60 protein-coding genes and 1 pseudogene (2 of these 61 only partly in view) are annotated in these 55,481 nt (G+C 57.9%); 25 read left to right on the top strand and 36 right to left on the bottom strand.

What is annotated here, in order from left to right; translation table 11 throughout:
• The 4 genes in view from M2407_RS02355 to M2407_RS02340 are tightly spaced (at most 60 nt apart) and all read right to left on the bottom strand, a layout consistent with a single transcriptional unit that may run on beyond the window.
• Positions 1-709: the 5' end (the start) of a M3 family metallopeptidase gene (locus M2407_RS02355; RefSeq protein ID WP_259216664.1), read on the bottom strand. The gene continues 1,148 nt to the left of window position 1, outside the view; 709 of the gene's 1,857 nt are visible here — the first part of the coding sequence; it begins with the start codon at positions 707-709; its stop codon lies beyond the left edge, outside the window.
• A gap of 49 nt (positions 710-758) precedes the next feature.
• Positions 759-1,718 carry a DNA-binding protein YbiB gene (gene ybiB / locus M2407_RS02350; protein ID WP_259216663.1) on the bottom strand — a complete coding sequence of 320 codons (960 nt, stop codon included), beginning with the start codon at positions 1,716-1,718 and terminating at the stop codon, positions 759-761.
• A gap of 40 nt (positions 1,719-1,758) precedes the next feature.
• Positions 1,759-2,391, bottom strand: a complete 633-nt coding sequence (locus M2407_RS02345; RefSeq protein WP_046374132.1) for an FMN-binding negative transcriptional regulator — start codon at positions 2,389-2,391, stop codon at positions 1,759-1,761.
• 60 nt (positions 2,392-2,451) lie between these two features.
• Positions 2,452-3,876, bottom strand: coding sequence for an MFS transporter (locus M2407_RS02340; protein ID WP_259216662.1), 1,425 nt, complete (start codon positions 3,874-3,876; stop codon positions 2,452-2,454).
• Between the two features lie 100 nt (positions 3,877-3,976).
• On the opposite strand from M2407_RS02340, the gene M2407_RS02335 reads away from it, so the two are divergent.
• Positions 3,977-4,813, top strand: coding sequence for a helix-turn-helix transcriptional regulator (locus M2407_RS02335; protein ID WP_259216661.1), 837 nt, complete (start codon positions 3,977-3,979; stop codon positions 4,811-4,813).
• 2 nt (positions 4,814-4,815) lie between these two features.
• On the opposite strand, the gene M2407_RS02330 is transcribed toward M2407_RS02335, so the two are convergent.
• The gene (locus tag M2407_RS02330) at positions 4,816-5,445 is read right to left on the bottom strand and encodes a LysE family translocator (RefSeq protein ID WP_116690910.1); all 630 of its coding nucleotides are present in this window, start codon (positions 5,443-5,445) and stop codon (positions 4,816-4,818) included.
• Between the two features lie 73 nt (positions 5,446-5,518).
• Positions 5,519-6,433, bottom strand: coding sequence for a LysR family transcriptional regulator (locus M2407_RS02325; RefSeq protein ID WP_149573420.1), 915 nt, complete (start codon positions 6,431-6,433; stop codon positions 5,519-5,521).
• 112 nt (positions 6,434-6,545) lie between these two features.
• Between M2407_RS02325 and M2407_RS02320 the strand changes: the two genes are divergently transcribed.
• Positions 6,546-7,898, top strand: a complete 1,353-nt coding sequence (locus tag M2407_RS02320) for an MFS transporter (RefSeq protein WP_142815660.1) — start codon at positions 6,546-6,548, stop codon at positions 7,896-7,898.
• Here the strand turns inward: M2407_RS02320 and M2407_RS02315 are convergent.
• Entirely contained in the window at positions 7,857-8,771 is a 915-nt protein-coding gene (locus tag M2407_RS02315) for a DMT family transporter (protein ID WP_046374138.1), read from the bottom strand. The two genes, M2407_RS02320 and M2407_RS02315, sit on opposite strands and share 42 nt — an antisense overlap.
• Before the next feature lie 136 nt (positions 8,772-8,907).
• Between M2407_RS02315 and M2407_RS02310 the strand changes: the two genes are divergently transcribed.
• Positions 8,908-9,342, top strand: coding sequence for an Lrp/AsnC family transcriptional regulator (locus M2407_RS02310; protein WP_020825889.1), 435 nt, complete (start codon positions 8,908-8,910; stop codon positions 9,340-9,342).
• Here the strand turns inward: M2407_RS02310 and dinG are convergent, their stop codons facing one another.
• The 3 genes from dinG to M2407_RS02295 all read right to left on the bottom strand — a co-directional run bounded on the left by dinG (position 9,343) and on the right by M2407_RS02295 (position 12,312).
• On the bottom strand, positions 9,343-11,541 hold the full coding sequence (dinG, locus tag M2407_RS02305; protein WP_259216659.1) for an ATP-dependent DNA helicase DinG: 2,199 nt from the start codon (positions 11,539-11,541) through the stop codon (positions 9,343-9,345). It lies immediately after the preceding gene.
• 62 nt (positions 11,542-11,603) lie between these two features.
• The gene (locus M2407_RS02300; RefSeq protein WP_128863999.1) at positions 11,604-11,990 is read right to left on the bottom strand and encodes a tautomerase family protein; all 387 of its coding nucleotides are present in this window, start codon (positions 11,988-11,990) and stop codon (positions 11,604-11,606) included.
• A gap of 4 nt (positions 11,991-11,994) precedes the next feature.
• Positions 11,995-12,312 (bottom strand): carboxymuconolactone decarboxylase family protein, encoded by a 318-nt coding sequence (locus M2407_RS02295; RefSeq protein WP_020825886.1) that lies wholly within the window; start codon positions 12,310-12,312, stop codon positions 11,995-11,997.
• 380 nt (positions 12,313-12,692) lie between these two features.
• On the opposite strand from M2407_RS02295, the gene ompC reads away from it, so the two are divergent.
• The 3 genes from ompC to M2407_RS02280 all read left to right on the top strand — a co-directional run bounded on the left by ompC (position 12,693) and on the right by M2407_RS02280 (position 15,700).
• Positions 12,693-13,790, top strand: coding sequence for a porin OmpC (ompC, locus tag M2407_RS02290; protein WP_046374141.1), 1,098 nt, complete (start codon positions 12,693-12,695; stop codon positions 13,788-13,790).
• 209 nt (positions 13,791-13,999) lie between these two features.
• Positions 14,000-14,848 carry a GNAT family N-acetyltransferase gene (locus M2407_RS02285; RefSeq protein WP_259216658.1) on the top strand — a complete coding sequence of 283 codons (849 nt, stop codon included), beginning with the start codon at positions 14,000-14,002 and terminating at the stop codon, positions 14,846-14,848.
• 33 nt (positions 14,849-14,881) lie between these two features.
• Complete coding sequence (locus tag M2407_RS02280) at positions 14,882-15,700, top strand: 5'-nucleotidase, lipoprotein e(P4) family (RefSeq protein WP_409049645.1); 819 nt, start codon at positions 14,882-14,884, stop codon at positions 15,698-15,700.
• A 98-nt stretch (positions 15,701-15,798) separates the two neighbouring features.
• Here M2407_RS02280 and M2407_RS02275 read toward each other — a convergent pair whose 3' ends face one another.
• From M2407_RS02275 to M2407_RS02265, 3 genes are all read right to left on the bottom strand, one after another.
• Positions 15,799-16,323: a GNAT family N-acetyltransferase gene (locus tag M2407_RS02275; protein WP_130015983.1), complete on the bottom strand. Its 525-nt coding sequence runs from the start codon at positions 16,321-16,323 to the stop codon at positions 15,799-15,801.
• Positions 16,324-16,325: 2 nt separating this feature from the next.
• Entirely contained in the window at positions 16,326-16,895 is a 570-nt protein-coding gene (locus M2407_RS02270) for a helix-turn-helix domain-containing protein (protein WP_048761487.1), read from the bottom strand.
• A gap of 122 nt (positions 16,896-17,017) precedes the next feature.
• Complete coding sequence (locus tag M2407_RS02265) at positions 17,018-18,514, bottom strand: MFS transporter (protein WP_240504831.1); 1,497 nt, start codon at positions 18,512-18,514, stop codon at positions 17,018-17,020.
• Positions 18,515-18,618: 104 nt separating this feature from the next.
• Here M2407_RS02265 and M2407_RS02260 point away from each other — a divergent pair, with 104 nt between their 5' ends.
• From M2407_RS02260 to M2407_RS02240, 5 genes are all read left to right on the top strand, one after another.
• Positions 18,619-19,272: a metalloregulator ArsR/SmtB family transcription factor gene (locus M2407_RS02260; protein WP_046374146.1), complete on the top strand. Its 654-nt coding sequence runs from the start codon at positions 18,619-18,621 to the stop codon at positions 19,270-19,272.
• A gap of 165 nt (positions 19,273-19,437) precedes the next feature.
• Complete coding sequence (gene yedA / locus M2407_RS02255) at positions 19,438-20,352, top strand: drug/metabolite exporter YedA (RefSeq protein ID WP_130015982.1); 915 nt, start codon at positions 19,438-19,440, stop codon at positions 20,350-20,352.
• 193 nt (positions 20,353-20,545) lie between these two features.
• Positions 20,546-20,722, top strand: coding sequence for a hypothetical protein (locus M2407_RS02250; protein ID WP_162838007.1), 177 nt, complete (start codon positions 20,546-20,548; stop codon positions 20,720-20,722).
• A 327-nt stretch (positions 20,723-21,049) separates the two neighbouring features.
• Positions 21,050-21,397, top strand: a complete 348-nt coding sequence (locus M2407_RS02245) for a DUF6516 family protein (RefSeq protein ID WP_259216654.1) — start codon at positions 21,050-21,052, stop codon at positions 21,395-21,397.
• Positions 21,398-21,399: 2 nt separating this feature from the next.
• On the top strand, positions 21,400-21,777 hold the full coding sequence (locus tag M2407_RS02240; RefSeq protein ID WP_201895592.1) for a MarR family transcriptional regulator: 378 nt from the start codon (positions 21,400-21,402) through the stop codon (positions 21,775-21,777).
• Between the two features lie 19 nt (positions 21,778-21,796).
• Here the strand turns inward: M2407_RS02240 and M2407_RS02235 are convergent, their stop codons facing one another.
• The 8 genes from M2407_RS02235 to M2407_RS02200 all read right to left on the bottom strand — a co-directional run bounded on the left by M2407_RS02235 (position 21,797) and on the right by M2407_RS02200 (position 29,044).
• On the bottom strand, positions 21,797-22,576 hold the full coding sequence (locus M2407_RS02235) for a phosphate/phosphite/phosphonate ABC transporter substrate-binding protein (protein WP_128863994.1): 780 nt from the start codon (positions 22,574-22,576) through the stop codon (positions 21,797-21,799).
• A 9-nt stretch (positions 22,577-22,585) separates the two neighbouring features.
• The gene (locus M2407_RS02230) at positions 22,586-23,362 is read right to left on the bottom strand and encodes an ABC transporter permease (protein WP_116690916.1); all 777 of its coding nucleotides are present in this window, start codon (positions 23,360-23,362) and stop codon (positions 22,586-22,588) included.
• A complete protein-coding gene (locus tag M2407_RS02225) occupies positions 23,359-24,294 on the bottom strand; it encodes an ABC transporter ATP-binding protein (RefSeq protein ID WP_048761476.1) in 936 nt (311 codons plus the stop codon). Before M2407_RS02225 ends, M2407_RS02230 begins: the two co-directional genes overlap by 4 nt.
• On the bottom strand, positions 24,291-25,445 hold the full coding sequence (locus M2407_RS02220) for an ABC transporter permease (RefSeq protein ID WP_259217303.1): 1,155 nt from the start codon (positions 25,443-25,445) through the stop codon (positions 24,291-24,293). Before M2407_RS02220 ends, M2407_RS02225 begins: the two co-directional genes overlap by 4 nt.
• Positions 25,446-25,524: 79 nt before the next feature.
• Complete coding sequence (locus tag M2407_RS02215; protein ID WP_259216653.1) at positions 25,525-26,457, bottom strand: ABC transporter substrate-binding protein; 933 nt, start codon at positions 26,455-26,457, stop codon at positions 25,525-25,527.
• Positions 26,458-26,486: 29 nt separating this feature from the next.
• Complete coding sequence (locus M2407_RS02210; protein WP_128863992.1) at positions 26,487-27,554, bottom strand: fatty acid desaturase; 1,068 nt, start codon at positions 27,552-27,554, stop codon at positions 26,487-26,489.
• A 159-nt stretch (positions 27,555-27,713) separates the two neighbouring features.
• Entirely contained in the window at positions 27,714-28,100 is a 387-nt protein-coding gene (locus M2407_RS02205) for a cell envelope integrity TolA C-terminal domain-containing protein (protein WP_259216652.1), read from the bottom strand.
• Positions 28,101-28,135: 35 nt separating this feature from the next.
• Positions 28,136-29,044, bottom strand: a complete 909-nt coding sequence (locus tag M2407_RS02200) for a LysR family transcriptional regulator (protein WP_115059468.1) — start codon at positions 29,042-29,044, stop codon at positions 28,136-28,138.
• A gap of 142 nt (positions 29,045-29,186) precedes the next feature.
• On the opposite strand from M2407_RS02200, the gene M2407_RS02195 reads away from it, so the two are divergent.
• Genes M2407_RS02195 through M2407_RS02185 form a run of 3 tightly spaced genes read left to right on the top strand, consistent with a single transcriptional unit; the run spans position 29,187 to position 32,315 of the window.
• A complete protein-coding gene (locus tag M2407_RS02195) occupies positions 29,187-29,831 on the top strand; it encodes a hydrolase (RefSeq protein WP_020825867.1) in 645 nt (214 codons plus the stop codon).
• Positions 29,832-29,876: 45 nt separating this feature from the next.
• On the top strand, positions 29,877-30,422 hold the full coding sequence (locus M2407_RS02190; RefSeq protein ID WP_115059469.1) for an antibiotic biosynthesis monooxygenase: 546 nt from the start codon (positions 29,877-29,879) through the stop codon (positions 30,420-30,422).
• Positions 30,423-30,443: 21 nt separating this feature from the next.
• On the top strand, positions 30,444-32,315 hold the full coding sequence (locus M2407_RS02185) for an amidohydrolase (RefSeq protein WP_128863991.1): 1,872 nt from the start codon (positions 30,444-30,446) through the stop codon (positions 32,313-32,315).
• 102 nt (positions 32,316-32,417) lie between these two features.
• On the opposite strand, the gene M2407_RS02180 is transcribed toward M2407_RS02185, so the two are convergent.
• The 3 genes from M2407_RS02180 to M2407_RS02170 all read right to left on the bottom strand — a co-directional run bounded on the left by M2407_RS02180 (position 32,418) and on the right by M2407_RS02170 (position 34,596).
• Positions 32,418-33,548: a Gfo/Idh/MocA family protein gene (locus tag M2407_RS02180; RefSeq protein ID WP_259216651.1), complete on the bottom strand. Its 1,131-nt coding sequence runs from the start codon at positions 33,546-33,548 to the stop codon at positions 32,418-32,420.
• Between the two features lie 238 nt (positions 33,549-33,786).
• On the bottom strand, positions 33,787-34,410 hold the full coding sequence (locus M2407_RS02175; protein ID WP_116690922.1) for a glutathione S-transferase family protein: 624 nt from the start codon (positions 34,408-34,410) through the stop codon (positions 33,787-33,789).
• A complete protein-coding gene (locus tag M2407_RS02170; protein WP_046374161.1) occupies positions 34,411-34,596 on the bottom strand; it encodes a DUF1127 domain-containing protein in 186 nt (61 codons plus the stop codon).
• A gap of 178 nt (positions 34,597-34,774) precedes the next feature.
• Between M2407_RS02170 and M2407_RS02165 the strand changes: the two genes are divergently transcribed.
• The 5 genes from M2407_RS02165 (at position 34,775) to M2407_RS02145 (ending at position 39,474) form a co-directional block, all read left to right on the top strand.
• Positions 34,775-36,229 carry a PLP-dependent aminotransferase family protein gene (locus tag M2407_RS02165; RefSeq protein WP_259216649.1) on the top strand — a complete coding sequence of 485 codons (1,455 nt, stop codon included), beginning with the start codon at positions 34,775-34,777 and terminating at the stop codon, positions 36,227-36,229.
• Between the two features lie 83 nt (positions 36,230-36,312).
• Positions 36,313-37,197, top strand: a complete 885-nt coding sequence (locus tag M2407_RS02160; RefSeq protein ID WP_259216648.1) for an oxidoreductase — start codon at positions 36,313-36,315, stop codon at positions 37,195-37,197.
• An 8-nt stretch (positions 37,198-37,205) separates the two neighbouring features.
• Positions 37,206-38,231 (top strand): AraC family transcriptional regulator, encoded by a 1,026-nt coding sequence (locus M2407_RS02155; RefSeq protein WP_046374163.1) that lies wholly within the window; start codon positions 37,206-37,208, stop codon positions 38,229-38,231.
• Positions 38,228-38,902 carry an epimerase gene (locus M2407_RS02150; protein WP_122077765.1) on the top strand — a complete coding sequence of 225 codons (675 nt, stop codon included), beginning with the start codon at positions 38,228-38,230 and terminating at the stop codon, positions 38,900-38,902. The genes M2407_RS02155 and M2407_RS02150 overlap by 4 nt, the downstream gene beginning before the upstream one ends.
• A gap of 71 nt (positions 38,903-38,973) precedes the next feature.
• A complete protein-coding gene (locus M2407_RS02145; protein ID WP_259216647.1) occupies positions 38,974-39,474 on the top strand; it encodes a DUF523 domain-containing protein in 501 nt (166 codons plus the stop codon).
• Here the strand turns inward: M2407_RS02145 and M2407_RS02140 are convergent.
• Complete coding sequence (locus M2407_RS02140; protein WP_048761435.1) at positions 39,471-39,887, bottom strand: NUDIX hydrolase; 417 nt, start codon at positions 39,885-39,887, stop codon at positions 39,471-39,473. The two genes, M2407_RS02145 and M2407_RS02140, sit on opposite strands and share 4 nt — an antisense overlap.
• Positions 39,888-39,990: 103 nt before the next feature.
• On the opposite strand from M2407_RS02140, the gene sseA reads away from it, so the two are divergent.
• A complete protein-coding gene (gene sseA / locus M2407_RS02135) occupies positions 39,991-40,836 on the top strand; it encodes a 3-mercaptopyruvate sulfurtransferase (RefSeq protein ID WP_046374167.1) in 846 nt (281 codons plus the stop codon).
• Here sseA and M2407_RS02130 read toward each other — a convergent pair.
• Complete coding sequence (locus M2407_RS02130; protein ID WP_115059475.1) at positions 40,833-41,702, bottom strand: LysR substrate-binding domain-containing protein; 870 nt, start codon at positions 41,700-41,702, stop codon at positions 40,833-40,835. The genes sseA and M2407_RS02130 overlap by 4 nt on opposite strands.
• 48 nt (positions 41,703-41,750) lie before the next feature.
• Here M2407_RS02130 and M2407_RS02125 point away from each other — a divergent pair, with 48 nt between their 5' ends.
• Together M2407_RS02125 and M2407_RS02120 are read left to right on the top strand one after the other, a co-directional pair.
• Complete coding sequence (locus tag M2407_RS02125; protein ID WP_128863988.1) at positions 41,751-42,008, top strand: hypothetical protein; 258 nt, start codon at positions 41,751-41,753, stop codon at positions 42,006-42,008.
• 10 nt (positions 42,009-42,018) lie between these two features.
• Positions 42,019-43,233 carry an FAD-dependent oxidoreductase gene (locus M2407_RS02120; RefSeq protein ID WP_020825853.1) on the top strand — a complete coding sequence of 405 codons (1,215 nt, stop codon included), beginning with the start codon at positions 42,019-42,021 and terminating at the stop codon, positions 43,231-43,233.
• A gap of 316 nt (positions 43,234-43,549) precedes the next feature.
• Here the strand turns inward: M2407_RS02120 and M2407_RS02115 are convergent, their stop codons facing one another.
• Entirely contained in the window at positions 43,550-43,741 is a 192-nt protein-coding gene (locus M2407_RS02115) for a hypothetical protein (RefSeq protein ID WP_259216646.1), read from the bottom strand.
• Positions 43,742-43,837: 96 nt separating this feature from the next.
• On the opposite strand from M2407_RS02115, the gene M2407_RS02110 reads away from it, so the two are divergent.
• Positions 43,838-44,350, top strand: coding sequence for a GNAT family N-acetyltransferase (locus tag M2407_RS02110; RefSeq protein WP_020825851.1), 513 nt, complete (start codon positions 43,838-43,840; stop codon positions 44,348-44,350).
• Positions 44,351-44,371: 21 nt separating this feature from the next.
• Here M2407_RS02110 and acpA read toward each other — a convergent pair whose 3' ends face one another.
• Together acpA and M2407_RS02100 are read right to left on the bottom strand one after the other, a co-directional pair.
• Positions 44,372-46,084: an acid phosphatase gene (acpA, locus tag M2407_RS02105; RefSeq protein ID WP_201895594.1), complete on the bottom strand. Its 1,713-nt coding sequence runs from the start codon at positions 46,082-46,084 to the stop codon at positions 44,372-44,374.
• Positions 46,085-46,253: 169 nt separating this feature from the next.
• Positions 46,254-46,766, bottom strand: a complete 513-nt coding sequence (locus M2407_RS02100; RefSeq protein WP_116690929.1) for a DUF2165 family protein — start codon at positions 46,764-46,766, stop codon at positions 46,254-46,256.
• Between the two features lie 140 nt (positions 46,767-46,906).
• On the opposite strand from M2407_RS02100, the gene M2407_RS02095 reads away from it, so the two are divergent.
• Entirely contained in the window at positions 46,907-47,170 is a 264-nt protein-coding gene (locus M2407_RS02095) for a type II toxin-antitoxin system ParD family antitoxin (RefSeq protein ID WP_046374171.1), read from the top strand.
• Positions 47,155-47,415 (top strand): annotated as a pseudogene (locus M2407_RS02090) (type II toxin-antitoxin system RelE/ParE family toxin); the annotation flags it as partial. The gene M2407_RS02095 and the pseudogene M2407_RS02090, both read left to right, overlap by 16 nt.
• 48 nt (positions 47,416-47,463) lie before the next feature.
• Here M2407_RS02090 and urtE read toward each other — a convergent pair.
• From urtE to uca, 7 genes are all read right to left on the bottom strand, one after another.
• On the bottom strand, positions 47,464-48,162 hold the full coding sequence (gene urtE / locus M2407_RS02085) for an urea ABC transporter ATP-binding subunit UrtE (protein ID WP_259216644.1): 699 nt from the start codon (positions 48,160-48,162) through the stop codon (positions 47,464-47,466).
• A gap of 9 nt (positions 48,163-48,171) precedes the next feature.
• Positions 48,172-48,978: an urea ABC transporter ATP-binding protein UrtD gene (gene urtD, locus M2407_RS02080; protein WP_259216643.1), complete on the bottom strand. Its 807-nt coding sequence runs from the start codon at positions 48,976-48,978 to the stop codon at positions 48,172-48,174.
• Positions 48,975-50,051: an urea ABC transporter permease subunit UrtC gene (urtC, locus tag M2407_RS02075; RefSeq protein ID WP_020825844.1), complete on the bottom strand. Its 1,077-nt coding sequence runs from the start codon at positions 50,049-50,051 to the stop codon at positions 48,975-48,977. The genes urtD and urtC overlap by 4 nt, the downstream gene beginning before the upstream one ends.
• Positions 50,051-51,631 (bottom strand): urea ABC transporter permease subunit UrtB, encoded by a 1,581-nt coding sequence (urtB, locus tag M2407_RS02070; protein ID WP_259216642.1) that lies wholly within the window; start codon positions 51,629-51,631, stop codon positions 50,051-50,053. Before urtB ends, urtC begins: the two co-directional genes overlap by 1 nt.
• A 61-nt stretch (positions 51,632-51,692) precedes the next feature.
• Positions 51,693-52,961, bottom strand: coding sequence for an urea ABC transporter substrate-binding protein (gene urtA / locus M2407_RS02065; RefSeq protein ID WP_259216641.1), 1,269 nt, complete (start codon positions 52,959-52,961; stop codon positions 51,693-51,695).
• A 107-nt stretch (positions 52,962-53,068) separates the two neighbouring features.
• A complete protein-coding gene (locus tag M2407_RS02060; protein WP_046374174.1) occupies positions 53,069-53,767 on the bottom strand; it encodes a GntR family transcriptional regulator in 699 nt (232 codons plus the stop codon).
• A 54-nt stretch (positions 53,768-53,821) separates the two neighbouring features.
• Positions 53,822-55,481, bottom strand: partial view of an urea carboxylase gene (gene uca / locus M2407_RS02055; RefSeq protein ID WP_259216640.1) — the 3' end only. It continues 1,967 nt past the right edge of the window; the window shows 1,660 of its 3,627 coding nt (coding positions 1,968-3,627); its start codon lies off the right edge, out of view; its stop codon occupies positions 53,822-53,824.

The raw sequence follows: 55,481 nt of genomic DNA, 5'->3' as shown, positions 1-55,481 counted from the left end.
CACCCTTCTCCGCCGCCAACTGCTGCAGGCTGCGTGAGTTGGCTTCGCGAGTTTGCTGCTCGAAGCGATCAAGGATGGCGAACAGCTGTTCCGGCGTCATACGCTCGGTTTTGTTCACCTTGTAGTCAAAATAGTTACGAAAGCCCATCTGGCGAGCAAAACGGTTTCGCAGGCTAATCAGCTCCGGCAGACCGTTATGCAACAGCCACTGCTCCAGTTCACGCAGCGCGTTCTGCGAGCTGCGACGATACTCTTCATTTTCATTGGTCGCCTGATTGGTCAACAGCTCGCCGAGCGAGGCGTTCACCCGCTGCCCGGCGGCATTCAGATGGCTGACCGGGTTAGCCTTGCGGCGGGTATAAAGATCCGCCTCAGCGCTGATGATTTGATCCAACAGCGTTTGAGCCTCGGCATCTTCAATCGCGTTGCAATCAAAAAAGCGTAGCCAACCGTTCAGCCCGTGCTGCAGCGCATCTCGCTGAGCATCCTGCGGCAGGGCCTCCAGCCCGGCCAACAGTTGACGAATTTCCGCTAACCGACGCGGCTCGGCGATAAAACGTTTATAGGTGCTTTCCGCCGCCGAGAAGCGGGCCGAAACGCCCTCATCGCCAATACCCATATAGTTCTGCCAAAACAAATCTTCTTTGGTGCGGTGCACCTCAAGATAGTCCTGATTCAATTGATTGAAGTAATCGAGAGCCTGTTGCATAACCATCCTTTCAGCCGATTAGCGAAATATTCCAGTATAGCCAAGGGTTTTACGCGCTGCGTAAACGTTCAAGTCCCTGTTCCAGGGTGTCGACTTCACCGGCGGCCAACAGGCAGCAGGCGATCTGGCGTTGGATCGCCAGCGGGATCGCCACCTCCCCCGCCAGGCAACGCTCAGTCCAGCGAGCGGTGGTTTCTGCATCCTTGGCTGCCGGCAGCTCCGGCGTGGGATCCTGCTCCGGACGCTCCAGCAACACTTGCTGCTCGCCGTTAACGATGTAATGGATCTGCGGGCAGCGCTGAGGATTGGCGTACGCCTCCCCTTCGGTGCCGTGCATCAGCAAGCCACGGGCGCCGATTTGACGGAAGAAAGAAGCCACCCGACCGACGTATTCCGGATGCGACACGCTGGCAATGCGCAACACATCCTGTTCACCAAACGGCGTTGCCAGTTTGGCCAGCGTATGGGCGCTGTTACGTACCCCCATGCGCCAGCGCAGGCCAAGTTGCAGATCCAAAGGGGCAGACAGCGCCGAGACCGGGATAAACACCGTTTCGCCGTTATCCAAACGCCGTTGGGCATGGGCAGCGTCTGGCGACCAAGGCAGGCCCAGCGCCTGAAAAGTTTCCGCGCTGGTAACCCGGGTACTGTCGTCCAGCACGCCGTGCACCACTACCGGCAACCCGACGCGCGTCAGCAACAACGCCAACAGCGGTGTCAGGTTCGCCTGCTTGCGTGCTCCGTTATAGCTTGGCAGCACCACCGGCATCGGCCGCCCCTGCGGCGCCTGCAGACGCATCACCTGTTGCTGCATCGCCTGATAAAAACCGAGCATTTCCTCTTCGGCTTCGCCTTTAATCCGCAGGGCGATCAGAATACCGCCCAACTCCAGTTCGCCCACCTCCCCGGCCAGCATCTTTTGATAGAGCTGGAAAGCAGTTTCCCGATCCAGATCGCGCGCATGGTTTTTGCCACGGCCGATTTCTTTGATAATTTTGGTGTAATCCATCGTTCTGCTGTCCCCTGATCCAATCTGGGATCAGCATACCCTATCCGCGTCGACGCTCAACCTCATCCGCCAGTTGCTGCTGGTCCGAATCGCCTGCTCGCAGCCCGGCGATCACCCCATCAGCGTCTTCGGCACTGCGGTTTTGGCTCATTTTCCATTTGCCCAAACGTTCGGTTACGACTATCTCAATGCCGACAATGCCCTGGATCTGTGCGGCAATATAGTGGGCCGGAGCATCTTCCATTCGCCAGGGTTCAGGCTGACGCCCCTCCTGCAGCGCAGTTAAACCCTCCAGCTGTTGTCGCAGCCAGCGGGCATCTTCCGTGATCCGTGGCGTACCGCGCAGCTGTACCACGCTGTAATTCCAGGTGGGTACCACTTTGCCGCTCCGGCGTTTGGTCTCATACCAACCAGGGGAAATATATCCGTCTCTTCCCTGAAAAATCACCAGGCACTCACTGGCAGCCTGCAACAGCCGCCAATGGGAATTGGCACGGGACAAATGCGCCCGCAGCAGGACGTTGCCCTGCTCATCGGCATCGATTAAAAAGGGCAGCGGATCCGCCACCAGGCCCTGCTCCCCCTGGCTGATTAACATGCCGAGCGGGTTGGCGCGCACCAGCGCAATTTGAGCGTCCAGTTGGTCTTCACGGAATGAGGCGGGCAGATACATTACCTTGGCTCCTTGGGGATTTACGGTTGGCGGTAAATAGCAATAACACCCGCCATGGGTTTACTGAAGGGCCAGTTTGCGTTGTTTTTGGATGATCCACCTCAGCAAGCCGAAGGCAACGGCCATCGCCAGCAGGTTGTAAACCATCGCGCCGGCAAACGCCTGTCCGTAACGTTCTGCGCCAGCACCGCCCGCCAACAGGGGAACAAAAAACGCGCCGCTGGCGGCAATCCCCAACGCCCCGCCCACCTGCTGCACGGTCGAAATGACCCCGGCGGCCATCCCGGCCTGATGCTCTTTCGCCAGCCCGAGCACCAAATTAAGCAAAGGCGTCATGCTCAGCGCCTGGCCGAAGCCCAGGATCACCAGCCCCGGCAATAACCACAACGGCTGTACCAACGCCGCGCCCGACAGCACCTCCACCACCAACAGCGCCATGCCGGCGGCATAGACTGCGACGCCAAGCGCCAGCACGCCGTTCCCCCAGCGTTGCACCAGCCCCGGTGCCAGGAACGAGGCCAGCATAAATGCCGCGCTGGCGGGGGCAAACAGGCTACCGGCCTGAAACGGCGTCAGGCCTATTCCCGCTTGCAGCAGCAGGGCAAAACACAGAAAGAACGAAGAGGCGGTCGAGTAAATCGCCAGCACCACGCCCACCCCAGGGGCAAAACTGCCCTGCCGCAACAGCGCAGGATCCAGGACCGCATCCCCAGAACGCTGCGCCAGACGCCGCTCCCAACGAATAAAAGCCCACAGCATGCCAATTCCGCAAGCCAACGCCGGTAATACCCACCAGGGCCAGCCGCGCGATGGCCCTTCCAACAAGGGCACTAGCAGCAACAGCAAACCGGTCGCCGCCAACAGCAAGCCCATGCAGTCCAGCCGCTGTGCTTGTTCAAGACGTGACTCGGGAATGCGACGCGCCGCCACGATTGCCAATACGCCAATCGGCAGATTGATCAGAAAAATCATACGCCAGCCGCTGCCGAAAACATCGGCTTCAATAATAAACCCGCCGAATATCTGGCCGAAAATCGCCGCCAGCCCCAGCGTCATCCCCAGCCAGGCAAAGGCGCGCCGCCGCTGATGTGGGTTGTACAATACGCGCATCAACGCATATATCTGCGGAAACAGCAGCGCTGCCGCCGCGCCCTGAAGAAAACGCGCAACGATCAGCATACTCAGTGACGTAGCCATACCGCACAGCGCCGACGTCAGCGTAAACCCCAGCATGCCGAGGCTAAACATACGCTGTCGCCCAAAGCGATCGCCCAGACGTCCACCGGCAATCAACAACACGCCGAATGCCAACTCATAACCGGCAATGATCAACCCCACGCCAGCGAAACTGGCCGCGAACTGCTGCTGGATCACCGGCGCCGCGACGTTCACCACAAACAGGTCAAACACCGTCACAAAGCCGCCCAACAGCAACACCGGTAACCCCACCAGACGACGATCGCCTTGTGCTAATGACTGTTCCATACGTGCCTCCAAAGATTACGATGGCGGCAGTATGGAACATGTCATAAACTGTTACTATATAGCCAGTTATACTATTACTAACAGCAACAGGAAGGCCGCTATGCCACCGCGTACCCTCAACCGAACCCGTCAGGATCTGGCGGATTTCCTGCGTCAAAAACGCGAGAAGCTGTCACCGCAGGCCGTCGGCTTACCGAGCGGCACGCGTCGCCGTACGCCGGGGTTGAGGCGCGAAGAGGTCGCCGCGTTGGCAGGCGTAGGATTGACCTGGTACACCTGGCTGGAACAGGGGCGGGAAATCAACGTTTCGGTCGATTTTCTGGAAAATCTGGCGCGGGTATTAAAGCTGGATGCGACCGGGCGCTACCATCTGTTTTTGCTGGCGCATCAACGCCCGCCGGTACCGGTCGGTCATCAGTGGTGTCAGGTTTCACCGCTGGTGCGCCGCTTGCTGGACGATCTGCAACTGCGCCCGGCTTACGTGATGAATCTGAGCTGGGACATCATCGCCTGGAACCCGGCGGCGGAACGGCTATTCGCGATTGGCGATCGCCCGGCGGATCAGCGCAATATGCTTTGGATGCTGTTTGCCGATCCTCAACTCAATCAACGGCTGGTGGAATGGCAAGCGCAGGCACCGCAAATCCTCGCCAGCTTCCGCCGCGACTATGCGCGTGCGCCACAAGACGCCACCATGCAACAGCGGGTGCAGGCGCTGGAGCAGGTTTCGCCTCTGTTCCGTCAGCTGTGGCAACAGCATGACATTCACGGTCGCTGCCAGGGAGAACGCACGTTCATTGTGCCGGGCGCCGGCCAGGTAACCTTCGAACATGCGTCGTTTATTGTCGATGAAGAAAATCATTTGCGGCTGGTGATGTACAGCGCGCTGCCGCAATGCCCGGCCAGCGCGGCTTTTGAAGCATCCTTACAGGCGTAAGGCTATTTGCGGCTGTCAAAAATCAGCTTGCAGGCCAGCCCGGCGAACACGCCGCTCAACAGGTAATTCGGCCAGCGCGCACTGAAACGGCGGCCGACAAAACGGTTTTTCATGCCGCTGACCGCCAGGATCAACCCACCGTTAATCACCAACCCCACCAGATTTAACACCGTCGCCAGCAACAGCATTTGTACCACCAGCGAACCGGCGTGTGGATCGATAAACTGTGGGAACAGTGCTAAAACGAACAGCGCCATTTTTGGGTTAAGAATGTTGGTGAATAATCCCTGCCGGAAAATGCGTGCAGCCGGTACCGCCGCCAATCCCGCAGAAGCCTGCAAACTGCTGCCGGATCGCAGCGTTTTCCACGCCAGATACAGTAAATAAGCAGCGCCCAACATGCGCACCGCATCATAGGCCAGCGGGACCGCGACAAACAGTTGCGACAGGCCTAACGCCGCCGCCAGCGCGTGGCAATAGGTACCCAGTTGGATCCCAGCCAGTGACGCGAAACCGGCACGGCGCCCCTGACTAACGCTGCGCGAGGCAATCAGCAACATATCCGGCCCAGGGGTCACCGTCAGCGCCAGACAGGCCCCGGAAAACAGCAAAATGGTGGAAGCATCGATCATAAGTCACCCGTACGCAGCATGGTGGGAAGCAGGCTTTATCATAGCCGCGCCACCGGCGTTTACCAGCGCCAAATCACTGCCACGGCGCTTTGGGGGTGAAGGCCGCCAGCAGGGCATCAATGGCGACCCTCACCCGTAACGGCATGCCGGTCCCTTTTAGCCAGACCACGTTAATCGCCAGCCCCGCACCGCAGCTGCCGGGTAAAACCTCACGCAACGTCCCGGCCGTCAGCGCATCATGCGCCAGCCAACGCGGCAGCATGGCAACCCCCTGACCGGCGCAGGCAGCCCCCAGCACCGCCTCCATATTGCCCAATCTCAAACGGGCCGGTGGCGACAGCCGCTGAGCTTTACCCTGCTCATCCAGCAAATGCCACGGCTGGCTACGCCCATCACGCAGTAAGCCAATCGCCTGATGCTGCGACAGTTCTGCTAACGTGCTCGGTTCCCCCTGTCGTGTCAGATAACCCGGAGCTGCGCAGAGTATTTGCTGCTGCTCACCCAGTTGCCGGGCGGTGATGGCCGCGGCATCACCCGGCGAACCGATTCGCACTGCCAAATCGATCCCCTCTTCCGCCAAATCTGCCGCACGGTTGGAAAACAACGCTTCGATGTGCAATTTCGGGTAACGGTCCGCCAATGCCAGCAGCGGCGGCATCACCCACTTTTGGCCGAACAGCACCGGCAGCGATACCCGCAGTCGTCCCTCCGGCGTTTGGGCCCGAACCGCCAGCTGGTTTTCCGCCGCTTCCAGTGCCGCCAGCGCCTTCAGGCAATCGTCATAGAACAACTGCCCTTCATCGGTCAGCGACAGGCTGCGCGTGGTGCGTTGGAACAACCGCACCTGCAGCCGCTGTTCCAACCGAGCCACGGCTTTACCCACCGTTGAACGCGAAAGGCCCAGTTGCTCGGCGGCACGGCTAAAACCACCGGCCTGCACCGCCTGCACAAAGGCGCGGATTGCATGTAATCGTTCGCTGGAAATCATCAGGCCTGCCCTATTGGCGATATTAATTCGCCTATTAAACGATGAAACAACGCCACTGGCTACCGCCTTCGCTGAGTAAACTGGACGCACTCTTCTCTGCCAGGAAACCCCTATGAGCGAACGCAGTGAAATTCTGACCGACAGCGGCGCCCCCCAACTATGGCGTCTGCTGATTGGCATCAGTATCGCCAGCTTTTTGGGCTGTATCGATTTCACCATCGTCAATACCACCATCCCTGCGATCCAGCGTGAGCTGGCCGCCAGCCTGAGCAGCGTACAATGGGTGATGACGTTGTTCGTGATGGCACTGTGCGCCTTTATGGTCAGCGCCGGACGGCTGGCGGATCTGTATGGCCGTCGTCGGGTGTTGTACTGCGGAATGCTGACGTTCGCCGCCGCGTCGTTGGGCGCCGGGCTCTCAGGCAGTATTGAGCTGCTCAACGTCTGGCGTTTTGTGCAGGGCGCCGCCTGCGCGGTACTGTACACCGCCACTACGGCCATTGTCGCCGATGCCTGGCCGCCGCAGCAGCGCGGTCGTGCAATCGGCATTTTGCTGGCGGTCAACGGCCTGGGTCTGGCGATCGGCCCGGTGGCCGGTGGCCTGTTGGTCGGTTCCCTGGGCTGGCGCTGGGTGTTTCTGTTGAACGTGCCGCTGATTGCGCTGAGTTTCGCCTTCTGCCTGGGAACCGTTCGAGAGTCTCGCGCCCAACAAGGCAGCAGGCTGGATATCCCCGGTTTATTGCTGTTGGTGATCGGCGTTGCCGGGCTGCTGCTGGCCATCAGTCAGGGCAGCCAATGGGGATGGCTGAGCGCAAAAACCGGGTTAACGGCTGCACTGGCGCTCGCCGCGCTCGGCCTGCTACTGCCGGTTGAACGACGGGCACATTCGCCGCTGGTACCGCTGGTTTTGCTGCGGCGTCCCGCCTTTTTGCGCGTTTGCCTGATGAGCGCGCTATTGGCCTTTTTCTACTGCGCCGCTTTCTTTTTGATGCCGATTTACCTGGAAAACACCCGCCACTACCAGGGAACGATGCTGGGACTGTTGTTGCTGCCAACCACCGCGGTGATGGCAGCCCTCTCGCCCTGGGTCGGCAGATGGGTGGATAAATCCGGCCCACGCGCGGCGTTGATCCTCGGTTTTGCCGCCCTTGCCGGCTCCGCGGCCCTGCAAAGCCGGTTTAACGTCGACAGCCCGCTGCCGCTGCTGCTCGGTGCCTTCGCCCTGATGGGGCTGGGCTGGGGCTGCATTCTCGGCCCGCTGGTGTTGGCGACGCTCAACAGCGTCAGCGAGTCGCAAAGCGGCGGCGCGTTAGGCATCACCTGGACACTGCACAATCTCGGCGGCGCCGTTGGCCTGGCGGTGGCGACCCTGATTTACCCGAGCTACGGCTACACGCCGGTGATGTTGTTGCTGTTGGCGCTGTCATTGTTCGGGGGCCTGCTTGCCGCCTGGCGCAGCCGCTAGCCGAACACGGCGCTCCCCCAGCAGGTTCATGCCTGCCGCCGCCAGCAAAATGAGGGCAGCGCCAGCAAACTGCAGCGCCACCAATCGGTGACCGAACGCCAGGCGATCCACCAGCATGGCAGCGATCGGATAAATAAACGACAGCGAACCTGTCAGGTTGGTCGGCAACTTTTGGATCGCGCCATACAGCAACACATACATGATCCCGGTGTGCAATACGCCCACCGTCACCAGCATGCCCCACTGTCCGGCATTGGCCCGCGCGTGGAAATCTACCATCGGCAACAGCATCAGCGCGCCGACCGTTACCTGGATCAAGGCGATCAGGTGCGGTGGCGTCCCTTTCAGCCGTTTGGCGGCCAGCGCCATCAGCGCGTAAAAAAATGCCGCGCCCAGCGACAACAAAATGCCCATCAGGTAGTTGTTCTGTCCACCGGCCTGTTTGGGCTGCGCCAACACCACCAGCGTCATGCCGATAAACGCCAATACCAACCAAAACAGCTTACGCAGGGTCAGCTTCTCGCCGAGAAACAGCGCCCCCAGCGCCACCAGCATGAACGGCTGCGTGTTATACACCGCCGTCGCGATGGAGATCGACGCATAGGAATAGGCCGCAAACAACAACAGCCAATTAACCACCAGCGCTACGCCGCCGGCGATTGCCACCAGCAACGTAGTACGCGTCAGGCTGTCGCGCCGCAGCTGCCCCAGCGCAGCACAAATGGCCAGCAGCACCAGCGCCCCTACCGCACAGCGCCAGAACACCACGTTGATCACCGGCTGGCCGGACATCAGCACAAACCAGCCGATGGTACCGGAAATCAACATCGCGGCGATCATCTCCAGCGAGCCGCGTTTTATCTCTGCATTCATCTTGGTTTCCTCACAGTAAGCCTATGCACTTAGCTTGCGGCTTTCCTGCAGCGGTTTCCATGGCATAAAAAAGGCAATAATGCTTAAATTCCTTTTTAATTAAGGCATGAATTGAAAAAAACCTAATGGAGAGCCTATGGATGCTATCGATCGTCAAATCCTGAACCTGCTGGCAGAGGATGCGCGGGTATCGCTGAAAACCCTCAGCGCCAGCGTCGGGTTGTCATCACCCAGTACCTCGGAGCGGCTGCGGCGGCTGGAGGAGAGCGGCGTGATCCAGGGCTACACCCTGAACGTCAATTTGCAGGCGTTGGGCTACGCTTTTCAGTCGCTGGTGCGCATCAAACCGCTGCCGGGCATGCTGAAAAAGGTCGAGCAAATGATTCAGGAGATCCCGGAGGTGGTTGAGTGTGACAAGGTGACCGGCGAAGACTGCTTTATCGTGCGCCTGGTGGCGCATTCGATGGAGCAACTCGACCAGATCCTCGATCGGCTGGCCGAGCGCGCACAGAGCAATACCTCCATCGTCAAAACAACGCCGGTGAAACGTCGCCTGCCGCCAATGCTGTGATTAACGGGTACGTTTGCGGGCGAACGGGCTCTTGCGCTTCTTGCTCTTTTTCTCCGCTTCGGCGGCGGATTTAAGCGCTGCCTGGTGCGCTTTGTCGGCTTCAGGCACCTCACGCTGTTCGATGGGGAACACCGGCAATGCCGCCAGCAGGCGCGAGCCGTAGCTTTTGGTCAGCAGGCGGCGATCGTAAATCACGATCTCGCCGTGGCATTCGTTGCTGCGGATCAGTCGACCCACCTGCTGGATCAGGTTGAACGAGGCGCTCGGCAGACTTTGTACCTCGAAGGGATAACGCTTCAGCGACTTCAGCCACTCGCCTTCGGTCAGGATCACCGGGCTGTCGATCGGCGGGAAGGCGATCTTGTGAATATGCACCTGGGTCAGCAATTCCCCTTTTAGATCCAGCCCTTCAGCAAACGACTGCAGGCCGATCAGCACGCTGGCAGTGCCTTTTTCGACCCGCTTGCGGTGCTCTTCCACCAAGCGATAACGCGGTTGATCGCCCTGTACCAACAGCATCAGGCGCAAATCGGTCACGTAGCTGAGGAAGGTCTGCATCGCACGATGACTGCTGAACAGGATCAGCATGCCCTTGTGTTTGCCGCTGGCCTGCTCGGCGCGGAAAAAGCGCGCCATCTCTTCCAGATGCTCAGCTTCGTTGGCCATCGCCGGTTCGAAACGCATGTTCGGGATGACAATCTTGCCCTGCTCAACGTGGTTAAACGGCGAAGACAGGGTTTCGAAACGATCGCCGGCTTTCTCGCTCAGCCCGCTCATTTCCTGCAGGCGCGCAAAGCTGTTCAATGAACGCAGGGTCGCCGAGGTGACGACCACATGCGGCACCTTGCGCCACAACAGCTTTTCGAGCTGATCGCTCACGCGAATGCCTACGCAGTGCAAATACAGGTGCGTCACGTTATCGCGCAAATCGCGCGTGACCCATTTGGAGATCGGCGCATTGGAAGACTTGTCCAGCGCCGCCAGCCGCCATAGTTTGCTCATCGCTTCCAGATAACCCAGGGTGCGGCTCATCTGAATGATTGACCGGTGCAGTCGCACAATGTCGTGCTTACCGGTTTGCTCGCTGAGATCGTTGAGGATAAATTCTGCCACCCCACGCAACGCGTCAGTCAGCTTGAACAAGCGTGCGCTGGTTTCCACCATCGCCGCAGGCAGTTCGCCCATTTCAAACCGGTGTTCGGCAATCACGGTGTCGGTCGGCAGATAGGCGCTGACCTGATGCTCGAAAATCTGAATCAGCTCACGCATCTCTTCGCAGTGATTTTTCAAACGTTCGTCGTTGGTCAGCCCCGGTGGGCTTTTCGGGCGATATTGCGTCATGCACTGTTCAACCTGACGCACGATCATGTCCAGTTGCAAATTGGTCGACAGCGCGGTGATTTCGCCGTCAATCTCTAGCGCGTCACGCGCTACTTCCGGCAGGTGATGACCTTCGTCCAGCACCAGCAACAGCTCTTTCGGGTTGGGCAGTACCGATTCCGTTTCCAGCGCCGCCATCACCAGCGCATGGTTAGCCACCACCACGTCGGCGGTTTCAATCTCTTTACGGGCGATATAAAACGGGCATTCGCGAATGTAATGGCAGTTGCGCCCCAGGCAGTTGGCCTTGTCGGTGCTGAGCTTAATCCACAGCGGATCGTCGATCGTCATCTGATAATGGTCTCGCAACCCATCCCACTCATGGCGGCTGAGCGCTTTGCTCAGTTTCTGGCACAGCGCCTGCTCTTCCCCGCTGGAAGGCGCCAGTTCGTCATCCAGGAACAGCGTCAGATCGCCCTGCTCGCTGACGTCGGTGCTCAATGCCGCCAGATTACGCGGGCAAACATAGCGCCCGCGGCCAAAGGCACCAGTGAATTTCAAATCGGGAATGATCTTCTTCAGCAACGGCAAATCCTTGCTGTAGATCTGATCCTGCAGCGCCACGTTGGCGGTACTGACCACCAGCGGTTTGCTCTCCGCGCGGCCTACGGCGATCCCTGGGATCAGGTACGACAGGGTTTTGCCCACGCCGGTCGGCGCCTCAATCGCCAGGTGGCGCGGATAATCTCCGGCCAGGGTTTTCGCGACTTCGGCGATCATCTGCCGTTGCGGTGCACGGGAAATAAAATCCGGTATTTGTTGCTGCAGGGCTTTGTACCACTGGCCAATCTGATCTTTAACTGCGGGGGAGAGCGCCATTCAACTCTGTATCTCAACGAAATGATGGCGCTATTGTCCCACAGACCGTCGGCTGCGTCAGCCTAGCCTTCGATCATTGAAGCGCGACCCGCACTGAACGACCACTCGTCCTGTTGGGTGGTGGTAATCACTACCATCACATCCTGCGGACTCAACTGCAGGTTTTCTTCCAGCAACGCCGCCAACCGCTGATAAAAACGCTGCTTGGTGGCGGTATCGCGCGGACGGCCAATGGTGATGTAAAACAGCACATAATCCGCCGAACGTGGGCCGCCGAGATAATGGGGATCGTAAATCAGCTCGCCGGGGCGGTATTGATCAATGGCCTGAAACTTGTCGGCCGGCGGCACGCTAAAAGTCTCGACCAGCGCCTGGTGCAGGCTGTCAGATAAGGTTTTCAGGTATTGCGCTGACTTGCCCTGATGCAAAGCGATACGGCTGAATGGCATGGGACTACTCCTGTTTCAATTCGCGCAGGCGTGCCACGGCAGAGGCCGCCGCTGGCCAACCAGCATAAAACGCCAGATGAGTGATCGCCTCGGCGAGCTGTTCAACGCTCACGCCATTACGTTCGGCCAGTTGCAGATGAAACGGCATCTGCTCCACGCGGTTGAGCGCCACCAGCGCAGCCACGGTGATCAGACTGCGCTCGCGCGGCGTGAGCCCCGGTCGCTGCCATACATCGTCGAATAATACGCTGTCGCTGAGCTGCGCCAACTTGGGGGCAATGTCGCCAAACGCCTGCTGGCCAGCCTGTTGGGAAGGTTGCATCTTGCACTCCTGCTGCTTAAGGGAAGCTTTACGCTACCCTCAACCTGCATGGGTGAAAATCGGGATTTTCAGCATCAATCATTCACATAAACAGGACAATAAGCCCTCCTGATGCGCTGAAGGAATTCGTCAACGTATAAATCTCACGCATGATTTTTGGCAGCGACCTGATGGGCATCACGGGGAATTCTAGGCGCCCGTAGAAGAAACAGACGCTTTCCGCGAGATTTTTAATCGTTCGACATGGAAATGAATATTTTGTCATAAATAGATCACATAACTACGGTAAAAAATCCTCGCTGCAAAAAAACAGGCGGCACAGTGAAACAGCAGTACTACTGATGATAAGCGTCTTTCAATCGAATAAAGCAGGGTAAATCATGAAACGTAATCTTCTGGCCGTTATTATTCCGGCACTTTTAATTGCGCAGACAGCACAGGCAGCAGAAATCTACAATAAAGACGGCAACAAACTTGATTTTTACGGCCGCGTAAAAGCACTGCACTATTTCTCTGACGATGCCGGTAATGATGGCGATAAAACCTATGTGCGTATCGGTTTTAAAGGCGCTACTCAAATTAACGATATGCTGACTGGCTATGGCCAGTGGGAATATCAAATAGCAGCCAACCACTCTGAATCTGACGGCACAAAAGATACCAAAACCCGTTTGGGCTTCGCCGGTCTGAAATATAAAGATATCGGTTCATTCGACTACGGCCGCAACTACGGCATTATCTATGACGTCGGCGCCTGGACGGATATGCTGCCTGAGTTCGGTGATGACGCCTACGTCAAAACCGACAACTTTATGAATGGTCGTACCAACGGCGTGGCAACCTACCGTAACAATGACTTCTTCGGCCTGGTCGAAGGTCTGAAGTTCGCGGTACAGTACCAGGGCAAGAACGAAAACGACGGCCGTTCCAACAGCAAGGCGAACGGCGACGGTTGGGGTCTGTCTTCCAGCTATGAAATCATCGACGGCCTGAGCGTGGGTGCCGCCTATGCCTCTTCCAACCGTACTGCCGGGCAAAAAGCGGGTACCTTCGGTAAGGGCGACAAAGCTGATATTTGGGCCGGCGGCCTGAAATACGACAACAACGATGTTTACCTGGCAGCAACCTATTCGCAAAGCCGTAATATCGCGCCAATCTCCGGCACCGCCACTATCAATAATAATTCCACTTCCGTAAGCGGCTTTGCCAATAAGGCGGAAGGTCTGGAATTGGTTGCGCAATATCAGTTCGACTTCGGTCTTCGTCCATCGCTGGGTTATGTTCAGCAGAAAGGCAAAGATATTGAAGGCATCGGCGACGCCGACCTGGTGAAATATATCGACGTTGGCGCCTACTACTATTTCAACAAGAACATGTCGACCTATGTCGATTATAAAATCAACCAACTCGACAGCGATAACAAGCTGGGTCTGAAAGACGACAACGTGATTGCCGTCGCCCTGACCTACCAGTTCTGATGTGATGAATAACCACCACTGCAAACCTTAGCTTCACTTTATACCCAGAGTTACTTCGCCGGGCGGCAACGCCCGGTTTTTTCATTTGTGCTTTTACCGCCTGTTCCTGCCTCATTTACCGCTGCATATCCCGTAACCGCACGCGGAAACTTGCCTTATAAAACAATCGGGTCTAGATGTATAGCTTCCGCCTTAGACAGGGAAAGCTCATGCACACCGATGAAAGCTTCGAGTACCAAAGCGCCCTGCGCTACAGCAGCGACGAGCTGGCGCAGATCCTTTGTCATTGTTTTGAAAACTATATTGTACGTTTCGTGATTGACGGTGATACCTTCGCCCGCCGTTTTGGTGCCGAAGACCTCAGCCTGAACGACAGTATTATCGTTACCCACCAGCAACAACCGGTAGCGCTGGCGCTGATCAGCCGCCGTGGCCTGCACAGCCGGATATCGGCACTCTCCATCCGTCCGGAAATGCGCGGCAAAGGCTTGGGAAAAGCCTTGATGAAACGCATTGTCGCCGACGCGCATCAGCGCGGCGATCGTCAACTGTCATTGGAAGTGATTGAAGGGAACGAGGCTGCGTTGGCGCTCTACCATCGGGCCGGGTTGCAAATCGTCCGCACGCTGACCGGGCATCTGGCCGCTACGCCGGTACTTGACGAAGTTGCGCAGTTGCAAGAGATCGACCCGCTGTTCGTCTCTCACCGCCTGATTGCCGAGGGTGCCACCGACCTGCCCTGGCTGATCGCGCCGGAGACGTTGTTCAAGCTACCCGGCAAACCCCATGCTTTCAGCCTTGGCCACCAGGCCTATGCGGTGGTGCAGTTGGGCGCCGACAAGTGCTTTTTGCGCATGATCTACGTGCCGCCGCAGCACCGCAGTCAGGGCCATGCCCGTACCATGCTGGCTGCATTACAGGCGAAGTTTGCGCCGTTACCGCTGGTAGCCAACGTTTACGTTCCTGAAGTGGCCGCCCCCTTCTTCGACCGACTCGGCTGGCAGCAGGACGCGTTGCGCCAGTTTGAAATGACGATGACCTTGAACACACCACAATAACAATCAGAGAGTGATTTATTTATGGCAGGAATAATGAGACAGAAAATGGCCCTCGGCGCGGCGATCGGCATTGCGCTGGTGACCCTGACCGGCTGCGTGCAGCCAGCAAAAACCGATCGGCAGGCACAACAGCAGTTGGCTGAGCAATCCGTGCTGGCGCTGAACTGGTTCCAGCAATCCGGCGAATATCAGGCGCTGACGCACCAGGCCTTCAACAGCGCCAGGCTGGCCTTTGATCAGGCCAAGGCCGCGCCGGGCAAGAAGAAGGCCGTGGTGGTCGATTTGGACGAAACCATGCTGGATAACAGCCCTTATTCCGGCTGGCAGGCGCAGCAGGGCCAACCTTTCGCCGCTGCCACCTGGGCGAAGTGGTCACAGGCGCAACAGGCCGGCGCGGTGCCAGGTGCCGTGCAGTTTGCCCGCTACGTCAACAGTCATCAGGGCACCATGTTTTACGTCTCCAACCGCAAACAGTCTGAATACGCCGCCACGCTGGCCAATATGCAAAAATTGGGCTTCACCGGCATGTCGGAAAAAACCGTGCTGTTAAGCGGTGATACCTCCAACAAGCAGGCGCGTTTCGACGCAATCAAGAACGCCGGTTACGACATCGTGGTTTACGCCGGTGACAACCTGAACGACTTCGGCGCCGCGACCTACCACAAAGATAACGCGCAGCGGCGGGCGTTCGTCGCCGACAACCAAAGCAAATTCGGCACCGAGTTTATCGTGTTGCCCAACCCGTTGTACGGCGATTGGGAAAGCGGCATGGCGAAGGACTATAGCAAGCTGACGCCAGAGCAAAAGCTGCAGATTCGCCAACAGGCAATCAAGGCCTGGAACGGACAGTAACCTCCCAAGCCTTGCAGGGACGGCGCTGGCTGCGTTCTGATTAAGGGGGCGATACGTTCGCCCCCTTAGGCGATAACGCTTGAAAAACGACGGGGTAGTCAGAGCAATTTATACATATAACTGGTGGCGTCCAGCGCACCGCCATTGCTGGCGCGTGCGTATTGCGGAATGCTGCCCGCCAGTTGAAAGCCCAGCCGACGGTACAGGCCTTCCGCCGTGTCGCCGGTCAGGGTATCCAGCACCAGTAAATGCCGTTGATGCTCAACCGCCAGCTGTTGCACCTGCAACATCAGGCTGCGGGCAATGCCCTGACGGCGAGCATCCGGGTGCACCATCAGCTTCACCACCTCCGCCCGGTGGCGGCCGTTATCAGGCATATCCAGCAGCAGTTGCACCGTACCGACCACCCTTCCGGCATCTCGATCTCGGGCCACCAGCAGCAGCCTTTCCTTCCGTTCAATAGCCGGCAACAGACGGTGCCAGAACGCCTGCGCCTGCTCAACGCTAAACGGCATGACAAAACCGATGCTCGCCCCCTGCGAGACGCTGGCATGCAGCATCGCCGCCAGTTCAGGGATCGCACTTTGTACCGCACTGACGTTCAATTGCTGTATCTCAATCATGATTATGGCCTGCAGATAACGAGGGTGTAATGGGCCGGCTCGGGGCCGGGTGCATGAAATTTTGAAGCGCCGAACAAGCGGTAACGCAGGCAATCGCCCGGTTCTAGCTGAAAAGTTCGCGCCTCCAGCGTCAATTCAAGCCGGCCTTCCAGCAGCCATAAATGGTGTTCAAGCGCGTGTATCGAAGGGGCGTCATAAGCGATCACCGCGCCGGCCTCCAGCGTGCCCTCGATAAATTCCGCCTTATAGAGGGCGGCGGGCGGTGATACCGAACGACGATGAAAACCGCTGGCGCGATCAACCCACACCGTCTGCTGTTCGCGATGCAGCAACTCTGGCGGTTCGTCCTCAACCTCGCTGAGCAGCCGTGACATGGTCAGCCCATACGCCGCGCACAGTTTGTTCAACAACGAGGCAGTCGGGCTGGTTTCCGCACGCTCAACCCGCGATAGCGTTGCCCGGCTGATGCCGGTTTGCTGCGCCAACGCTTCCAGCGACCAGCCCTGCTGCTGGCGTAAATCAGACAGCCGTTGCGCCAAGCGAAGGTCGGCGCTGTCCACTCCGTTATCCATGGTCTCTATAGCCCTGATATGAAAAATCCCATATGAGAGAAATAATCTCAAATACGGGATTCGTCAATCAGATTTTCAAGCAACCCCTGCGAAGTTGTAAAACTCAGCAGGCGGCACCCGTCTTATTCAGGACGAACGCATTGGCTCACAGGGGTGGCAGAGAGCGACAACCCCGGCGATGCCAGCGCAATTTCGGCATCGCTGGTTGCCACAACAGGTGGAGTAATCGCCGCACAACGCCAGGCGCTAAAGACCGCCAGCAGCGGCGCCAAGGCAAACAGCAGGAATAACCAGCGCGCGGCGGAGGCGGCACCCGGTGCCCCACCCGGCACGTTCAGCCCGGCCAGGTTGGCGACCATTCCCGCCAACGCGGCACCGAACGCGGTGGCAAACAGTTGCACCGTAGTGATCGACGCGCCGGCAATATCCTTATCCGCCTCTGGCGAGACTTGCAGAATACGCGTCAGCAGATGTGGCCAGCCAAAACCGATACCAAACCCCACCACTGTCAGAGCGATGACAATCGGCGTCAGTGCCGACCAATGACCACCGGAAGGCGTTGGCATCAATACGCCCAGGGCCAATAGCCCGACAAACACAAACAGCGGCCCGCTGATAATGGCCCGGCGCATACCCGCACTGCGCCAGCCCGAACTGAGGATCTCCGACAGCGTCCAGCCCGCCGCCATGGTGGCTGCAATATAGCCGGAAATCAGCGGTGACTGCCCGTGCAGCGTTTGCAGGAAATAAGGCACGAAGATTTCGCTGGTCATGCCCACAACCAGCAGGGAGACGGTGATATACAGCGAAGCCAGAGGGGAACCGCGGCGTAAAGCGCCTTGAGGCAGTAGACGGGCGCGGGAGTGCGCTTCACGGCGAATCAGCCAAACCATCATCAGCACGGCCAATGCAATACCGCCAAAATTGACCCAGGCGCTGTCGGCCAGGCTGCCGGCGGATACCACCAGCACCGCCACCGCCAGCAGCAACAGCTGGGCTACCGGCAGCGGCGCTGCCTGCTGTTGCGGTTTGCCTTTCGGCAGGATCAGGAAGGTGAACCCGGCGTACAACACCATGATTGGCAACAGGATGCCGAAGGCCCAGCGCCAGGCGTTCAGTTCGGCGAAAATGCCGCCCACCGCCGGTCCCACCAGCGTAGCAATACCCCACATCGCCGAAATCAGCGCCATTGCCCGCGGCCAAAGTTTTTGCTCGAACACCAGGTTGATCATGGCGTACGAAAGCGCGAAAATCAGCCCGCCGCCGAACCCCTGCACGGTGCGACCTATCAGCATCACCGGCATCGACGGCGCCAATGCACACAGCATTGCCCCGGCAATAAAGAACAGCGACGCCACCAGATAGGCACTGCGTGCACCGTAACCACTGAGCAGACGTGCAGATAACGCCGATCCGAGAATCGACGCCACCACAAACAGCGTGGTGTTCCAGGCATACAGATTCAGGCCACCAATATCCTGCACCACCGAGGGCAGAATGGTGGTGGCGACCAGAATATTGATCGCATGCAGCGCTACGCCGAGTGAGAGCGCGATCGCACTGGCGCCATTTTTGCCGGAGAATAAGTCGGCCCAGCGGCTATCATCGTTGGTTATCACGGTTGTCGTCCTGTTTTCAGAGGAAGGGCATTGAGTTAATAGTGATATTGCGTTAAATTTAACAAGAGTTAACTTGGAATAATGGTAGGGCGAGGCGGAGAAATATGTCAAGAATAAACTTGGAAAATGGCGGTAGTCCCGCACAATCGGTCAGTGACCGTTTGCTGACACTATTAAAAACCCGCGGCCCACAACAAGCGTCTGATGCAGGAAAGGTTCTTGGCACCACAGGTGAGGCTGCGCGCCAGCAGTTTGTCAAACTGGCCAAAGACGGGCTGGTTGAAGCCGTGGCGGAAACCCGCGGCGTCGGCCGACCGGTGCAGCTCTGGCACCTGACCGCCGCCGGCAATGCGCGCTTTCCGGATACCCATTCAGAATTGACGGTACAGTTGCTGCGCACCGTACGCGACAAGCTGGGCGAGCAGGCGATTGAGTTATTGATCGACACCCGCGAGCAAGAAACGCGGATTAATTACAAGCAGGCGATGATTGGCGCTACCGACTTGCAGGAACGGGTTCAGCGTCTGACGGCCATTCGTTGCCGCGAAGGCTATATGGCCGAATGCCGTACTCAGGAAGACGGCTCCTTTCTGTTGGTAGAGAACCACTGCCCTATTTGCGCCGCCGCTACCGTTTGTCAGGGGTTCTGCCGTGCTGAGCTGAGTATTTTCACCGAGGTGTTGCAGGCGCAGGTTGAACGTTCCGAACATATTCTGGCCGGTGCACGCCGCTGCGCCTACCGTATTTCGCTGCTGTAATCGGCACTCGGCTCAAGGCTATCTGCAGGCTGGCGTTCTCTCTCGATTCTCATCGGTTCGCCAGCCGACCTTGCCGTTAAAAAATAGTGAAAAGCGTTGCTAATCTTCCGTGCGATCGGGTTTACTGAGTCCTCTAATAATAACCTCCCTGCAGAATAAATATCCATGCTGAGTCAAAGTAGCCGTAACGTCCTGCCGTTAATCGGGGCGCTGTTCACGTTATATATTGTCTGGGGTTCTACCTACTTCGTTATTCGTCTGGGCGTGGAGAGCTGGCCACCGCTGATGATGGCCGGTATCCGCTTTTTGGTCGCCGGCATAGTGCTGTTCAGCTTTTTAGCGTTGCGCGGCCATGCATTACCAACCCCCCGGCAGTGGCTGGCCGCTGGCACTATCGGTATCTTGCTACTGGCGGTGGGTAACGGTCTGGTGACCGTGGCAGAACACCAGCACGTACCTTCCGGTATTGCCGCCGTGATGGTCGCGACGGTACCGCTGTTCACCCTGTTCTTCAGCCTGTTTTGGGGCATGCGCAATACCAAGCTGGAGTGGGCGGGTATCGCATTGGGCCTGGTGGGGATCGTATTGCTCAATACCGGCAATAACCTGGTGGGCAACCCTACCGGTGCGTTACTGATCCTGCTGGCTTCCGCCAGTTGGGCCTTTGGCTCGGTGCTGGGGTCACGTATTTCGCTACCGGCCGGACCGATGGCGGGCGCGGCGGAGATGCTGGTTGCCGGAGTGGTTCTGCTGGTCGTCAGTCAGCTCAGCGGCGAACGCCTGACGCAGATGCCCAGCGCCAAAGGTTTCTTTGCGCTGGGATACCTGATTATCTTCGGTTCCATGTTGGCCATTAGCGCCTATATGTTTTTGCTGAAAAACGTGCGTCCGGCGGTAGCCACCAGTTATGCCTATGTCAATCCGGTGGTGGCCGTGCTGCTCGGCATCGGTTTTGCCGGCGAATCGCTGGCACCGCGTGAATGGGCGGCGCTGGTGATTATCGTAGCGGCGGTGGTGCTGGTGACGCTGGGCAAATTCCTGTTTGCTCGCCCAGTCAGTCGCATAAGCAGGCAAAGGTAGAGGCGCTGCACGCTGCGGCCGAATTAATCGGGGCGAATGTATTCGCCCCCTACAGCGGCTGGAGTGACAAATCCACCGGAAACAGGTTTAAACGCTGCAGCTTGAAAGACGACGGGTATTAAAACGATTCTTGTTTCATATTACGAAGCGTCTATAATTCCCGTTGTTCCTGGCAACCTGCGAAATCATCCCCATGCTGAAAAAATCGTTCATTATCGTTATCTTTCTGTGTGCCTTTGGTTCACTCGGCGGCGTATTCCTGGCCGGGCTGAATATGTACACCCGTTCCACCACGCCGCTAGAAGAGACCGCCACGTCACACGAAGCCGCCGCCACTGCCACTCCGGCAGAGAGCATTCAGGCCAAGTGATGCGTCCCGCGCTGGCAGCGTTGTTGTAAAAAAACGCTGCAGTCGCCCGACGCGCACCGGTATCTGCAAAGGGCGCGGTAACCGCCTCATTGCTCCATTTCAGCAGCAATTCCCCTTCTCTTCTTTCGCCAACCGTTGGTGCGATTTTCTGCGCGCTGCCGCCGACAGAAACGTCAACAAATTACCGCTGTGTTCAACCCCATTCTGCGGTCAAATTCTCATCTATTCAGTCTGCCACTCTTCCTGATGAAATAGCATTGACCGTAAAACACCCAAGAGTTATGGTTAAATCATAACTTTCTGGAGTACTGAAAATGGATGCAAGCAATGGACTACATCCTTAGCCTTCATGGCACCCGAGTAAACCGTGAAGATGGCTACTGGTGGAAAATAGAAGCATGGAAAGTAACCAAAACGGCTTTCATTCCCCATGGCATACGCTACAACTTGACGCTGCATGATAAATACAACACCCGAGTGTTTGGCATCGACAATGCCCATGCCATTAAAGTCCCTCGAAAAGGGCAATTTTCAGGCCGAATACTTTACGACCACCAACATCAGACGCCCACGGATAAAGGCTCACCCTATGAGTTTCATTCCGCTTTTCAGTTGGTGGAAGATTTCTTCACTAAAATCGATGAAGTCATAAGCAAGAGAGAAAACCGAGGTTGAAGATGAAAGCACTGATTGGCGTAATGCCTGAAGAGTTGATCCGCAAACGGATACTGGCCATTGCAAAAGGTGAATACCAGCCGCAGGAGCGTGAACCGCAGGTCTGGTTCACCTCAATGATTGCTTTGGCCCAGGTGCTCAGCAATGAAAATATTGCCCTGCTGCGGATGATTGATACGGAAAAACCGGCAACCATGAGCCGATTGGCGGAACTCTCCGGTCGGCAAATAAGCAATCTTTCCGCCACGCTGAAAACGCTCAGCGGCCACGGTCTGGTATCGCTGGAAAAACACGGCCGAACGGTCAAACCCAGAGCCTTATTTACTGACTTCGAGATCATTGTCGATCAAAAATTGAACGCACGCTTTAGCGCAGCCTGAACGCAGGCCAGTCATAAGCTTACAGCGCTGTCACCCCGCGGGCGGCGGCCTGCTGCTCCAGCTCGGTGATTATTTGGTATGCCGAACGCGGCACCAGGCTGAAATCGCCGATCAGCAGGTTGTCGCTTACCGCTTCGCCCAGCATCGCCTTCGCCCCGGCACGCAGTATTTCCAGCTGTTCCGGCGGGGTCTGCGACGAGGTAATCAAGGGTAGCCCCGGCACGCTGGCCGTTCGTCCAATAATTTTCAGCCCGGCCAACGCCTGGGGCCGTGCCCGTTTCAACAGTTCCAGGCTGACGCAGTCGACGGCAGCAATGTCTGCCTGCCGGTTTTGGATCAGCTTGAGCGACTGATAGTGCGCCCCGGAGGCGATGGCAGCACTGAAGAATCTGCCGTTCTGTGCCAAGGGTGCGATCAGCGCACGCAAGCTGTTATGCCCTGACTGAGAGTCGGTACTGTTGTATGCGGCGATCCGGCCGCGAAAATCCGCCAGTTGCTCGCCTGAGTCGTCGTCGCGCACCACCAACCAACTGCTGTAATTCGCGCCCTCACAACCCTCGACGCGGTAGTGATAAGTCCCGATCAGCTGCACCTGCTGCAGGCTGCTGACCAGCGGATAACCGCAGGTTTGGCTGAGCAATAAATCGTCCTGTAGCCAGTGCTGAGCCAGGTCGTGCGGCCAGACGAGCTGTTCAGGAGCCAGCGGCAATCCCAACTGCAGTAATTTACCGCGCAGCACTCGCCAGAAAGATTCGGCCGGTTGATGAGTCACGCCATACATCGGCAAAGATACTTGCATCCTATTCCCTTACCCCGCAGAAGAAGCCGCCTGCGTCTGCTGACGCCAGGCGGTGAGATAGCGCACCCAGCGCTCAAACAGCATATCGGTAATGATCGCCAGCAGCGCCACCACTACCGCGCCCTGGATCACGTAGGCGGTATTAAAACCGCTCAGGCCAATGATTATCGGCGAACCAAGCGTTTTGGTGCCGACGGTGGAAGCGATTGCCGCCGTGCCGATATTGATGATCACCGAGGTCCGAATACCGGCAACAATCACCGGCGCCGCCAGCGGCAGTTCGACGCGCCACAGAATTTGCCTGGCGCTCATACCAACCCCTTGCGCAACCTCGCGGGTCGCGCTGGGTACCGATTCAATACCCGTCAGCGTGCCCTGCAAGATCGGCAGCAAACCGTACAGCACCAGTGCGATAATCGCCGGCTGTTCGCTAAAGCCCATCACAGGTACCGCTACCGCCAGCACCGCCACGGGCGGAAAAGTCTGGCCGACCGCTACCACGGTTTCCACCAGCGAACGAAACGCCTTACCGGCAGGGCGCGTCACGCCGATCCCGGCCGCTACGCCAATCACCACGGCGATCAGACTGGAGACCGCGACCAGCAACAGATGTGCCCACACCAGCGAGATAAAACTGTCCTGCTGATACACCGGCCTTTCCAGATCGGGAAACCAGGCAGCAAACAGGCCATGCAGATGATTCATGCCAAACACCAGCGCCAGCAGCAGGGCAAAGGTCCAGGGCAGCGGATCGCGCAGCCAACGCAGGGCTTTAGGCGCACTCATGACAGCGCCTTTTGGGCAATCAGATCGTTGAAATGCAGCACGCCGAGTGCCTCTCCTTGCTCCCCCACCACCGGCAAGCATTCACTGCCGCGCGCCACAAATACCGACAACGCTTCACGCAGGTTCATGGTGGAGGAAATAGGTTCACCGTCCGCATGCCCGGGCCGCACCCGTTCCGCCACCGTGCCTAAAGAAAGCAATTTGATGCCGCGATCGCTGCGGCCAAAGAAATCGCGCACAAAATCGTTGGCCGGTGCAGTCAGTAGCTCCAGTGGCGTGCCTTGTTGCACCACACGGCCCTGATCGAGCAACACGATGCGATCGGCCAATGCCAGCGCTTCGTCAATGTCATGCGTCACCAGTACGATGGTGCGCCCGGAGAGATGATGAATACGCGCAATCTCCGTCTGCAGCGCGGTGCGCGTTACCGGATCGAGAGCGCCAAAGGGTTCGTCCATCAACAACACTTCCGGATCGGCAGCCAACGCGCGCGCCACTCCCACCCGCTGCTGTTGCCCGCCGGAAAGCTGATGCGGATAACGGTGTCGGAACAGTTCCGGCTCCAGGTGCAACAGCTCCAGCAGTTCGGTCACCCGATCGCGGATCCGTGCCCGCGGCCATTTCAGCAATTGCGGCACGGTGGCGATGTTCTCCTCTACCGTCCAATGCGGAAACAGGCCGATCGACTGAATGGCATAGCCCATGCGGCGCCGCAGATCCTGCGGTTTGAATTTTTGGATCTCTTCATCGGCAAAGTAAATTTTGCCCTGATCGTGTTCGATCAGCCGGTTGATCATTTTTAATGTGGTGGATTTACCGGAGCCTGAGGTACCGATCAGTACGGCAAATTCGCCTTTGGCAATCTGCAGCGTCAGATCGTCCACCGCCGGCTTACCCTGAAAAATCTTGCTGACCTGATTAAACTGAATCATCGGCGTGACACTTCCAAAATTGAAACCATAAATTTAAACAGCGAATCGACGATTACCGCCATCACGATCACCGGGATCACGCCCAGCAGCACCAGATCCAGCGCGCTGCTCAGCAACCCCTGGAAAACGATGGCGCCGAAACCTCCGGCACCGATCAACGCGGCCACCACCGCCATGCCGACGGTCTGCACCGCCAGAATGCGTACGCCGGTCAGAAACAGCGGCAAAGCCAACGGCAGCTGTACGCGAAAGAAAATCTGGCCGCGCGTCAGCCCCATACCGCTGGCAGATTCGATCACGCTGGCGGGCACGCTCTGTAACCCGGCCACCACGCTGCGCACCAGCGGCAACAGGGCGTACAACACCAGGGCGACTATCGCCGGCGCCATGCCAATGCCGCTGACGCCGTGTTCCGCCAGCCAGGGCACCGCCTTCGCCAACCCGGCCAACGGCGCTATCAGCAGGCCGAACAGGGCAATCGACGGCACGGTCTGGATAATGTTCAGCGTGGAGAAGATCGGGGTTTGCAAACGGGATGAACGAAAACACAACACCCCGAGCGGCACGCCGATCAGCAGCGCCGGGACCATCGTCGCCAGCAGAATAGTCAGGTGCTGCAACAGCGCGGCATCAAACACATCTTGCCGGTTGTAATACTCTTTCAGCAGCGAAAGCTGATCCAACTGATGGCCGAACAGCAGCGCCAGCGCAGGCAATATCACCAGCAGGTTGCCGAGCATGCGCCACAAATGCGAAGACGTGATGCGGGTGATGGCATCGGCAGCCATCAGCAGGCTCAGCGCCAGCATCAGCCAGCAGCCGCTGCCCCAGGAGGTACGCGCCAGTTTGGAACCTTCCTGCGCCAACTGCTGCGCGGCATGCCCGCTCAGCCAGAAGGTGAGCGCCAGCAGCGCTGCAGCCGCCAGCGCAGTCAACAATGCATTGCGCCTGAGCGGTGCCAACAGGCTGAGCACTGCCAGCACCAACAGCGGGGCCAATAGCCACAGCGCCGGGCCGTGCAGCAGGGAAATCAGGGAAATGCTCTTGCCCGACAGCAGGCGATTGGGGGCATAGCTGAGGAACGGCAGGCCAAATGCGGCCAGCAGCAACAGAACAAGCAGCGTCAGTAATACGCGGTTTTTTACGGCAATAATCAAAGAAACTCTCCGGCTCCATAGTCAATGGGCCCTGCTCTCCCTCTCTCCCATAGGGAGAGAGGGAATATCAGCGCTATCCCTTAACCAATCCTTTTTCTTTCAGATAAGCGGCCGCAACCTGTTTGGCATCCTGACCTTCCACCGCGATCTGCGCATTAAGTTTTTGCAGCGTCGGGCCGTCCAGCGTTGCAAAGACCGGCTTCAGCAATTCGGCGATATTGGCGTGCTGTTTCAGCGCGGCTTCACGAATGATCGGTGCCGGTGCGTAAATCGGCTGCACCCCTTTTGGGTCTTCCAGCGTTTGCAGACCCAGGGCCGCCACCGGGCCATCGGTGCCGTAAGCCATGGCCGCGTTCACGCCGGAGGTTTGCTCCGCCGCCGCTTTAATGGTCACCGCCGTGTCCCCTCCAGCCAGCGACAGCAGCTGATCCTGATTCAGCTTAAAGCCATAGGCATTCTGGAATGCCGGCAGTGCGTCCGGACGTTCGATAAATTCCGCCGAGGCCGCCAGTTTGAACTTGCCACCGCCGTTGATCCATTTGCCCAGATCGGCCAGCGTCTTCAGGTGGTTGGCGTCCGCCACGTCCTGACGAATGGCAATAGTCCAGGTATTGTTGGCCGGCGAAGCATCCAGCCAGACAATTTTGTTCTTGTCGTAATCGAGTTTTTTGACCTTCTCAAAACCGGCCTGGACGTTCTTCCACGCCGGATCTTTTTCATCGGAGAAGAAAAATGCGCCGTTGCCGGTGTATTCCGGGTAGATGTCAATCTCGCCGGAGGTGATCGCCCCGCGCAGCACCTTGGTGGTACCGAGCTGTAATTTGTTGGTGGTTTTGATGCCGTTGGACTCCAGCACCTGCACGATGATGTTACCCAGCAGCGAGCCTTCGGTATCGATTTTTGAGCCCACGCGCACCGTGTCGGCCGCCTGAGCCACGCCGATACTCGCGGCAAGTAAACCCAGTGCCAAAGCGAAAACGCGACCACGTAATGGGGTGATTGCCATACTTTTTCCTCTTGTTGTGTATTTTCCGGCTATTTGGCCAGATCGATTGGAAAATCCTGAGACGCGCGTTTCCATCGCACGATAAAAGTCTCCGCCGGCCAGGCTTCGGTTTCGCCCTGAACTTCCTTTAGCGGCTCGCCGGCGTTAAACGGATGAACCTCAACGGCGACCGGGGTAAAAGCGTATTCGCTGACCCATTGGCCATAGCCCTGCACCACAAATCCCTGGCTGCGCTGCTGGTAAGCACCGCGCTCCGCCAGATAGACCTGCCTTAAACCGTACCACGGCAAGCCGGGGAGATCATGGTGAACTAAATGATAGTTCAGATTGAGAAACAGCAGCCGCCACGGCCAAGCCGCCTCATTAATAATAGAACGTGCCTGCGGAGCTTCAACGGCGCGGTGCTCAAAAAACGATCTTATCTTGGTCAGCGCCAGCGCTGGATAGCCGATCGCCAACAGGTAAAACGTCGTGCCAATGCCATGTTGCTTCAGCCAAACCAGCACTGCCGCCAGCAGCAGCAGATGCACCAACCACATCACCAACGTGCGCAGTTCACCGGCGGCAATCGCTTTCAGCGCATTAACCCCCGTCGCGACGATATCCAGCGCCGGACCGAACACAATCCGCCCGCTAAGCGTATTGCGCACCTTGGCCAACAGCGGAAACAATCTGGGATAACGCTGCCACTGTGTCTGACTGAAATAATAACTTTCGGGATCTTCATGCGGGTCGGTCAGATGTTCATTGCGGTGATGCTGAATATGCGAATCGCGATACAACCCATAGGGATACCACACCGCCAGCGGCAACAGGCCAAAGAGTTGATTGATGCGGGGCCACCGCGTCGGATGGCCGTGGATCAGCTCATGCTGCAACGACATATACCAGGTGGCCAACAAAATCAGCAACGGCGTGCCAAGCCAGGGTCCCAGCGACTGCCAGTAGTGCACCACGCCAAACCAGCCGCCGTACACCGCCGCCATGATGCCCCAGGTCGGCAACTCGCATCGCCAATACCAGCGCTGGTTAAGCTGTTGGATCCAAAGGCGTTGTGCAGAATGCAAATAGTGGCTGTGGCTTTTGGCTGAGGACATGCGGCGGCTCGCTGTGGGTCATTTTCCTCAGTATCTTCGAGCAGCGCAGGCGCTCAAAATAACGAAAGCGGCAAAGCAAAGTTAAAAATCAGCTATTTATGCCGTACTTTTGATGCCCCACACAATCGCGAGCTCATCCGATGCGGTAAGCCATCGGCATCAGGGAACGAAATCCAGCACCGAGCTGTTGAATAAGGCGTATTCGGTCTGACTGGTCATTTTGGGCAGTTTGGCGCGCTGTACTGCCTGACTTGCTACAGCGCAAAACTCAGCATCGCCTGCCAGTACCTTGAAGTCCTTCAGGGAGCCGTCCGGTAACAGATGAATGCTGATCGAACAGGTTTGGGATTTGTATTTGCCGAGCGTCGGCATTTCTTGCGTAATGGCACGCCGCATTCTTTCCGGGTAGTTGCCCGACGGCGGCTGCACCGATGCCGCGGCAGACATCGGTTTTTCCAGCCCGGCAATCTCGGTACGGTGGTCCGTATTACAACCGGCCAGCAACGGTAACAACGCTACCAAAAGCCACATCCCTGTTCTCATCATTCTGCATCCTTGTCGTTCCGCACAATGGCGGGGCATCAAGATGCCGGGTACAGGCTCCCGGCATCGGCACACTGCTGCAAGCGTTCACGCCACCATTTGGACGCCAAACCGGCGTTATTCTCACGCCAGCCAAAATAAGCAACGTCGCTACAGCGCTCAGATTCGACGTTTTTCGCGACCAACTCGCCACTTTTCAGGTAAGGTTCAGCCAAATAACGCGGCAAATAACCACAGCCGAGACCGCTGAGCTGCACCCGCAACTTGGCGTCGAAACCGAACACCGTCAAGGTGTCCTGCTCCTCGAGAATATTCAGGTTCTGCGGTGCGTTCACCCTTGAGGTATCACGCACCACCACCGCACGGTGCTGACGGATCTCTGCCTTCGGCAAAGGCTCCGCCATTGTCGCCAGCGGGTGTTGCGGTGCGACGGCAAATACGTAGTCCAACCGACCCAACTGACTAAAAGCATAGCCTACCCGCGACGGGGGTTCACAAATCGCGCCAATAATAATATCCGCACAACCATAAACCAGCGACTCCCAGGATCCCGCCAGCACCTCGTGACTAACGCGCAGCCGGGTATGGTGATTCTGCTGATAAAATTCTTCCATCAGCGGCAACAGGCGCTCAAAAGGAAACGAGGCATCGATACCGAGAGTGATCTCGCTTTCCCAGCCGTTTTCCACATAGCGAGCCTGCTGCTCCAAATCCTGCGCGGCGCGCAATAGCACCCGGCCCTTTTCCAACATCAACTTGCCGGTATCGGTGAATTTGGCGCGGTGGCCTGAGCGATCGAGCAAGGTGATGTCGAGATCGCTCTCCAGTTTTTGCACCATATAGCTCAACGCCGAAGGTGTTTTAAACAGCACGGCGGCGGCCGCCGCAAATGACCCGTGCCGATCGAGCGCATCCAAAATCAATAACGCTTCCAGGTTTAACCTCATCGCTCCCTCTCCGTGTATAAAAAAACTCAACAAGACGGCAAAAATTCTGCGCTATCTTTGAAATCAGCCCCTGCCTACCATGCGGTTTATCGACGTTACATTCACCCGTTGTTAAACCTAAGTCTTTCTGGGAAGGTAAATAATGTCTAAATTTCAATTACTTGATAAAGATAATTCTGCACTGATTTTCATTGACCACCAGCCGCAAATGTCTTTTGGCGTGGCCAATATTGATCGCCAGCAGCTGAAAAACAACGTGGTCGGTCTGGCGAAAGCCGGCAAGATTTTTAATGTTCCCACCCTTTTCACCTCGGTTGAAACCGAAAGTTTCAGCGGCTATATCTGGCCAGAACTGTTGGCGGTTCACCCTGAAATCACCCCGATTGAACGCACTTCGATGAACTCCTGGGAAGACGCAGCCTTCGTAAAGGCCGTTGAAGCCACCGGTCGCAAAAAGCTGGTGATTTCCGCGCTGTGGACCGAAGTCTGTCTGACTTTCCCGGCGCTGATGGCGCTCGAGGCAGGCTATGAAGTTTACGTGGTCACCGACACTTCCGGCGGTACCTCGGTGGATGCGCATGAGCGTTCCATCGACCGTATGGTGCAGGCCGGTGCCATCCCGGTAACCTGGCAGCAGGTGCTATTGGAGTATCAACGCGACTGGGCGCGCAAAGAGACTTACGACGCAGTTATGGAACTGGTGCGCGAACACAGCGGTGCTTACGGCATGGGCGTTGACTACGCTTACACCATGGTGCATCACGCCCCGGCGCGGGTGGCGAAATAAACCTAACCCCGGCCGCGTCGCCGGGGTTTTTCTGGAGTCGGTGCTATGGCCCACCCGCAGCATGTCACGCTAGTTATCACTCACCGTTTGGCGCCGGGGCAGGAACCGGCCTACGAGGCCTGGCTGAAGCGCATTATGCCCGAAGCCGCCAACTTTGCCGGACATCTGGGCGTTAACGTGATCCGCCCCACCGGTCATGAGCAGGCCTACACCGTACTGGTCCGTTTTGACAACCTCGACAACCTGTCCCAGTGGGTGAATTCACCGCTGCGCAAACGCTACATCGAGGAAGTTTCGCCGCTGCTGCTGGAGAGCGACAGCATTGAAATTCGGCCCGGCGCAGAATTCTGGTTCACGCCGCCGAGCGCCAATACCCGCCAGCCCGCCAAGTGGAAACAATTTTTGATCACCCTGCTGGTGATTTTTCCGTCCACCAATCTGGTGCCCTGGTTTTGGGGAAACCTGTTGCCGCAGTTGAACGGCACGCTGGTCGGCCACCTGCTTAATGACGCCACCGTCGTCGCCCTGGTGGTCTTCCTCTGGATGCCGATAGTCACACGCATATTTCATCAATGGCTCACCCGCCGTTAGGCGGCCTGCCGGGAGAACGTTATGAGTAACTCTGCTTCCCTGATTATCACCAACGGTAAATTTCACACCGTCGATCGCGAGGCGCCTACCGCCCAGGCGGTTGCTATCCGCGACGGCAAATTCCTCGCCGTCGGCAGTGAAAACGACGTTATGCAGCATGCAGGACCTGAAACTCAGGTGATTGATCTGCACGGCCACACCGCCGTCCCCGGCCTCAATGACTCGCACCTGCACCTGATCCGCGGCGGTCTGAACTACAATCTTGAGCTGCGTTGGGAAGGCGTGCCGTCGTTGGCCGATGCACTGCGCATGCTGAAAGAGCAGGCACTGCGTACCCCCAGCCCACAATGGGTACGGGTGGTCGGCGGCTGGACCGAATTCCAGTTCGCGGAACGCCGCATGCCAACGCTGGACGAAATCAATCAGGCGGCGCCGGACACCCCGGTGTTTATTCTGCACCTGTACGATCGCGCTTTACTCAACCGAGCCGCGCTGAAAGTGGTGGGCTACACCAAAGACACGCCAAATCCGCCGGGGGGCGAGATCCAGCGCGATGGCAACGGCAACCCAACCGGCATGCTGATTGCCAAGCCTAATGCCATGATCCTGTATGCCACGCTGGCCAAAGGGCCCAAGCTGCCGCTTGAACAACAGGTCAATTCCACCCGTCAGTTTATGCGCGAGCTCAATCGCCTGGGCCTGACCAGCGCCATCGACGCCGGCGGCGGTTTCCAGAACTACCCCGATGACTATCAGGTGATTTCCGAACTGCACGATAAGCAGCAACTCACTTTGCGTATCGCCTATAACCTGTTCACTCAGCGACCGAAGCAGGAGCTTGAAGATTTCCAGCTGTGGACCGACATGCTGAAACCCGGTCAGGGCACCGATTTTTACCGTCATAACGGTGCCGGTGAAATGTTGGTGTTCTCCGCCGCCGACTTCGAGGATTTCCTCCAGCCGCGTCCGGATCTGCCGGAAGGTACGGAAGATGAGCTCGAGCGCGTAGTGCGCCATCTGGTCGAGCACCGCTGGCCGTTCCGCCTGCATGCCACCTATGACGAATCCATCAGCCGCATGCTGAACGTGTTCGAAAAGGTGAACCGCGATATTCCGTTCAACGGCCTGCACTGGATCTTCGACCACGCGGAAACCATCTCCGAACGTAACATCGAGCGGGTGAAAGCGCTGGGCGGCGGCATTGCCGTACAGCATCGCATGGCATTTCAGGGGGAATACTTTGCCGAACGCTACGGCAAAGAAGCCGCCAAACAGACGCCGCCGGTCGCGAAAATGCTGGCGGCCGAGTTGCCGGTCGGGTTAGGCACCGACGCCACCCGCGTGGCCAGTTATAACCCGTGGACGGCGCTGTATTGGCTGGTGTCCGGCCGTACCGTTGGCGGTATGGCGATGTACGACGACAGTGCGCGATTGGATCGCGAAACGGCCCTGATGTTGTGGACCCAGGGCAGCGCCTGGTTCTCAACCGAACAGGGTAAAAAAGGACAGATTAAGGTCGGACAGTTAGCCGATCTGGCCGTGCTGTCGCAGGATTATTTCAGCATACCCGAGGAGCAGATCAAGGGGATTGAATCGGTGATGACGGTGGTGGACGGCAAGGTGGTGTACGCCGCCGGCAGTTTTTCACCGCTGGCGCCGCCGGCAATTCCGGTACTGCCTGACTGGTCGCCGGTGACCCAGGTGCCGGGGCATTATCGCTCTGCCCCTCCTTCAGCCGCGGCCCGCGTCGGGGTGCTGGGCCAGGCGCACCAGTGTTGCGGCCCTTGCGGCGTGCACGCGCATCAGCATGACGTCGCCCGCCGTTCCAGCATTCCTGTTTCAGACGACAATGCCTTTTGGGGCGCATTCGGTTGTTCCTGCTTCGCTTTTTGATTGGCAGGCTATCACCGCAGTAAGTTATCAAGCTAATAGCTTATTAACTTATTAGCCAGTTAAGCTATGACGCTCTCGAGTTGTGAGCGTCATAGCCCTTGGTTAATCGCGATTAATTTCCAGCCAGCGCCGTTGTTCGGCGGAGGCGGCTATCGCATCCAGCACGCAAGATACTTTCCAGCCCTCTTCAAAGTCAGGCCACATGCGATCACCGGCGGCAATGCCGTTAACCAGATCGCGGATCTCCACCGTTTTCTGATCGTTAAAACCAATGCCGTGCCCTGCGCTAATACAGAAGGCGGCGTAATCCGGATGCTTAGGGCCTACCAGCAGCGTTTTAAACCCTTGGCGCTCCGCCGGCTCATCGTGACGATACAGCTTCAGCTCCGCCATTCGCTCCTGGGTGTAACTTAACGTGCCCTTGGTTCCGGTGACCACGTAGGTCAGCCCCATCTTGCGCCCGCAGGCAATGCGTGAAGTCTCGATGGTACCCATGGCGCCACCGGCAAAACGCACCAGCGCGCTGGCCTGATCCTCATTTTCAACCTGATGCATCAGCGTAGGGTCTTTCGCATCCGGGCGCTGTTTGATGATGGTCTGCATATCGCCGGAGACCGCCACAATGTCACCCACCAGGTAATGCGCCATGTTGACAATATGCGCCGCCAAATCGCCCAGCGCGCCTAACCCGGCCGTGGCCTTGCGGCAGTGCCAGTCGATAGGCGTACGCGGATCGGCGAGATAATCTTCATTGTGGGTGCCGTAAAAATGCACCACTTCGCCAATCTCGCCATTGGCGATAATTTCGCGCGCCAGCTGGCTGGTCGGGTTCTTCATATAGTTGAAACCCACCAGCGTTTTAACCCCCTTGGCGCGAGCGGCCTGCACCATTTCAGCGGCGTCTTTGGCGTCCAACGCCAGCGGTTTTTCAGAATAAACGTGTTTGCCGTGGCGAATCGCTTCCAGCGCCATCTCCTTATGCAGGAAATTCGGCGCGCAGATATCCACCACATCAATAGCCGGATCGGCCACCAGCTGGTGCCAGTCGGCGGTCGAACGAGAGAAACCAAATTCCGCAGCGCGCTGCTGCGCCAGCTCCGGCGTCACTTCCGCCAGCATTTCCAACACCAGTTCCCCCTTCAGTGGAAATACCGTGGCAGCCTGCGCATAAGCAATAGCGTGGCAGCGCCCAATATAGCCGGTGCCAATTAAACCAACGCGTACCTGTTTCATCACCCTCTCCCGTTGCCTGTATCCGTAATCTGGTCAGCGCGCCACTTAATGAAACGCACCGTCTGTGATACGGTTATATGAAATATAAATTTCAATAACAAGCAAAGAGAAAAATAAAACTCATATCCGTGATGCCGTTCATGAAACCTTGCAGACGGGAATGTAACGAGGCAGCCTCGAGGGTACGCTGCGTCTTCTGGCCAAAGATGTCAGGCCAAAATGAATATTTTATTTCATATCACGGCAACCCGTTGGCACCATACAGCAAGAAACCCGGCCGCTGTTGCAGCCGTTGCAAATACCCTTGTAACCCTGGGTAATCCGGGCGCGAGAAAGGCGTCATCAGCCAACGATTGAGCGACAGCCCAATGACCACATCCGCCAGGCTAAAGGTCGTGCCAGCAATATAAGCATTCCCCTGCGCCAAATGCTGTTCGAGCATGCCCATTAACCTGTTCCACTCCCGCTCCGCCGCTGCCAGTCGCTCCGGATCCTGGTAGGCGGCATCCTGGCGAACTCGCGACATGAAAACATAGCGCCAGGCGTTGTTGAGATCGGTGGCCTGCCAGTCCATCCACATTTCTACCGCTGCGCGTGCGCCCGGTTCTGTCGGCAACAGATCCTGACGCCCTTCCCGGCCCGCCAGGTAACGACAAATCGTGTTGGATTCCCACAGCACCCGATCGCCGTCAATCAATACCGGCACCAGGCCATTGGGGTTGAGGGCCAAAAACTCCGGTGTTTGCGTGGAGCGAAAACCACTGCCCCAGTCTTCTCTGGTCAGCGGCAACGCCAGTTCATGGCTGGTCCACAATACTTTGCGCACATTGATCGACGAGGCCTTACCCAACAATTTCAACATTTATGTTCTCCAAAAAGGCTTGCGCCCTTCTTGCATTGCCTGTGCGCGCGACAGACCAATGTCCGCCAGTTGGGCATCGTCCAACTGCAACAAAGATCTACGGGTGCGATAACGCTGCAGGTACAACTGCCAAAGTGGAAATCTCGCCCGGTGCTGTACCGGTTCGCCCTCAACAGAAATGCTCATCACAGATCCTCTTTCGGTTTGATCACGAAACCTATGATGCTGATCGCGCGAAAAACAATACAGATTCAGGGCGTTGATATTTTTTCCATACAAAAGCTGTCTCTGCCTATCTGAATGGTCTAATTTAATCTCATCTGTACCGGTTTTTTCCTCAACCACTCTCACTTTGGGTATCTGTATGACACGCTACGCCACCCTGGCCGCGCTCCTTAGCCAACGCATCGAACAGGGGCTCTATCCGGCCGGCGATCGTCTGCCGTCGGTGCGCGCACTAAGCCTGGAACACGGCGTCAGCATCAGCACGGTGCAACAGGCCTATCGCCTGCTGGAAGAGAGCCAACTGGTGGAAGCGCGCCCCAAATCCGGCTATTTCGTACAAAGGCGCCGCACTCTGGCCGAGCTTCCCGCCGTCACCCGTCCGGTGCAGCGACCGGTGGATATTTCGCAGTGGGAGCAGGTACTGGAACTGATCCGAAATAAACCGCGCGAAGATGTGATCCAGCTCGGCCGTGGCATGCCGGATATCAGCGAACCTACGCTGAAACCGTTGACCAAAGCGCTGGGCACCCTGGGCCGTCACGGCGATCTGCGCAGCCTGCTCTACGACAGCATTCAAGGCGTTATCGGCTTGCGTGAACAAATCGCCCGGCTGCTGCTGGACTCCGGTTGCCAGATTAGCGCCGACCAGCTGGTGATCACCACCGGCTGCCACGAGGCGTTGTTCACCGGCCTGCGCGCCGTCTGCCAGCCGGGGGATATCGTGGCGGTAGACTCCCCCTGCTTTCACGGCACCATGCAAACGCTGAAAGGGTTGGGCATGAAGGCGTTGGAAATCCCTACCGATCCGCTGACCGGGATCAGCCTGGAGGCGCTGGAACTGGCGCTGGAGCAGTGGCCGGTGAAAACCATTCTGTTGACGCCCAACTGCAATAACCCCTTGGGTTACATTATGCCGGAGGAGCGCAAACAGCGTTTGCTGACGCTGGCGCAGCGCTACGATGTGACGATCATCGAAGACGACGTATACGGTGATATCGCCTACCAATACCCAAGGCCTCGCACCATCAAATCCTTCGATGAAGACGGCCGGGTATTGCTGTGCAGCTCGTTCTCCAAAACGCTGGCACCCGGCCTGCGCATCGGTTGGATTGCCCCAGGGCGTTATCTGGAGCGCGTGTTGCACATGAAATATATCGGCACCGGCTCTACTGCGACCCAGCCACAGCTGGCGATTGCCGAATTCATCCGCCACGGCCACTATCTGCAACATTTGCGGCGCATGCGTACCCGCTACCAGCAGAACCGGGACGTGATGACCGGATGGATTATGAAGTACTTCCCGCTCGGTACCCGTGTTAGCCAACCACGCGGCGGCTTTATGCTGTGGATTGAGCTGGATGAAGCGTTTGATACCCTGCGGCTAAATCGCCATTTGGAACAACAGGGTGTGCAGATCGCCGTCGGCAGCATTTTTTCCGCCTCCGGTAAATACCGTAACTGCCTGCGTATCAACTATGCGCCCAAGCTGACGCAAGAGATTGAACAAGCGGTGCAACGGGTTGGCGAGACCATTCAAATGCTGATGCTGGCGCACGCCCCAGAGCGCGACATCACATTGGCGCGATCGGATTAAACTCTGGCGCAATCGGATTATCCGCATGTGGACGAACCTTCTAGAGTAGAACCTCTTCAACAAGCAGGTACAGGAAGGTGGTTATGTCTCAGTCTCAGGTATGGTTAATTACCGGCAGTTCACGCGGTTTGGGCCAGCAGTTGGCGCAGGCTGTTTTGGCCGCCGGCCACCGTCTGGTCGCGACCGCACGCCAGCCACAGCAGTTACAGCCGCTGGTGGAACAGTACGGTGAGCAAGTGGTCACCGTGGCGTTGGACGTTACTGACGCCGTGGCCGCCAAACGTGCGGTACAGACAGCAATAGACAGCTTCGGCCGACTGGATGTGGTGGTCAACAATGCCGGCTATGGCAACATCGCGCCGGTGGAGGATGCCGATGAAGCCGATTTCCGCGCCCAGGTCGATACCAATTTCTATGGCGTTTTTAACGTCACCCGCGCGGCGCTACCGGTGCTGCGTCAACAGGGCAGCGGCCATATCATTCAGATCTCCACCATAGGCGCACGCCTTGGCGTACCGGGTCTGAGCGCTTACCACACCGCCAAGTGGGCGGTCGAAGGCTTCTCCGAATCGCTGGCAAAAGAAATTGCGCCCTTCGGCGTGAAGGTGACCCTGGTTGAACCCGGCGGTTTCCGCACCGACTGGGCCGGCTCATCAATGACCATCGCCCCTGTCAGCGCCGCTTACCAGGCAACGCTTGGGCCCATGCTAGACTACTTGCAACAGCATAACGGCCATCAACCCGGCGACCCGGCCAAGGCCGCGCAGGTTATCTTGCAGATCGCCGAGATGGATGAACCCCCGCTGCGCCTGTTACTCGGCAGCGATGCGGTATTTATCGCCGGACAGGTGCAGGCCGAACGTGAAGCGACGGATGCCAAATTCCGTTACCTCAGCCTGAGCACCGACCGGGACGATAGCCAACCGGATCACGAAATCATGGCGGCGTTGGTGGCCGGCAAATCATAAGGAACACCATGAGCAGCGATCAAATCCCGGTCTCCAGCGCCTTAGCCATTCGTCTCAAAGCGCTGGGGGTGGATATTGAAAAGCTTGGTCAACTGGCCGGCCTCCCCAGCGGGCTGCTCAGCCACGGGCGCGAAAAGGTCAAGCTTTCCACCAGGCAGTTCTTTGATATTTGGCAGGCGCTCCCGCGCCTGACCGATGATACGGCCTTTGGTCTTCGCCTCGGCAGTGACGTCGCACCGGAGCATTACGATATCGCTTCAGTCGCGGCGCTGCATTCGGCGACGCTGGGGGAGGCCTTGCAAAAAGTCGCCCGCTACAAGCGGTTGGTGTGTCCCGAAGAACTGACGCTGACGGAAGACGGCGAGGCCGTGCGGTTGCACACCCGTTGGACCATGGCCGAAGGTCATGCCCCTGAGCTGTTGGTGGACGCCATGTTTGCGTCCATCACTACTCTGTGCCGTCGTGGCACCGGCCTGGCAATTCAACCGAGGGCGATTGAACTGACGCGGCACCACGATCCCGCTTCGCCGTTGCTGCGCCATTTTAGCTGTCCGATCCGCTTCGACGCCCCGCTGGACGTGCTGGTGTTTGATCGTGCGCTGATGCAGCAGCCCTTTATCACCTATAACCAGGACATGCTGGCCGTACTGCTGCCCGGGCTGGAAGCCGAGTTGGCCAAGGTCGAGCAGGACGACAGTTTGCCCGCACGGGTGATGGCGATCCTCACCCGTAGCATGCGCGGACAACGACCCAGCGTGAACAGCGTGGCTGCCGAGCTGTACCTCAGCCCACGCACCCTGCAGCGTCGTCTGCAACAGCACGGCTACAGCTATCAGCAACTGTTGGATAAAACCCGCCACCGTACGGCCTGTCATCTGCTGTCGGATACCGATCTGGAGCCCGGTGAAATTGCCTTCGTGCTCGGGTTCGAAGAACTGAATTCATTTAGCCGTGCCTTTATGCAATGGGAATCACAAACGCCGAACCGCTGGCGTCATCAACGCATCGCCGGGCGTCAGGAGAACAGGTTATGAAAGTGATAATATTCGGCGCCAGCGGCATGGTCGGGCAAGGCGCACTGCGCGAATGTCTGCTCGATCCGCAGGTGACGGAAGTGCTGAGCATCGGCCGCAGTGAACTGGCGCAAAGCGATGCCAAGCTTCGCCAACTGACGTTGCCCGATCTGAGTGATTTGTCCGCCCTGGAGACTCAGCTCAGCGGCTACGACGCCTGCTTCTTCTGCCTTGGCGTATCTTCCGCCGGCATGAGCGAAGCACGCTACCGTGCCCTGACCTACGATCTGACGCTGGCTGCGGGCCGCCCGCTGGCGCGGTTAAACCCGAACATGGTCTTTATTTATGTCTCCGGCGTCGGCACCGACAGCAGCGAGCAAGGCCGCAGCATGTGGGCACGGGTCAAGGGCGCAACCGAAAATGCCTTGTTGGCGCTGCCGTTCCACGCGGTGATGCTCCGCCCGGGCGTTATCGTGCCGCTGCACGGCATCCGGTCCCGAACCCGGCTTTATGATCTGCTGTACCGGCTTTTTAAACCGCTGTGGTTTGGCGCCCAACGGCTGTTCCCCAATCAGGTCACCACCACCGAACGTATCGGACTGGCAATGTTGGCCGTGGCACGGCGCGAGACAGACTTGCGCATCCTTGAACCGGTGGAGATTAACCGTTTGGCCCTGCCCTCGGCGGGTTGATTCTGCTATGTTAAAGCCGCGCGCGTGGGCCACCTGTGCCACGCTTTCGCCACTGCGACAGAGACAGACCCATGCCGTCAAAAATTTTATTCAGCGCCTGCCTGGCCGGTTTTAAAGTTCGCTATAACGGTTCCGATAAACCGTTGCCCCATCTCACCCTGCTGCGCTGGCAGCGCGAAGGCCGTTTGGTGGTTTGCTGCCCGGAACTGGCCGCCGGCTTTTCCACGCCACGTCCCTCAGCAGAAATCACTCCGACCGCCGAAGGGGCCACGGTGCTCGCGCAACGGGCTCGGGTTATGGAGATCAGCGGCGGTGACGTCACCGACAGTTACCTGCTTGGCGCCCATCTGGCGCTGGAAACCGCGCGGCGCCACGGCTGCCGCTTTGCCCTGCTCACCGACGGCAGCCCGTCCTGCGGCAGCCAATTTATCTACGACGGTTCTTTCAGCGGCCAGACCAAACCCGGCAGCGGCGTCACCGCCGAACTGCTGCGTCAGAATGGCATTGAGGTCTTTTCCGACCGTCAGTTGGAGGCGCTGATCGCCCGGGTGGAGGCCGAGGAGCTACCCTAACGCTGCAGGTGCTCCGCCAGCCGCTGTTGAAGATGGGAGATCCCCTGCGGGTGATGGATAAAGCGGTCGAGTGTCATCATCTGCCAGCGCTGCCCTTCATCGCCAAAGCGGATGGCGGCAATCTGCTGCGGGGTGATTTCGCCCAGCATAAACCAGGTCGGTGGATAGCCGGCGAAAATCCCCTCGTAGCGCTGCTGATGACGAACCTGCCCCGCGGCAATCCGCAGGCCGAACTCTTCCAGGGTTTCCCGCTGCACGCATTGCAGCGGCGTTTCCTCGTTTTCGCGCCCACCACCGGGCAGATCCCAGCAGCCAGGCCAGGGAATGTCGGGCTTGTCGTCTCGCTGATAGGTCAGCACGCTGTTGCCGCACAACAGCGCGATTTTCGCGCCGCCAAAATGCTTATCCGTCATCCCGCCAGGCTCCCGTTTTCGCCATTGAGCTAACATCTTACCTCATCGGAGTGCGCGCTGGTGTATAGTGAAAAACCGTTTTCACCACAGGCGAACAATGACGATGAACTCTCCGTTTCTGGTTACTCCCCAATGGCTTGCACAACATATCAACGATGAAAATCTGGTCGTGGTCGATGTCAGAATGTCTCCGGTCGGCCTGGTACCGAAAAAAGATATGCTTGCCGAATTTGAACGCGGTCATATCCCGGGCGCGGTGTACTTCGATATCGATGACGTCGCGGATAAAAACACCGATCTGCCGCATATGCTGCCCACGGCGGAAGCCTTCAGCGCGGCGGCAGGCAAGTTGGGCATTAGCGATCAACACACCATTGTGTTCTATGACGAGGGCAATCAGTTCTCTGCCCCACGCGGCTGGTGGACCTTCCGTAACTTTGGCGCGCAGCAGGTTTATGTGCTGGACGAAGGCCTCAACGGCTGGACTGCCCTGGGCCAACCGCTGGAAACCGGCGCAACGCAACGCACGCAGCAAACCTTCAACGCCCGCTTCAACGCGGACGCGGTAGTCACTATGCAGCAGGTGGAACAGGCGCTGAACACGCAGGTGCAGATCCTCGACGCACGCGCCGCACCGCGTTTTTACGCTGAAGCCCCAGAGCCGCGCCCTGGCCTGCACCGTGGCCATATTCCCGGCAGCATCAATATTCCTTACGGCGAACTGCTGGAAAACGGCCGCTTCAAATCGCTGGAAGCCCTCAAGAAAACCTTCAGCGACAAGGGCGTCGATCTCAACGGGCCAATCATCACCAGCTGTGGCTCCGGGGTAACTGCGGCAGTGCTGGCTTTTGGCCTGCTTTCCCTCGATGCAAAACAGGTGAAACTGTATGACGGCGCCTGGACCGAATGGGGTGCGCTGAGCGGCAATCAGCCGATCGAGCAGGACTAGTTTTTGATTCTGTCGGCCACGATTTGCGCCAACCGCTGAATGGCCGCCGTTGGAGTTTCTTGTGCGCGATGCAACACCACGCCAAGCGGGCTTAACGCCGGTAACATGCCGGGCGGCAGAAGGGATAATCCCGACGGCAGCCCGGCATCGGTGCGTACCGTCACTCCCAGCCCGGCGCTGACGGCAGCCCATACGCCATTCAGGCTACGGCTGGTAAAGGCGACACGCCACGCAATCCCGGCACGATCCAATGCCTGCGTCGCCGCACTGCGCATCAGGCAAGGGGCGTCGAACATCACCAGCGGCAGCGGTTCATGCCCACTGCGCCAGAGCGACAGATCAAAATCAGGCGAGGCGATCCAGTGCATTTGCCTTTGCCCCAGCGCCTGGTGAAATGGCGTGCTGATGCCCCCGTCCCACGCCAGCGACAAATCCAGCTCCCCTTTCAATACCCAGTCGATCAGCTCGGCATTGCGGGCGATCCGCGCTTCGATGCGCACACGCGGATGCGCGCGAGTGAAACTGCCCAACACCTGCGGCAAAAAGGTTTCCCCGAAGTCCTCCTGTAACCCCAAGCGTACCCGGCCATGCAAATCCAGCCCGCGCACCGCGGCGGCGGCCTCATCGTTCAGCTCCAGCAGCCGGCGGGCGTAGCCCAGCAATGTCTCGCCGGCCTCGGTCATCACCATGTTGCGCCCGGCCTTGCGCAGAATCGGGGTGCCAACCTGTTGCTCCAGCTTTTTCAGGTGCGCGCTGACCGCCGAGGTTGAGCGCCCCAGCCGCTCCGCCGCTTTAGCGAAACTGCCCAACTCAATACCGGTAACGTAACTGCGCAGATCTTCGAGATCAAAGGTGACACGCCCCATACTGACCGTCCCGTTTTTAAGAACCATTAATCAAAATAATACCGATTTATGGATAAAGATGGCGCGTCAGGCATCGCGGGTCAACCGCTTTCAGCAAGGCCTTCGGGAATACTCTTCCCCCTGCCCGCCGGTGACGACGGGGCTGCCATTCAGGATGAGGTAAAGCCTGACGCCAGGCGAGCACGGGTAAAAATCGGTTTTCACTCTTTGACCACACAGTGCCACGGGTTGACAGCCTTATTTGATATTGATAATCATTATCAAAATAAAGTTTTCAATAACGATTTGCAGGATGCGACTCGTTGAGGTCACCGCTATGCCACAGTCCCTGATCACGCCTTATGTCACCCGTTGCTGTATCGTTGGCGGCGGCCCCGCCGGGCTGATGCTCGGCTATTTGTTGGCTCGGGCTGGCATTAACGTGACGGTGCTGGAAAAACACGCCGATTTTCTGCGTGATTTTCGCGGCGATACCATTCACCCCTCGACGCTGGAAATCATGCACCAGCTTGGCCTGCTGGAAGCATTGCTGGCTCTGCCACACCAGCGTGCGGAAACGCTGCATGCCGAGATCGCCGGGCGTGACATTCGGCTGGCAGACTTCACACGCTTGCCAACCCGCTGCAAATTTATCGCCTTTATGCCGCAATGGGAGTTTCTCAACTTTCTGGCAGAAAAGGCCGCCGCCTTTCCCGAATTCACACTGATCAAGTCCGCGCAGGTGCACCAGCTGTTGTACGATCGCGGCCAGGTCTGCGGCGTGCTGGCGGACACGCCGGAAGGGCCGATCCGCGTTCGCTGCCAGTTGGTGATAGGTACCGACGGCCGCAACTCGGTGGTGCGTGAACAGGCTTCTCTCAGCAGCCACAGCTTTGGCTCACCGCGCGACGTGTTGTGGATGAAAATCGATAAACAGGAAGGCGATCCGGCCTGGTCGATGGGCCACACCGGACCAAAGCAAAACTTCATCATGATCGACCGGGGTGAATACTGGCAGTGTGGCTATTCGATCGACAAAGGCAGCTTCGAGGCGATCCAACAAGACGGGCTGGAGAATTTTTTACTGCAGATTGCCGAGGTGGCACCGTTCCAGGATCATCGCCTGCAAACGATCGTCAGTTGGCAACAGGTGAAACTGCTCAGCATCCGCATCGATCGTCTGGATCAGTGGGCCAAGCCGGGCGTGCTGTGCATTGGCGATGCCGCGCACGCCATGTCACCCATCGGTGGCGTTGGGGTGAATCTGGCGATTCAGGATGCAGTCGCGACCGCCAACGCGATCATCCCCCCGCTGCGCAGCCAGCGCTTGCAGTTAAAACACCTGCAGCAGGTACAGCGACGCCGCAACTTCCCCACCAAAGCCACTCAGTTCCTGCAAATCAAAATGAGCCAGCGCAGGCCGAAAAAACGCCGTGCCGGCGAGAGCTCCAAACTGATGGCCCGGGTAGGCAACAGCCGTTGGTTGCCACATTTGTTTGGCCGGATTATCGGTCTGGGGTTCAGGCGCGAGACGCCGAAACATTTGGACTGATCGGGCTCAGCCAGGATCAGGAAGAAGAGAGGAAAAGCGCTAAACTGATAATATTGGCGTGCTCACCCCCCCTCCAGAAGCGTCATCTCCATGCTATCGGCCAGTTCGAATAGATGTATTAAAACGCTTTTATCTGTTACTGATACCGTGCTAACAGCAATAGATAACTCGTTTCCATTAAAGCGTCAGGTTCACTGGCTTCGCTTTCAATGTCGACTGCAGCTACCGGAACCTTCACTCCAGCAGACTTTGTCACCCTATCCCACGCAATCTCCAGCATTTGCATCGCCGTATTCGGATCCACCGCGGGGTCACGTCAGTTTTTACGCAAAGCGTTATTACCGACGTGACTCTGGCCTTGGGGTTGATGAGCATCGGGATCGATTTCAACTACCAGGAATCGCGCCGAACCTTTACTTGGCTTAAGATGCTGTAGCTGATCGGCAGTGAGCATCTGCATGGTCATGCGATGTCCCTGTCGACGATGGGTGTGTTGTTTCTCGGTCATACTCCCTCCGGTATGCGGATATTGAGTAAATTGAGTATGCGCTGGATTGCCTAAATCCTCGCCAACGGCCCTGTTCCTATCCATCAAGAGGTTTACATGTTCAGTATTCGCCAGGCTTTACGCCATGATTTAGCGCTAGTTCGTGACGTCGGTATTCGTACTTATCAGGCCCATTTTGGCGAACTTTGGCACCATAAAGCGGAATTGGATGCTTTTTTGGCTCAGGACTTTGCGGTCGAAGCCCTGGAGCAGACCCTGCAGGATCCGGACGTGTGTTGGCTGTTGGGCTATGAAGACGAGCGTCTGGTGGGCTATGCACGGCTGAACTTCAACAGCCTGCTAGCGCCCACTCAACAGACGGGCGCAGAACTGCAGAAAATCTATTTCCTTCCGGAATATGCCGGCCAGGGTTATGGCCAGCGTTTTTTTGAACAGGTACAGCAGCGGGCACTCGAACGCCGGCAGACAACGCTGTGGCTGGAGGTGCTAAAGCGCAACACCAGCGCCCAGCGTTTTTACCAACGTCAGGGGCTGAGCATTTGCGGCGAGACCTGCTACACCAGCGCCCAAGGTTCCATCGGCATCTGGTATATGTCGAAAGCGCTGTAACTCCAGCGCTCAAGCATGAGATTAACCCGGAAACTCCAGCGTGCCGGTCAGATCCCCCAAGGGTTTCTGGCCACGCGTCGCCATTGCCTTATCGCGATCTGCCAGCCCTTCCAGCGTTGGCAAATCAAACACCCGACTGATGAATCGCAAGATGGATCCGGTATCGTACACTTGGTGATCGACATATCCCTTACGGGCGAACGGTGAGATCACCAACGCTGGAATGCGCGAGCCAGGTCCCCAACGATCCCCCTGCGGCGGTGCAACGTGATCCCACCAGCCGCCGTTTTCATCGAATGTAATGACCACCACGCTGTTATCCCACTGCGGGCCATTACGCAGGCTATTGATAATATGGGCAATATGACGGTCTCCGGCTTCGACATCCGAATAGCCGGCGTGCATATTGAGGTTGCCCTGTGGCTTGTAGAAAGCGACCGGCGGTAAGGTGCCCGCTTCCACCGCCGCCAGGAATTTATTGCCGGCGGTTGAATCGCCAATGCCGCCATCACGCAAATGAGCTTCGCGCGCCTGCGGGTTGGCCGGCCCCAGATTTTCAAAGTAATTGAACGGTTGATGATGATACTGAAAATCCGGTGCGCCGGGGAAATCACCCTGATCTTTGCGGTTGTCCAGCGCGTACTGCCAACCACCGGCGTACCAGGCCCAATCGATCCCTTTCTGGCTGAGCAAATCGCCAATGTGCGGGTGTTTCTGTGGCGGCATAACGTTGGGCATGGTGGCATCCGCCAACGTCGGATCTTTCTCATCCTGCGTCCATGACGGCCAGTACGGTGGCGCCATGGTATTGACCGCGTAACCGTCCGGCGTCAGCAGGCTTTTGCCGAACAGCGGAATGCCGAATGAAGCGCTGACCGGCGAATCGCTCAGCGGCTTTAAACGCCAGTCCGTCACGTCGTCGCTTTCAAGCTGAGCAATGCCGTCTTTGGCGACAGAGTTTTGCACATCGGGGTAGAACGGTGGGCGGGCGCAAATCAGATACTGATGATTGAGGAACGAGCCGCCAAACGCCCCCTGGAAGAAGTTATCGCACAGGGTAAATTCCTGCGCCAACGTCCATAGCCGCAGGTTGTATGCGCCGTCGCCGTAATAGCCCATGGTCAGAGCACCGGAATCGGCCCAGGCGACGAATTTGTCATTTTTGCCGCCGTTGATCTGCATCTGGTTCTGATAAAACACGTGCCACAAATCACGAGTTACCACGCCATGCGGCAGGTTTTCCCCCTGCGGCCCGGTCAGCACAAACGGCTGGTTCGGCAGTTGAGTGGTAAAAACCGCATCTTCGTCGATTTTGTAGTTAACATGCCCGACTTCCTGAGCCTTCGGCACCAGGCCTTTCCAGATCGGCGGCAGCGTATCCAGCAGTTGACCATCGCGATCGCGCTGCTGGTACTCCTCCGGCTTGAGCGCCGACAGCGGTTTTTCCACCCCGGGGAAATTGGCGAACAGGTTGTTGAAGCTGCGGTTTTCGGCGTAAATCACCACCACATTCTTCACATAGCGCCGCAGCAATGAGTTTTGCGCACTTTGCGGCAAAGCGTTTAGCAGCACTTTTTTGTTCCCCTCCGCCGCGGCTCCGCCCAAGGGGGCAATGGAGGCGCCAACGCCCAATGCCGTCGCCCCCGCCAAAAAGCGGCGACGCGCCGGGTTGCTCGGTTGCTGCTGTTGATCCTGCTCCGACGGTGGCAAATCATTCTGTGGTTTATCGCTCATGCCTGTTCCCTTAAAAAATTTAACCTGTTGATTTATTATCAATTTATTTAAGAGTCATTATGCTATGGCACAATTATGAACGAAATGTGACAGACTGCGGCAGGTTAGCATTTGGCAACACTTTCGCGAACTTCGCCGCAGTTTTATTAAAATGTCGCCCCCTCAGCGCCTATCGCGAGTCCCGTTGCAGCATCAACAACATCAGCGCCAGCGTATTGGGCACCATATACAGCAAGGCACCCAGCTGCACCGCCAGCGGATCCTCCTTGGCCTGCCAGGCCATAAACCAGTCGCCGGCGACTACCATAAAACCGATCCCCCATACTGCAATCGCACATAGCGCACCCAGCATGGCCCAGGCTTTGCCTCTGGCGAACGTCGCATAAGAGTGACCCCTATGTTTCACCATCAACACTATGCCCAAGGTTGCCGCGATCCCGGCCAGAGATTCCAGCAGGGTAATAAACGCCAACCCGACCATTCCGGCCCAGGGCGCGGTGATGGCACGCCACATCAGACCGGGCACCTGATAGGTATTTTGCATAGTTAGCAGGGGCCCCACGGCATGCCGTGCGGTATTGGCAAAATCCGCAGTATTGTTCAGCAGGCTGAAAATCCCCCACAGGGCCGGGAACAGTGACAGGACGATACAAGACAGGCGTGAGATATTGATTTCGTTCATAATTATCCTTAATTATTTTAGGTGTATCCCCGATTATCCAAACGGACCGAGGTTTGCAGTCGGTCAGTTCCTGGAGTATCTTAGCAACTATATTGTAAGAACAAATCTTACAAAAGCGACATAATTGATGGAGGCGCACAATGGGCAGAACGTTAACGGTAGACCTGGGTGAAGAACTGCGTGGGTTTGTCGAAGGCCTGGTCGCCAGCGGCGACTACCGTACCCCAAGTGAGGTCATCCGCGAATCGGTACGTACCCTGCGCGAACGTACAGCTGCATCAAAACTGGAAGAACTGCGCCGCTTGATCGCCGAAGGTGAAAATAGTGGCGATGCCCAAGAGTGGGATCGAGATGTGTTCATGGAAAGAATACGGAGTAAAACAAAAGGATGCGGAGAAAAATAGTCGTCCGCCCAAAAGCGCTGGATGACATGGAAAGTATTTATTTCTATGGCCTGGAGCGGTATGGATTACAAGCCGCCGAAGGCTACCTTAACCATATTCATAAGGCATTTGATAATCTTAGCCATTTTCAGCTTGGCAGAAACGTAGCCTTGATTGCACAAGATCTCTGCGTTCTGCCAGCCACTGGGCATCTCATTTATTTTCGTGAAGATATCCATTGGGTAAGAATCATCAGGGTTTTGCATCACTCCCGGGATTCCACCCGCACGCAATTTATTGGGTCATCCCCACGTTTATATCGCCACCAGCCCGCGTACGCCGTCCTGCTCCATCGCGCTGCCTGCCCCGCGCTGAATGATGCTGCCACGCGACATCACCAGATAGCTGTCTGCCAATTCGGCGGCAAAATCATAGAACTGCTCTACCAGCAGGATCGCCATATCGCCACCTGCCACCAACTGCTTGATCACAGCGCCGATCTCTTTGATCACCGAAGGTTGGATCCCTTCAGTCGGCTCGTCGAGGATCAACAACTGCGGCCGACAGGCCAGCGCACGGCCAATCGCCAACTGCTGTTGCTGCCCGCCAGAGAGATCGCCACCGCGCCGATCTTTCATCTGCAACAGGACAGGGAATAACTCATAAATATGCTCCGGCACCTTACGTGCCTCCGTGCCGGAAAAACGCGCCAGCCCCATCAGCAAGTTTTCCTCTACCGTCAGGCGCGGGAAAATCTCTCGCCCCTGCGGCACATAGGCGATCCCCGCTTGTACACGCTGGTGCGGTTTTTTGCCGTTAAGGGCCGTTCCCTGCCAACTGAGAGTGCCGCTTTTAACCGGGATCAGCCCCATCAGGCATTTCAGCAGCGTGGTTTTCCCCACGCCGTTGCGCCCCAGCAGGCAAGTCACCTCACCGATGCGGGCCTCAAACGACAGGCCGCGTAAAATATGGCTGCCGCCGTAGTATTGATTCAGCTCGTTAACCTGCAACATAGTGGTTCCTCAGCGCCCCAAATAGACTTCAATCACCTGCTCGTTGGCCTGCACCTGCGCCAAAGAGCCCTCCGCCAGCACCTGGCCCTGATGCAGTACGGTGACATGATCGGCGATGGTTTCGACAAAGCCCATGTCGTGCTCTACCACCATCAGCGAATGCTTGCCCGCCAATGCGCGGAACAGCTCGGCGGTGTACTCGGTTTCCGCATCCGTCATTCCGGCTGCCGGTTCGTCGAGCAGCAACAGGTGCGGCTCCTGCACCAACAGCATGCCAATCTCAAGAAATTGCTTCTGCCCGTGGGACAGCAGTCCGGCGGGCCGATGTCGCTCATGGTCCAGCCGCAAGGTTTTCAGCATTTCATCGATACGGTCGCGCTGTTCGCCGCTCAGCCTGGCGCGCAGGCAGGCCCACACCGATTTCTTCGCCTTCTGGGCAATCTCAAGATTTTCGAACACCGTCAGTGCCTCAAACACCGTAGGCTTTTGGAACTTGCGGCCAATGCCGGCCTGGGCAATCTGCATCGGATCCAACGCGGTCAGATCGACCGTTTGATCGTAAAATACTCTGCCGCTGTCCGGCCGGGTTTTGCCGGTGATCACATCCATCAAGGTGGTTTTCCCCGCCCCGTTTGGCCCGATCACACAGCGCAATTCCCCTACGCCAATCTGCAGCGACAAATCGCTCAGTGCGCGAAAACCGTCGAAGCTGACGTTGATCTTGTCGAGCAACAGCACCGGATCGGTTTGCTGGCGATGTTTATCCGCCGGCAACGGTTGGGTAAACAACTCGTCGGTCATTTGCAGCGAATTCATTGTGATTTCCCTCTGCGTAGCAGGCCGATAACCCCTTTGGGCAAGAACAGCGTGACGATGATAAACATCAGGCCAAGGAAGAACTGCCAGTATTCCGGGATCGCCATGGTGAACCAACTTTTGGCGCCGTTGACGATACCGGCACCGAGCAGTGGCCCCACCAAGGTGCCGCGTCCACCGAGTGCCACCCAGATAGCGGCCTCGATCGAGTTGGTCGGCGACATTTCACCCGGGTTGATAATGCCCACCTGCGGCACATATAACGCCCCGGCCAGGCCGCACAGCACCGCCGACAGCGTCCAGACGAACAGCTTGAAACCTTTTGGATCGTAACCGCAAAACGTCAGGCGATTTTCCGCATCGCGCACCGCGGTTAACACCCGGCCAAACTTGCTGCGCGCCAGGGCAAAGCCGATCGCCAAACTGGCCGCCAGCAACAACACCGTTGCCAGAAACAGCGCCACCCGCGTGCCGATCGCGGTGATCGGAAAACCCAGCAGCGTGGTGAAGCCGGTAAAGCCGTTGTTACCGCCAAACCCGGTTTCGTTGCGGAAGAACAGCAGCATGCCGGCATAGGTCAATGCCTGCGTCATGATGGAAAAATAGACGCCTTTGATTTTTGAACGGAAGGCGAAGTAGCCGAAGACAAAAGCCAGCACGCCCGGCACCAGCACAATCAGGCACAATGCCCAGGCGAAATACTGGGTGCCGCTCCAAAACCAGGGCAGTTCGCTCCAGGACAGGAACGCCATAAAGCTCGGCAGGCCCTCTCCCGCCGCCTGGCGCATCAGGTACATGCCCATGGCATAGCCACCCAGAGCGAAAAACAGCCCATGACCCAGGGACAACAACCCGGCATAGCCCCACACCAGATCAAGCGCCACCGCCACCACGGCATAGCACAGAATTTTGCCTACCAGCGTCAGGGTATAGGTGGAGATCGCCAGCGGGTGATCCGCCGGTAACAGCGCGAGAAACGGCATGATTAACAGCGTCAGCAACGCCAGCCCGCCGATGCCGAGCGCCAGCCGGGGGGCCTTTTGCACCCCGGTTACAGTCAAAGGTTGGCTCATCAGTCATTCACCCTGCCCTTGAGGGCAAATAGCCCCTGAGGACGCTTTTGAATAAACAGGACAATCAGCGCCAGGATCAGGATTTTACCCAGCACGGCGCCAATCTGTGGTTCGAGAATTTTGTTGAGGATGCCGAGGCCAAAAGCCGCCACCACCGTACCGGCCAACTGGCCCACGCCGCCAAGCACCACCACCAGGAAGGAGTCGATGATATAACCCTGCCCCAGCTCGGGCCCGACGTTGCCCAACTGCGACAAGGCTACGCCGCCCAACCCGGCAATGCCGGACCCCAACCCGAACGCCAGCATATCGACACGGCCGGTGGGCACACCGCAACACGCGGCCATGCCGCGGTTTTGCGTCACGGCTCGCACGTTCATGCCCAGTCGGGTTTTATTCAGCAACAGCCAGGTGAGGATCAGGACCAACGCCACAAACACGATGACGGCAATGCGGTTCCACGGCAGCACCAGATTCGGCAGGAGCTGAATACCGCCCGACAGCCAGGCCGGGTTTGCGACCTCCACGTTTTGCGCACCGAACAACACCCGTACCCCTTGGATCAGCACCAGGCTAATGCCCCAGGTGGCCAACAGCGTTTCCAGCGGTCGGCCGTAAAGGTGGCGGATCACCGTGCGCTCCAGCGCCATGCCGATGCAGGCCGTGATGGCGAACGCCACCGGCAGCGCCACCAGCGGATACAGCGCCAGCCACTGCGGCGCAAACTGCTGAAACAGCCCCTGTACCAGATACGCCGAATAGGCGCCAAGCATCAGCATTTCGCCGTGCGCCATGTTGATCACCCCCAGCAGGCCATAGGTGATTGCCAAACCGAGCGCCGCCAACAGCAGGATCGAACCCAGCGACAGACCGGTAAATGCCTGGCCGATCAGGTCACCGATCATCAGCCGATGTTTCACGCTGCTCAGGCTTTTCATCGCTTCGGCACGTACCGCGGCGTCCAGCTCATGGCCTGTCTCCGTCAACGCCTGCAGGCGCGTTTGCGTTTCAGGATCGCCCGAGCTGCCAAGCAAGCGCACCGCGTTGAGGCGTACCCCGGCATCGGCATCGTTCAGTTGCAGATTCGCCAGCGCGATGCTCAATGCCTCATGCACCCGGCTGTCTTGTTCCAGCGCCAAACGCTGGGTCAGCAGCGGCAACTGATCGCTTTGCGCCTCGCGCTGCAGGGCCTGCGCCGCCTGTAAACGCACCGCCGGGTCCTCGCTGACCAGCCGATGCGCCGACAGTGCGTTGGCAATCAGGATGCGCAGCCGGTTGTTCAACCACAGCTTCTTCGGTGTGCCGACCGGGGCAGCGCTGCCAGACAAGGGCTGGTAGTTTTCGCCCTGCTGGACAAAGGCATGTTTGGCGTCGTCGATCACCACACTTTCTTGTTTCAGCGCTTGCAGCAGCGGCAGTCGCGAAGCATCCGGCGCGGTGGCCCATGCCTGTAATAATTTGGCTTGCTGCGTGCGATTGGCCGTAGCAAATTCATCGGCCGGACCCGCCTGCGCGAACATCGGCAGGCAACACAGCAGAAAACACAGAGGCCTGAGTTGGCTTAAAGAGAAAAGTTTCATCGGGTGTCTCGTCGCAATGGGGCGTCGTAGCCTGCCCCCGCCGCAGCGGGGGAACCGGGTTTTACTGACCGCCTTTTACCGGGTGATCCGACTTTTTATCGTTGCCGGCAATGTACGGGCTCCACGGCTGAGCACGAACAGGCGCATCGGTCTGCCACACCACGTTGAACTGACCGTTGCCTTCAATCTCACCGATCATCACCGGCTTATGCAGATGGTGGTTGGTGGCGTCCATGGTCAGGGTAAAGCCCGATGGCGCAGCGAAGGTCTGCCCGGCCATGGCGGCGCGCACCTTATCAACGTCGGTAGTTCCGGCCTTCTCAACCGCCTGCGCCCACATGTGAATGCCGACATAGGTCGCTTCCATCGGGTCGTTGGTCACGGCGGTGGCATAGTTCGGCAAGTTATGGGCCTTGGCGTAGGCTCGCCATTCGCTGACAAACTGCTTGTTGGTCGGGTTATCCACCGACTCGAAGTAGTTCCAGGCCGCCAGATTACCCACCAGCGGTTTGGTGTCGATACCGCGCAGCTCTTCTTCACCGACCGAGAAGGCAATCACCGGCACATCGGTAGCCTTGATCCCCTGGTTGGCCAGCTCTTTGTAGAAGGGGACGTTGGAGTCACCGTTGATGGTGGAGATCACCGCCGTTTTGCCCCCGGCGGAGAATTTTTTAATATTGGCGACAATGGTCTGATAGTCGCTGTAACCGAACGGCGTATAGACCTCTTCAATGTCTTTATCCGGGATCCCTTTCGAATGCAGGAAGGCGCGCAGTATCTTGTTGGTGGTGCGCGGATACACGTAGTCGGTTCCCAACAGGAAGAAGCGTTTGGCCGCTCCGCCGTCTTCGCTCAGCAGATACTCCACCGCCGGGATTGCCTGCTGGTTAGGCGCGGCACCGGTGTAGAACACGTTCGGCGACATCTCTTCCCCTTCGTACTGCACCGGGTAAAACAGCAGGCCGTTCAGCTCTTCAAACACCGGCAGCACTGACTTGCGCGACACCGAAGTCCAGCAGCCAAACACCGCCGCCACCTTGTCCTGACTCAACAGCTGACGCGCCTTCTCGGCGAACAGCGGCCAGTTGGAGGCTGGATCCACCACCACCGGCTCAAGCTTTTTACCCAACACGCCACCTTTGGCGTTGATATCGTCGATGGTCATCAGCGCCACGTCTTTCAGCGGCGTTTCAGAAATCGCCATGGTGCCGGACAGCGAGCTCAGGATACCGACCTTGATGGTGTCGGCGGCCTGTACGCCCCAGGCCATCCCCATGCCGATCACGGTGGCGGACAACGCAAAAGCTTTTATAAAGTGACGACGTTGCATAATTCAAACTCCTGATGTTGATGTTAGAAAACCCACCTTGTTAAGAAGAATTAACCCTAGGAATTTCGAGTTGCAGCCAACAACGCTGCAGCTCGAAAGACGCCGGGTTATGGCTGACGAAGCCGGGCCTGATGCAGCATATGCAGAGTTATTTTTCTTACTTCAGCCTTGCTGACGGCAATATGGTGACTGAGCCGCGTTTGCGCCTCCTCGGTTCGGTGTTGCAAGATCGCCCGCAAAATGGCGGCGTGTTCGTTGTAGGTCGCCTCCACCCGGCTTTCCTGGGTGAAATCGAGCCGACGAATGATGCGAATTTTCTCGGTCAAATCGCGGTGAATACGCGCCATTTCTCCATTCCCCGCCGCCTCGACCAGCGCCATATGAAACTGCTCGTCGTGCACTGAGACGGTTTTTCCCTCCTCCAGCCGCGGTTCGTCGATCCAAAAACGGGTAAGCGCCGCCAACTGCCCCGGCACCTCGCCCATTGGCCGAGCGCACAGCCGTTTTACCGCTTCGCACTCCAACACGATGCGCAGGTCATACAGTTCTTCGAAGTAGGCAAAATCGAACGGGCGCACCTGCCAGCCGCTGCGAAAATGCACCTCTACGTAGCCCTCGCGCTCCAGCCAGAACAACGCCTGACGCACTGGCGTACGGCTGACGTCCATACGCACGGCAATTTCGTTTTCGCTGAAGCGATCGCCCGGCAGCAGGTGAAAATCAAAAATGTCGTCCTTGAGCTGCAGATAGATACGTTCCGCCAGCCCCTCCGGCCGAGCCTTGCTGCGGTTATTGGTGATTTGCATCGCATGCCTCTCCGTGGGCGCGGCATAGCGCGCCCCGACGTGAATGATTGAGCGTCAGCTGGCGTGTTCCAGCCACAGCAGCGCATCGCCCGGCCCCACCGGTCGCCCCTGCTGGCAACTGATGCGCTTGATGATCCCGGCGCGCGGCGCGGTGACCGCCAGCTCCATTTTCATCGCCTCGACCACGATCAGCGGTTGACCGGCTTCCACCCTCTGCCCCGGCTCGACCAGGATCTTCCACACGCTGCCATTCAGGTCGGCGCTGACCAGGTCGCCATCCACCTCTTCCTCATCAGTCTGCGGTGGCAACAATTGGGCCTCGGCCTCCCCCTCCTCCTCCGCCTGCCAGCGCGTCACTTCGTGGCTGAATGCTTGTTGCTGGCGCTGCTGGAAGGCGCTGATGTCTTCCGCGTTTTCCGCCAGAAAACGGCGGTAATCGGCAAAATCGAATTCGCTGTCCTCAATGCGGATCTGCGCGCGCCCTTCGCGGAACGCCTCGCGCTGCTCATCCAGCTCCTGCTCGCTCACCGGGTAGAAACGCACCTGATCGAAGAAATGCAGCAGCCAGGGCTCGCCGGGGTTGAACTGCGGGTTTTTGAGAAATTTGTTCCAAATCGGCAAGGTACGTCCGACCAACTGATAGCCGCCCGGCGAATCCATGCCATAGATGCACATGTACATGCCGCCGATGCCAACCGTGCCTTCGGCGGTATGGGTGCGCGCCGGGTTGTATTTGGAACTGAGCAAACGGTGCCGCGGGTCGATCGGCACCGCACAGGGTGCGCCCAGGTAGACGTCGCCCAGCCCGAGGATCAGGTAGCTGGCGTCGAAGATGATGTCGCGCACCTGCTCGCGGCTGCCGAGCCCGTTGATGCGCTGGATAAAATCGACGTTGTTCGGCAACCAGGGGGCCGACGAACGCACCGTCTGCTGGTAACGTTCCACCGCGCCCAGCGTGGCGGAATCTTCAAACGCCATCGGCAGATAAACCGTTCGCGTCGGCACTTTCAGCTGGCTGACATCACCCAACGCCTGTTCGCGCGCCAACAAGCGCTGGAGTAAATCGGCCTGACCGATAATGCGGCTGTCATAACGGATCTGCAGCGATCGCACGCCGGGTGCCAGCTCCTCCACGCCCGAGATCGCATCCTGCTTGAGCGATTGCATCAGCAAATGGATGCGCAGCCGCAGCGCCAGATCGAGCACGTTGTCGCCGTACTCCAGCAAAATGTAACCATCTCCGGCCTGGCGATAGACCACTGCCGGCCGACTGTCGGTGGCCGGTAACGCCGCCACTATGGCGGCGGAGGCGGTCGTACCCGGCATCAGATCCGGCGGTGCCAGGGTGATGGCCTTCACCGCCGCCAGGGCTTCGATACTGCCGAGCTGCGCCTGCTCCAGCGACTGCGCCTGCTTGAAACCGATAGGATGAAAACGGATGCGATCCCCTGGTTTCACCTGACCGACCTTCCACAGCTCCGCCCTGGCGATGGTCACCGGGCAAACAAAGCCGCCCAGGCTCGGTCCGTCGCGGGTAAGGATCACCGGGAAATCGCCGGTGAAGTTAATCGAACCGATGGCGTACTCGCAGTCGTGCACGTTGGACGGGTGCAGCCCCGCCTCGCCGCCGTCCTGTCGCGCCCATTCCGGTTTAGGCCCGGACAGGCGTACGCCCAACCGGTTGGAGTTGTAATGCACCTGCCATTCGGCGGCA

Source organism: Serratia sp. BIGb0234 (assembly GCF_024809915.1).
GTDB classification, from domain to species: Bacteria; Pseudomonadota; Gammaproteobacteria; order Enterobacterales; family Enterobacteriaceae; genus Serratia; species Serratia liquefaciens.
This window is presented reverse-complemented; position numbering and strand designations above follow the sequence as displayed.

Coding starts and splice junctions, on each gene's coding strand:
- ybiB (WP_259216663.1), bottom strand. CDS start 1,718: ATGGATTACACCAAAATTATCAAAGAAATCGGCCGTGGCAAAAACCAT.
- M2407_RS02345 (WP_046374132.1), bottom strand. CDS start 2,391: ATGTATCTGCCCGCCTCATTCCGTGAAGACCAACTGGACGCTCAAATT.
- M2407_RS02340 (WP_259216662.1), bottom strand. CDS start 3,876: ATGGAACAGTCATTAGCACAAGGCGATCGTCGTCTGGTGGGGTTACCG.
- M2407_RS02335 (WP_259216661.1), top strand. CDS start 3,977: ATGCCACCGCGTACCCTCAACCGAACCCGTCAGGATCTGGCGGATTTC.
- M2407_RS02330 (WP_116690910.1), bottom strand. CDS start 5,445: ATGATCGATGCTTCCACCATTTTGCTGTTTTCCGGGGCCTGTCTGGCG.
- M2407_RS02325 (WP_149573420.1), bottom strand. CDS start 6,433: ATGATTTCCAGCGAACGATTACATGCAATCCGCGCCTTTGTGCAGGCG.
- M2407_RS02320 (WP_142815660.1), top strand. CDS start 6,546: ATGAGCGAACGCAGTGAAATTCTGACCGACAGCGGCGCCCCCCAACTA.
- M2407_RS02315 (WP_046374138.1), bottom strand. CDS start 8,771: ATGAATGCAGAGATAAAACGCGGCTCGCTGGAGATGATCGCCGCGATG.
- M2407_RS02310 (WP_020825889.1), top strand. CDS start 8,908: ATGGATGCTATCGATCGTCAAATCCTGAACCTGCTGGCAGAGGATGCG.
- dinG (WP_259216659.1), bottom strand. CDS start 11,541: ATGGCGCTCTCCCCCGCAGTTAAAGATCAGATTGGCCAGTGGTACAAA.
- M2407_RS02300 (WP_128863999.1), bottom strand. CDS start 11,990: ATGCCATTCAGCCGTATCGCTTTGCATCAGGGCAAGTCAGCGCAATAC.
- M2407_RS02295 (WP_020825886.1), bottom strand. CDS start 12,312: ATGCAACCTTCCCAACAGGCTGGCCAGCAGGCGTTTGGCGACATTGCC.
- ompC (WP_046374141.1), top strand. CDS start 12,693: ATGAAACGTAATCTTCTGGCCGTTATTATTCCGGCACTTTTAATTGCG.
- M2407_RS02285 (WP_259216658.1), top strand. CDS start 14,000: ATGCACACCGATGAAAGCTTCGAGTACCAAAGCGCCCTGCGCTACAGC.
- M2407_RS02280 (WP_409049645.1), top strand. CDS start 14,882: ATGAGACAGAAAATGGCCCTCGGCGCGGCGATCGGCATTGCGCTGGTG.
- M2407_RS02275 (WP_130015983.1), bottom strand. CDS start 16,323: ATGATTGAGATACAGCAATTGAACGTCAGTGCGGTACAAAGTGCGATC.
- M2407_RS02270 (WP_048761487.1), bottom strand. CDS start 16,895: ATGGATAACGGAGTGGACAGCGCCGACCTTCGCTTGGCGCAACGGCTG.
- M2407_RS02260 (WP_046374146.1), top strand. CDS start 18,619: ATGTCAAGAATAAACTTGGAAAATGGCGGTAGTCCCGCACAATCGGTC.
- yedA (WP_130015982.1), top strand. CDS start 19,438: ATGCTGAGTCAAAGTAGCCGTAACGTCCTGCCGTTAATCGGGGCGCTG.
- M2407_RS02250 (WP_162838007.1), top strand. CDS start 20,546: ATGCTGAAAAAATCGTTCATTATCGTTATCTTTCTGTGTGCCTTTGGT.
- M2407_RS02245 (WP_259216654.1), top strand. CDS start 21,050: ATGGACTACATCCTTAGCCTTCATGGCACCCGAGTAAACCGTGAAGAT.
- M2407_RS02240 (WP_201895592.1), top strand. CDS start 21,400: ATGAAAGCACTGATTGGCGTAATGCCTGAAGAGTTGATCCGCAAACGG.
- M2407_RS02235 (WP_128863994.1), bottom strand. CDS start 22,576: ATGCAAGTATCTTTGCCGATGTATGGCGTGACTCATCAACCGGCCGAA.
- M2407_RS02230 (WP_116690916.1), bottom strand. CDS start 23,362: ATGAGTGCGCCTAAAGCCCTGCGTTGGCTGCGCGATCCGCTGCCCTGG.
- M2407_RS02225 (WP_048761476.1), bottom strand. CDS start 24,294: ATGATTCAGTTTAATCAGGTCAGCAAGATTTTTCAGGGTAAGCCGGCG.
- M2407_RS02215 (WP_259216653.1), bottom strand. CDS start 26,457: ATGGCAATCACCCCATTACGTGGTCGCGTTTTCGCTTTGGCACTGGGT.
- M2407_RS02210 (WP_128863992.1), bottom strand. CDS start 27,554: ATGTCCTCAGCCAAAAGCCACAGCCACTATTTGCATTCTGCACAACGC.
- M2407_RS02205 (WP_259216652.1), bottom strand. CDS start 28,100: ATGATGAGAACAGGGATGTGGCTTTTGGTAGCGTTGTTACCGTTGCTG.
- M2407_RS02200 (WP_115059468.1), bottom strand. CDS start 29,044: ATGAGGTTAAACCTGGAAGCGTTATTGATTTTGGATGCGCTCGATCGG.
- M2407_RS02195 (WP_020825867.1), top strand. CDS start 29,187: ATGTCTAAATTTCAATTACTTGATAAAGATAATTCTGCACTGATTTTC.
- M2407_RS02190 (WP_115059469.1), top strand. CDS start 29,877: ATGGCCCACCCGCAGCATGTCACGCTAGTTATCACTCACCGTTTGGCG.
- M2407_RS02185 (WP_128863991.1), top strand. CDS start 30,444: ATGAGTAACTCTGCTTCCCTGATTATCACCAACGGTAAATTTCACACC.
- M2407_RS02180 (WP_259216651.1), bottom strand. CDS start 33,548: ATGAAACAGGTACGCGTTGGTTTAATTGGCACCGGCTATATTGGGCGC.
- M2407_RS02175 (WP_116690922.1), bottom strand. CDS start 34,410: ATGTTGAAATTGTTGGGTAAGGCCTCGTCGATCAATGTGCGCAAAGTA.
- M2407_RS02170 (WP_046374161.1), bottom strand. CDS start 34,596: ATGAGCATTTCTGTTGAGGGCGAACCGGTACAGCACCGGGCGAGATTT.
- M2407_RS02165 (WP_259216649.1), top strand. CDS start 34,775: ATGACACGCTACGCCACCCTGGCCGCGCTCCTTAGCCAACGCATCGAA.
- M2407_RS02160 (WP_259216648.1), top strand. CDS start 36,313: ATGTCTCAGTCTCAGGTATGGTTAATTACCGGCAGTTCACGCGGTTTG.
- M2407_RS02155 (WP_046374163.1), top strand. CDS start 37,206: ATGAGCAGCGATCAAATCCCGGTCTCCAGCGCCTTAGCCATTCGTCTC.
- M2407_RS02150 (WP_122077765.1), top strand. CDS start 38,228: ATGAAAGTGATAATATTCGGCGCCAGCGGCATGGTCGGGCAAGGCGCA.
- M2407_RS02145 (WP_259216647.1), top strand. CDS start 38,974: ATGCCGTCAAAAATTTTATTCAGCGCCTGCCTGGCCGGTTTTAAAGTT.
- M2407_RS02140 (WP_048761435.1), bottom strand. CDS start 39,887: ATGACGGATAAGCATTTTGGCGGCGCGAAAATCGCGCTGTTGTGCGGC.
- sseA (WP_046374167.1), top strand. CDS start 39,991: ATGAACTCTCCGTTTCTGGTTACTCCCCAATGGCTTGCACAACATATC.
- M2407_RS02130 (WP_115059475.1), bottom strand. CDS start 41,702: ATGGGGCGTGTCACCTTTGATCTCGAAGATCTGCGCAGTTACGTTACC.
- M2407_RS02125 (WP_128863988.1), top strand. CDS start 41,751: ATGGATAAAGATGGCGCGTCAGGCATCGCGGGTCAACCGCTTTCAGCA.
- M2407_RS02120 (WP_020825853.1), top strand. CDS start 42,019: ATGCCACAGTCCCTGATCACGCCTTATGTCACCCGTTGCTGTATCGTT.
- M2407_RS02115 (WP_259216646.1), bottom strand. CDS start 43,741: ATGACCGAGAAACAACACACCCATCGTCGACAGGGACATCGCATGACC.
- M2407_RS02110 (WP_020825851.1), top strand. CDS start 43,838: ATGTTCAGTATTCGCCAGGCTTTACGCCATGATTTAGCGCTAGTTCGT.
- acpA (WP_201895594.1), bottom strand. CDS start 46,084: ATGAGCGATAAACCACAGAATGATTTGCCACCGTCGGAGCAGGATCAA.
- M2407_RS02100 (WP_116690929.1), bottom strand. CDS start 46,766: ATGAACGAAATCAATATCTCACGCCTGTCTTGTATCGTCCTGTCACTG.
- M2407_RS02095 (WP_046374171.1), top strand. CDS start 46,907: ATGGGCAGAACGTTAACGGTAGACCTGGGTGAAGAACTGCGTGGGTTT.
- urtE (WP_259216644.1), bottom strand. CDS start 48,162: ATGTTGCAGGTTAACGAGCTGAATCAATACTACGGCGGCAGCCATATT.
- urtD (WP_259216643.1), bottom strand. CDS start 48,978: ATGAATTCGCTGCAAATGACCGACGAGTTGTTTACCCAACCGTTGCCG.
- urtC (WP_020825844.1), bottom strand. CDS start 50,051: ATGAGCCAACCTTTGACTGTAACCGGGGTGCAAAAGGCCCCCCGGCTG.
- urtB (WP_259216642.1), bottom strand. CDS start 51,631: ATGAAACTTTTCTCTTTAAGCCAACTCAGGCCTCTGTGTTTTCTGCTG.
- urtA (WP_259216641.1), bottom strand. CDS start 52,961: ATGCAACGTCGTCACTTTATAAAAGCTTTTGCGTTGTCCGCCACCGTG.
- M2407_RS02060 (WP_046374174.1), bottom strand. CDS start 53,767: ATGCAAATCACCAATAACCGCAGCAAGGCTCGGCCGGAGGGGCTGGCG.